Annotated in this window: 52 protein-coding genes (1 of these 52 cut by a window edge); 9 read left to right on the top strand and 43 right to left on the bottom strand. The window is 48.5% G+C overall.

Annotated features, from left to right (window positions below; genetic code table 11):
- Positions 1–235: 235 nt before the first annotated feature.
- From HPY28_RS24180 to groES, 3 genes are all read right to left on the bottom strand, one after another.
- The gene (locus HPY28_RS24180) at positions 236–1,018 is read right to left on the bottom strand and encodes an HAD family hydrolase (RefSeq protein ID WP_174226295.1); all 783 of its coding nucleotides are present in this window, start codon (positions 1,016–1,018) and stop codon (positions 236–238) included.
- Between the two features lie 228 nt (positions 1,019–1,246).
- Entirely contained in the window at positions 1,247–2,878 is a 1,632-nt protein-coding gene (gene groL / locus HPY28_RS24175; protein ID WP_017246591.1) for a chaperonin GroEL, read from the bottom strand.
- Positions 2,879–2,933: 55 nt separating this feature from the next.
- Positions 2,934–3,218, bottom strand: coding sequence for a co-chaperone GroES (groES, locus tag HPY28_RS24170; protein ID WP_007721023.1), 285 nt, complete (start codon positions 3,216–3,218; stop codon positions 2,934–2,936).
- 265 nt (positions 3,219–3,483) lie between these two features.
- On the opposite strand from groES, the gene HPY28_RS24165 reads away from it, so the two are divergent.
- Positions 3,484–4,803 (top strand): CAP-associated domain-containing protein, encoded by a 1,320-nt coding sequence (locus HPY28_RS24165; RefSeq protein ID WP_174231560.1) that lies wholly within the window; start codon positions 3,484–3,486, stop codon positions 4,801–4,803.
- A gap of 66 nt (positions 4,804–4,869) precedes the next feature.
- On the opposite strand, the gene HPY28_RS24160 is transcribed toward HPY28_RS24165, so the two are convergent.
- From HPY28_RS24160 to HPY28_RS24135, 6 genes are all read right to left on the bottom strand, one after another.
- Complete coding sequence (locus tag HPY28_RS24160; RefSeq protein ID WP_069852152.1) at positions 4,870–5,289, bottom strand: hypothetical protein; 420 nt, start codon at positions 5,287–5,289, stop codon at positions 4,870–4,872.
- Between the two features lie 103 nt (positions 5,290–5,392).
- Entirely contained in the window at positions 5,393–6,169 is a 777-nt protein-coding gene (gene tatC, locus HPY28_RS24155) for a twin-arginine translocase subunit TatC (RefSeq protein ID WP_017246594.1), read from the bottom strand.
- A gap of 21 nt (positions 6,170–6,190) precedes the next feature.
- A complete protein-coding gene (gene tatA / locus HPY28_RS24150) occupies positions 6,191–6,556 on the bottom strand; it encodes a twin-arginine translocase TatA/TatE family subunit (RefSeq protein WP_069852148.1) in 366 nt (121 codons plus the stop codon).
- Between the two features lie 61 nt (positions 6,557–6,617).
- Positions 6,618–7,619, bottom strand: coding sequence for a molybdopterin-binding protein (locus HPY28_RS24145; RefSeq protein WP_173624070.1), 1,002 nt, complete (start codon positions 7,617–7,619; stop codon positions 6,618–6,620).
- Positions 7,613–8,128 carry a MogA/MoaB family molybdenum cofactor biosynthesis protein gene (locus HPY28_RS24140; RefSeq protein ID WP_007721035.1) on the bottom strand — a complete coding sequence of 172 codons (516 nt, stop codon included), beginning with the start codon at positions 8,126–8,128 and terminating at the stop codon, positions 7,613–7,615. Before HPY28_RS24140 ends, HPY28_RS24145 begins: the two co-directional genes overlap by 7 nt.
- A 131-nt stretch (positions 8,129–8,259) precedes the next feature.
- Complete coding sequence (locus tag HPY28_RS24135) at positions 8,260–8,838, bottom strand: 5-formyltetrahydrofolate cyclo-ligase (RefSeq protein WP_017246597.1); 579 nt, start codon at positions 8,836–8,838, stop codon at positions 8,260–8,262.
- A 106-nt stretch (positions 8,839–8,944) separates the two neighbouring features.
- Between HPY28_RS24135 and HPY28_RS24130 the strand changes: the two genes are divergently transcribed.
- On the top strand, positions 8,945–10,879 hold the full coding sequence (locus tag HPY28_RS24130) for an ABC-F family ATP-binding cassette domain-containing protein (RefSeq protein ID WP_174231559.1): 1,935 nt from the start codon (positions 8,945–8,947) through the stop codon (positions 10,877–10,879).
- 8 nt (positions 10,880–10,887) lie between these two features.
- On the opposite strand, the gene HPY28_RS24125 is transcribed toward HPY28_RS24130, so the two are convergent.
- Positions 10,888–13,125: a hypothetical protein gene (locus HPY28_RS24125; RefSeq protein WP_174231558.1), complete on the bottom strand. Its 2,238-nt coding sequence runs from the start codon at positions 13,123–13,125 to the stop codon at positions 10,888–10,890.
- A 245-nt stretch (positions 13,126–13,370) separates the two neighbouring features.
- On the opposite strand from HPY28_RS24125, the gene HPY28_RS24120 reads away from it, so the two are divergent.
- Complete coding sequence (locus HPY28_RS24120) at positions 13,371–13,943, top strand: sigma-70 family RNA polymerase sigma factor (RefSeq protein ID WP_174231557.1); 573 nt, start codon at positions 13,371–13,373, stop codon at positions 13,941–13,943.
- A complete protein-coding gene (locus tag HPY28_RS24115) occupies positions 13,915–14,415 on the top strand; it encodes a DUF3600 domain-containing protein (protein ID WP_017246601.1) in 501 nt (166 codons plus the stop codon). The genes HPY28_RS24120 and HPY28_RS24115 overlap by 29 nt, the downstream gene beginning before the upstream one ends.
- 342 nt (positions 14,416–14,757) lie before the next feature.
- Here HPY28_RS24115 and tsaD read toward each other — a convergent pair whose 3' ends face one another.
- From tsaD to HPY28_RS24085, 6 genes are all read right to left on the bottom strand, one after another.
- Positions 14,758–15,840 carry a tRNA (adenosine(37)-N6)-threonylcarbamoyltransferase complex transferase subunit TsaD gene (gene tsaD, locus HPY28_RS24110; RefSeq protein WP_017246602.1) on the bottom strand — a complete coding sequence of 361 codons (1,083 nt, stop codon included), beginning with the start codon at positions 15,838–15,840 and terminating at the stop codon, positions 14,758–14,760.
- Positions 15,840–16,295 (bottom strand): ribosomal protein S18-alanine N-acetyltransferase, encoded by a 456-nt coding sequence (rimI, locus tag HPY28_RS24105; RefSeq protein WP_017246603.1) that lies wholly within the window; start codon positions 16,293–16,295, stop codon positions 15,840–15,842. The genes tsaD and rimI overlap by 1 nt, the downstream gene beginning before the upstream one ends.
- Before the next feature lie 4 nt (positions 16,296–16,299).
- Positions 16,300–17,022, bottom strand: coding sequence for a tRNA (adenosine(37)-N6)-threonylcarbamoyltransferase complex dimerization subunit type 1 TsaB (gene tsaB / locus HPY28_RS24100; protein WP_017246604.1), 723 nt, complete (start codon positions 17,020–17,022; stop codon positions 16,300–16,302).
- Positions 17,003–17,473: a tRNA (adenosine(37)-N6)-threonylcarbamoyltransferase complex ATPase subunit type 1 TsaE gene (gene tsaE / locus HPY28_RS24095; protein WP_026042899.1), complete on the bottom strand. Its 471-nt coding sequence runs from the start codon at positions 17,471–17,473 to the stop codon at positions 17,003–17,005. The genes tsaB and tsaE overlap by 20 nt, the downstream gene beginning before the upstream one ends.
- Before the next feature lie 5 nt (positions 17,474–17,478).
- Positions 17,479–18,495, bottom strand: coding sequence for a thiamine-phosphate kinase (thiL, locus tag HPY28_RS24090; RefSeq protein WP_017246606.1), 1,017 nt, complete (start codon positions 18,493–18,495; stop codon positions 17,479–17,481).
- A 98-nt stretch (positions 18,496–18,593) separates the two neighbouring features.
- Positions 18,594–19,055: a SprT family protein gene (locus HPY28_RS24085; protein WP_017246607.1), complete on the bottom strand. Its 462-nt coding sequence runs from the start codon at positions 19,053–19,055 to the stop codon at positions 18,594–18,596.
- A 111-nt stretch (positions 19,056–19,166) separates the two neighbouring features.
- Here HPY28_RS24085 and HPY28_RS24080 point away from each other — a divergent pair, with 111 nt between their 5' ends.
- On the top strand, positions 19,167–19,505 hold the full coding sequence (locus HPY28_RS24080) for a hypothetical protein (protein WP_017246608.1): 339 nt from the start codon (positions 19,167–19,169) through the stop codon (positions 19,503–19,505).
- A 76-nt stretch (positions 19,506–19,581) separates the two neighbouring features.
- Positions 19,582–19,704: a cortex morphogenetic protein CmpA gene (cmpA, locus tag HPY28_RS24075; RefSeq protein WP_012684250.1), complete on the top strand. Its 123-nt coding sequence runs from the start codon at positions 19,582–19,584 to the stop codon at positions 19,702–19,704.
- A gap of 67 nt (positions 19,705–19,771) precedes the next feature.
- Here cmpA and HPY28_RS24070 read toward each other — a convergent pair whose 3' ends face one another.
- From HPY28_RS24070 to HPY28_RS24005, 14 genes are all read right to left on the bottom strand, one after another.
- Positions 19,772–21,934 (bottom strand): Tex family protein, encoded by a 2,163-nt coding sequence (locus HPY28_RS24070; RefSeq protein ID WP_174231556.1) that lies wholly within the window; start codon positions 21,932–21,934, stop codon positions 19,772–19,774.
- A 97-nt stretch (positions 21,935–22,031) separates the two neighbouring features.
- Positions 22,032–22,820 carry an RNA polymerase sigma factor SigB gene (sigB, locus tag HPY28_RS24065; RefSeq protein WP_017246610.1) on the bottom strand — a complete coding sequence of 263 codons (789 nt, stop codon included), beginning with the start codon at positions 22,818–22,820 and terminating at the stop codon, positions 22,032–22,034.
- A complete protein-coding gene (gene rsbW, locus HPY28_RS24060) occupies positions 22,789–23,283 on the bottom strand; it encodes an anti-sigma B factor RsbW (protein ID WP_017246611.1) in 495 nt (164 codons plus the stop codon). The genes sigB and rsbW overlap by 32 nt, the downstream gene beginning before the upstream one ends.
- Complete coding sequence (locus HPY28_RS24055) at positions 23,283–23,609, bottom strand: anti-sigma factor antagonist (protein ID WP_017246612.1); 327 nt, start codon at positions 23,607–23,609, stop codon at positions 23,283–23,285. Before HPY28_RS24055 ends, rsbW begins: the two co-directional genes overlap by 1 nt.
- A 24-nt stretch (positions 23,610–23,633) precedes the next feature.
- A complete protein-coding gene (locus HPY28_RS24050; RefSeq protein ID WP_017246613.1) occupies positions 23,634–24,635 on the bottom strand; it encodes a PP2C family protein-serine/threonine phosphatase in 1,002 nt (333 codons plus the stop codon).
- Between the two features lie 5 nt (positions 24,636–24,640).
- Entirely contained in the window at positions 24,641–25,069 is a 429-nt protein-coding gene (locus HPY28_RS24045; RefSeq protein ID WP_174231555.1) for an anti-sigma regulatory factor, read from the bottom strand.
- Between the two features lie 208 nt (positions 25,070–25,277).
- Positions 25,278–25,628 (bottom strand): type II toxin-antitoxin system PemK/MazF family toxin, encoded by a 351-nt coding sequence (locus HPY28_RS24040; protein ID WP_005830205.1) that lies wholly within the window; start codon positions 25,626–25,628, stop codon positions 25,278–25,280.
- Between the two features lie 3 nt (positions 25,629–25,631).
- A complete protein-coding gene (locus HPY28_RS24035; protein WP_016740787.1) occupies positions 25,632–25,931 on the bottom strand; it encodes a CopG family ribbon-helix-helix protein in 300 nt (99 codons plus the stop codon).
- 230 nt (positions 25,932–26,161) lie between these two features.
- Positions 26,162–27,364 carry an alanine racemase gene (gene alr / locus HPY28_RS24030; RefSeq protein ID WP_174231554.1) on the bottom strand — a complete coding sequence of 401 codons (1,203 nt, stop codon included), beginning with the start codon at positions 27,362–27,364 and terminating at the stop codon, positions 26,162–26,164.
- Between the two features lie 2 nt (positions 27,365–27,366).
- Positions 27,367–27,807: a hypothetical protein gene (locus HPY28_RS24025; RefSeq protein WP_017247295.1), complete on the bottom strand. Its 441-nt coding sequence runs from the start codon at positions 27,805–27,807 to the stop codon at positions 27,367–27,369.
- Positions 27,808–27,991: 184 nt separating this feature from the next.
- A complete protein-coding gene (locus tag HPY28_RS24020; protein ID WP_174231553.1) occupies positions 27,992–29,398 on the bottom strand; it encodes a coiled-coil domain-containing protein in 1,407 nt (468 codons plus the stop codon).
- 626 nt (positions 29,399–30,024) lie between these two features.
- Entirely contained in the window at positions 30,025–31,062 is a 1,038-nt protein-coding gene (locus tag HPY28_RS24015) for an outer membrane lipoprotein-sorting protein (RefSeq protein ID WP_100169644.1), read from the bottom strand.
- 266 nt (positions 31,063–31,328) lie between these two features.
- A complete protein-coding gene (gene acpS, locus HPY28_RS24010) occupies positions 31,329–31,715 on the bottom strand; it encodes a holo-ACP synthase (protein WP_100169643.1) in 387 nt (128 codons plus the stop codon).
- 155 nt (positions 31,716–31,870) lie between these two features.
- A complete protein-coding gene (locus tag HPY28_RS24005) occupies positions 31,871–32,119 on the bottom strand; it encodes a gamma-type small acid-soluble spore protein (protein WP_017247291.1) in 249 nt (82 codons plus the stop codon).
- A gap of 170 nt (positions 32,120–32,289) precedes the next feature.
- On the opposite strand from HPY28_RS24005, the gene HPY28_RS24000 reads away from it, so the two are divergent.
- On the top strand, positions 32,290–32,541 hold the full coding sequence (locus HPY28_RS24000) for a glutaredoxin family protein (RefSeq protein WP_017247290.1): 252 nt from the start codon (positions 32,290–32,292) through the stop codon (positions 32,539–32,541).
- Positions 32,542–32,562: 21 nt separating this feature from the next.
- On the opposite strand, the gene HPY28_RS23995 is transcribed toward HPY28_RS24000, so the two are convergent.
- From HPY28_RS23995 to HPY28_RS23960, 8 genes are all read right to left on the bottom strand, one after another.
- Positions 32,563–32,898 carry an ArsR/SmtB family transcription factor gene (locus HPY28_RS23995; protein ID WP_048036218.1) on the bottom strand — a complete coding sequence of 112 codons (336 nt, stop codon included), beginning with the start codon at positions 32,896–32,898 and terminating at the stop codon, positions 32,563–32,565.
- A gap of 97 nt (positions 32,899–32,995) precedes the next feature.
- A complete protein-coding gene (locus tag HPY28_RS23990; RefSeq protein WP_174231552.1) occupies positions 32,996–34,615 on the bottom strand; it encodes a GMC family oxidoreductase in 1,620 nt (539 codons plus the stop codon).
- Complete coding sequence (locus tag HPY28_RS23985; RefSeq protein ID WP_017247287.1) at positions 34,602–35,204, bottom strand: gluconate 2-dehydrogenase subunit 3 family protein; 603 nt, start codon at positions 35,202–35,204, stop codon at positions 34,602–34,604. The genes HPY28_RS23990 and HPY28_RS23985 overlap by 14 nt, the downstream gene beginning before the upstream one ends.
- 28 nt (positions 35,205–35,232) lie before the next feature.
- Positions 35,233–35,622, bottom strand: coding sequence for a hypothetical protein (locus HPY28_RS23980; protein WP_106835605.1), 390 nt, complete (start codon positions 35,620–35,622; stop codon positions 35,233–35,235).
- A 135-nt stretch (positions 35,623–35,757) separates the two neighbouring features.
- Positions 35,758–37,050: an arsenic transporter gene (locus HPY28_RS23975; RefSeq protein ID WP_174231551.1), complete on the bottom strand. Its 1,293-nt coding sequence runs from the start codon at positions 37,048–37,050 to the stop codon at positions 35,758–35,760.
- A 106-nt stretch (positions 37,051–37,156) separates the two neighbouring features.
- On the bottom strand, positions 37,157–37,870 hold the full coding sequence (locus HPY28_RS23970) for an SDR family oxidoreductase (protein WP_174231550.1): 714 nt from the start codon (positions 37,868–37,870) through the stop codon (positions 37,157–37,159).
- Positions 37,871–37,905: 35 nt separating this feature from the next.
- Positions 37,906–38,457 (bottom strand): NAD(P)H-dependent oxidoreductase, encoded by a 552-nt coding sequence (locus tag HPY28_RS23965; protein WP_069852096.1) that lies wholly within the window; start codon positions 38,455–38,457, stop codon positions 37,906–37,908.
- Between the two features lie 3 nt (positions 38,458–38,460).
- Positions 38,461–39,084 (bottom strand): ester cyclase, encoded by a 624-nt coding sequence (locus HPY28_RS23960; RefSeq protein WP_174231549.1) that lies wholly within the window; start codon positions 39,082–39,084, stop codon positions 38,461–38,463.
- A 173-nt stretch (positions 39,085–39,257) separates the two neighbouring features.
- On the opposite strand from HPY28_RS23960, the gene HPY28_RS23955 reads away from it, so the two are divergent.
- Complete coding sequence (locus HPY28_RS23955) at positions 39,258–39,596, top strand: winged helix-turn-helix transcriptional regulator (protein WP_017247281.1); 339 nt, start codon at positions 39,258–39,260, stop codon at positions 39,594–39,596.
- Positions 39,597–39,660: 64 nt separating this feature from the next.
- Here the strand turns inward: HPY28_RS23955 and pstB (HPY28_RS23950) are convergent, their stop codons facing one another.
- Positions 39,661–40,413: a phosphate ABC transporter ATP-binding protein PstB gene (gene pstB / locus HPY28_RS23950; protein WP_017247280.1), complete on the bottom strand. Its 753-nt coding sequence runs from the start codon at positions 40,411–40,413 to the stop codon at positions 39,661–39,663.
- 234 nt (positions 40,414–40,647) lie between these two features.
- Between pstB (HPY28_RS23950) and HPY28_RS23945 the strand changes: the two genes are divergently transcribed.
- Positions 40,648–42,696, top strand: a complete 2,049-nt coding sequence (locus tag HPY28_RS23945; protein ID WP_017247279.1) for a methyl-accepting chemotaxis protein — start codon at positions 40,648–40,650, stop codon at positions 42,694–42,696.
- A gap of 54 nt (positions 42,697–42,750) precedes the next feature.
- Here the strand turns inward: HPY28_RS23945 and pstB (HPY28_RS23940) are convergent, their stop codons facing one another.
- The 4 genes from pstB (HPY28_RS23940) to HPY28_RS23925 all read right to left on the bottom strand — a co-directional run.
- The gene (gene pstB / locus HPY28_RS23940) at positions 42,751–43,524 is read right to left on the bottom strand and encodes a phosphate ABC transporter ATP-binding protein PstB (RefSeq protein ID WP_174226280.1); all 774 of its coding nucleotides are present in this window, start codon (positions 43,522–43,524) and stop codon (positions 42,751–42,753) included.
- Between the two features lie 19 nt (positions 43,525–43,543).
- Entirely contained in the window at positions 43,544–44,434 is an 891-nt protein-coding gene (pstA, locus tag HPY28_RS23935) for a phosphate ABC transporter permease PstA (RefSeq protein ID WP_017247277.1), read from the bottom strand.
- Complete coding sequence (pstC, locus tag HPY28_RS23930) at positions 44,435–45,382, bottom strand: phosphate ABC transporter permease subunit PstC (RefSeq protein WP_017247276.1); 948 nt, start codon at positions 45,380–45,382, stop codon at positions 44,435–44,437.
- A gap of 89 nt (positions 45,383–45,471) precedes the next feature.
- Positions 45,472–46,124: the 3' portion of a phosphate ABC transporter substrate-binding protein PstS family protein gene (locus tag HPY28_RS23925; RefSeq protein ID WP_017247275.1), read on the bottom strand. The gene runs 277 nt beyond the window's last position; the window shows 653 of its 930 coding nt (coding positions 278–930); its start codon lies off the right edge, out of view; its stop codon occupies positions 45,472–45,474.

Here is a 46,124-nt window from a genome sequence, read left to right as displayed (position 1 = left end):
GATAGACTCATTAACGCTTTCGCTGTTCAGTTTTCAAAGAGCATATCGTTCTTTTCTTTCATCGTTAGCGCTTGTGGCGCCGACCTTTTAAACTATATCAGGTCTTCTTTTGAAAATCAAGAGTTATTTTTAGAAGTTCGAAGTTTTTTTCATTCTCTCTAAAATTCCCTTCAAAAGCGACAAGAGTTATCATACCAAGCCGGCAGCAAAAACGCAAGCATTATTACCTAGAATTTTATCCCACCCCCTGTTCATCCAGAACAGACAGCAATTCTCCCATAGAACCAATCACAATTCGCGGCATGAAAAGCTCCGGAAGCTCTGACAATAATGGATTCTTGCACTCCCTCCTCCACTTCTCCAAACAGAACAAACGCATTCTGTGATCATTTGCACGCATCTGCGGTTGGAACATCAACAATTCCTCAGGCAATTTTCGCTCTATTAAAATAGAGGTTACATGACTGCGGTTAGCAAGTTGAATGTCATGATCCAAACGATCTCCTACATGAGCAATTACTTTTCCCTGCAGTTTTTGCAAAATAACTGGGTCTGGCTTGCCAGTACCAGCTCGTTCTGGCGTAATGATCTCATCAAAGTACTCCAGCAAGCCTAATGCCTCCATTACTGGTGCCTGAAACTTGTGGAATCCATTTGTGACCACTGCCAGCGAAAAGCCCCGCTTCTTTGTCTCCTCGAGCATCTGGAGAATCCCATCCTCGAGCAAATTAACCTTAGGCATTACAGAGTGTTTCCGAACCAGCGATTCAATATCAATCTTTTTTTCTATACTCAATGCATCACATCTACTAACAAGGATATCATCCCAATCATACGCTTCTACGTAGCGTTCTTGGGACATACGCCGCTCATGCTCGGTTACCATTTCTGAAACAATGTCGTGCTCTCTCCCCAATTGACCGGAGATTACACGCGCAATCTCCGGAAATACCCACGCTCCAAACGGGTTTTGCATCAAAGTTCCATCCAGATCAAAGCTAATCCAGCGTTTGCTCATTTTATCGCCCCCGACGTAAGTCCTTCGATAAATTGCTTGGAAGCAAATCATCGGCAATGAATAGTGTAAGCACGCTTAACGGAATGGTGCTAAAAGAAGTCATCCCACACTCCGATCAGATGAACTATCCTCACGATCGCCAGTTTCACATAAAGATCGCCAGTTTCACATAAAAAAGAGACAGACGATTTGTCTGCCTCTCTTTGAAGAAAACGGCGCGCCGCTTTCTTACATCATGCCCATACCGCCCATGCCACCCATATCTGGCATGCCCATAGGAGCTTTGTTTTCTTCTGGTTTGTCAGCAATTACTGCTTCTGTAGTCAGGAACATAGCCGCTACAGATGCAGCGTTGGACAGTGCGGAACGAGTAACTTTCGCCGCGTCAACGATACCAGCTTCGAGCATGTTTACATACTCTTCAGTAGCTGCGTTGAAACCAATGCCCACTGCTTCTTTTTTCAGACGCTCTACGATTACAGAACCTTCGAGTCCTGCGTTCGCAGCGATTTGACGAACTGGCTCTTCCAGGGAACGGAGTACGATTTGTACACCTACAGCCTCTTCGCCACCTACATTGATCGCTTCAACCGCTTTGATTGCGTTGATCAAAGTAGTACCACCACCAGGTACGATACCTTCTTCTACTGCTGCGCGAGTAGAGTTCAGAGCGTCCTCGATGCGGAGTTTTTTCTCTTTCAATTCGGTTTCAGTAGCTGCACCGACTTTGATTACTGCTACGCCGCCAGCCAATTTAGCCAGACGCTCTTGCAGTTTTTCACGATCGAAATCGGAAGTCGTATCTTCGATTTGTTGACGGATTTGGGTTACGCGGCCCTCGATGGAAGCCTTGTCGCCAGCACCTTCAACAACAGTTGTGTTTTCTTTTGTAACCACGATTTTACCAGCCCGACCCAATTGCTCCAGCTTAGTGGATTTCAGGTCCAGACCCAGCTCTTCCGTGATCACTTCGCCGCCAGTGAGAGCAGCGATGTCTTGCAGCATAGCTTTGCGGCGGTCGCCGAAGCCAGGAGCTTTAACCGCTACAGCTGTGAAGGTACCACGCAGTTTGTTCACTACGAGAGTAGCGAGCGCTTCGCCTTCAACATCTTCAGCGATGATCAAGAGAGGTTTGCCGCTTTGTACTACTTGCTCGAGTACAGGCAGAACTTCCTGGATGTTGGAGATTTTTTTGTCAGTGATCAGGATGTAAGGGTTGTTCAGAACCGCTTCCATCTTGTCAGTGTCAGTGATCATGTAAGGGGAAGCGTAGCCACGGTCAAATTGCATACCTTCTACTACTTCCAGTTCTGTTACGAATCCTTTGGATTCTTCAACAGTGATTACGCCATCTTTGCCCACTTTTTCCATTGCTTCAGCGATCAGGTTTCCTACTTCAGGATCATCAGCGGAAATAGCAGCTACTTGCGCGATTGAGGATTTGTTCTCAACCGGCTTCGCGATGGATTTGATTTCTTCTACAGCTGCACGAACTGCTTTTTCCATACCACGACGGATAACCATTGGGTTAGCGCCAGCAGTTACGTTTTTCAGACCTTCACGGATCATAGCTGCAGCAAGTACAGTTGCAGTTGTTGTACCGTCACCAGCGATGTCGTTGGTTTTGGTAGCAACTTCTTTAACCAGTTGCGCACCCATGTTTTCGTAAGCGTCTTCCAGCTCGATTTCTTTCGCAATGGTAACACCATCGTTCGTGATCAACGGAGAACCGAATTTTTTCTCAAGAACCACGTTACGGCCTTTTGGACCGAGGGTTACTTTAACCGCATTTGCCAAAGTTTCAACACCGCGGAGCATGGAGCGGCGAGCGTCTTCAGAGAATTTGACTTGTTTAGCCATCTAAACTCAACCTCCTGTTATGTGTTTATTCGTTCGACTTCCTATGTTAAGAGCCTTAACCGATGATCGCGAGGATATCGGATTCGCGCAGCACGAGGTATTCCTTGTTGTCTACCTTTACTTCAGTACCAGCGTATTTGGAGAAGATTACTTTATCGCCTTCTTTTACTTCCAAAGCGATGCGCTCACCGTTGTCAGCAACACGGCCAGAACCTACTGCGATTACGCGGCCTTCTTGCGGTTTTTCCTTTGCAGAATCAGGCAAAACGATACCGCTTGCAGTCGTTTCGTCTTTGGAGATAGCTTCGATTACCACACGGTCACCCAATGGCTTAAGCACTAAAAACACCCTCCTCAAAAAATGTAGGTAAACAATATTTCTGTTGTTAGCACTCGACTGTTATGAGTGCTAACACCCAATTCCTATAATAATGAATCACTATGTACTTTGCAAGTAGTTTCCCTCACTTTTTTCCATCTGCAACTGCTTGACCACTCTTCCTCCTATCAAATTGCACTCTCTAGCAAAAAGGTTCTAGTATTCGGACACGCTCATATAAATGAGACATAGAATCTGGCAAGCTCGCTAAGGAGGGAATTGTTCCATGCACAAATGGCTCTGGATTGGCTTAATTGCCCTGGGAGTCTTGGGAATCAGCCGTCTCTTCACTTCGGATACTACTTCCTTTATACGGGTCAACCTTAACCCCGCCTCCATCTATTGGGATGGCCGTGAAATTGTCGCAAGCGAAAAGCCCGGGTACTACACGGAGGAAGGCAAGGAAATACCAGCTTCCTTCGAATACGAAGGAACACTATATGTACCTCTGTCCATGATCAGTCGCCACTTGAATAAACCTATCGGTTGGGATGAAACTTCCCAAACTGCTTGGGTCGGTCATGCTCCTGTATTCACTATCGGACAGCCTGAAAAACAGACTACACCCGATGCGGTTCCTGCCTCTCTGCCGCTTCCACAAAAGGCTGCAACAACCAAACCACCTGCAGCACCCATTCGAGAGGAGAAGCCTAACACGATTTTTGACATAGCTCTCGGCATGTCTTCTGAGGAAGTACACAAGCGATTAGGTGAGCCCGCCCGCAAAGAGCCAAGCAGTCTCGGCTATCAATGGTGGGTGTACAATCGCGAGCCTGCCCGATACATGCAAGTCGGCATCGCAAATGACAAAGTCGTCGATGTGTACTCGCTCGCTCCGACAGCAAAGCTCGGAAACATCGGAGTCGGCACCAGCCAGCACTCACTCGAGCGTCAGTTGGCTGTACAAAACGTTGTTTCTTTCTCTTTTCAGGGGGCACAAATCCAAATTACCAATCAAAAGCAGCAACGCCCTCTCGTCATGAAAGACGGCACCCCCTACATCTATTACTTGGACAAGCAGAATGGCAACAAGGTCACCGCTGTACGTATGATGGATACGCAAATGCTATTGCGCGGTAGTTTTTACGAAACGAAATGGTCCTATCAAGGTCAGGCGCCCAATTTTGATCCCCCGCCGCTTCGTGTTGGTGAACGAGAACAGGTCAATGCTGCATCAGAGCGGCAAATCCTCGATCTGGTCAATATTTCCCGCTACCGATACAAGCTCCCGCCCCTTCAATGGAACGAAAAAGCTGCTGATGTGGCAAGAAAACACAGCATGGACATGGAGGGCAACAATTTCTTCGATCACATCTCTGCAACTACTGGGAGTAATCCATTTGACCGCATGAAAAGTGCCTCTCTCGCTTACAGCATGGCCGGTGAGAATATTGCAGCAGGCTATACGGATGCCATCGAAGCTCATGAAGGCTGGATGAACAGTCCAGGCCATCGCAAAAACGTACTCGAAAAAGGCTTTACCCAGTTAGGAGTGGGCGTATATACAGACTACTTCACTCAAACCTTCCTCACTCCCACGAAATAATCGAAAAGCCCGGTTCGTCGCTTTTTATGGACGACCGGGCTTATTTTTGCAAGAAGAAGCGCCACTTTACGGCAATTTCACTTGCTCCCTCAGATGGTCAACTTTTTCGGTAAACTCCACAACGACCGTCTCATATTCTTTCGTGTGCAGAATCAGCCACGGACGACGCTCCCCTTTTTTGGGCATGATGACAAACATATCTGCAATCATCGCATCGAGATTAGCGGATTTTAGTTTCATCGACTTTGGGGGAACTAACGGAATTTTCACGATCATGGCAGAATTCAACGATGGATTAAACTCTAAGACCCGCCCACTCACACTCTGCAAAATCTGCTGGGCTTCCTCCTGAAATCCAGCTGTATTTTCAAAGCTAGCCACAACACGCTGCTTGTCCGTATCAAACAGTTCGATAGGCTCTCCCAGCCCGGCGGCATGAGCAGTACTCCCTGAAAAGAGTAACGCCAAACATACGATCAGCCACACATTCAGCACCTCCCGAATCATAACGTCCGTAGTATTTCCCAATTTCTGCTGAAATACAAAAAAGTCCTCTGCCACTCGGGACAGAAGACTTTTCTCATGCTCGTTATTGAATGGGTTCGTTTGTTTCCAGACTGCCGTATTCTTGTTCCCACGCTTCTTGTTCTTTCAATTGCTTGCGATAAACAACACGGGATAGCCAAATGCTCAGCTCGTACAAAAGCAGCAAAGGAATGATCACAAGAATATCGCTGACAATCTCAGGAGGCGTCAAGGTAATCCCGACGACAGCCAGTGCAAAGTAAGCGTAGCGTCGTGCCTTTGCCAGCCTCATTGGATTGAGGATGCGCAGTCTCGTCAGGAACATGACGATAATCGGCAACTGGAACAGTATCCCGAACGGAATGACCATATTAAACATGAAGCCAAAGTATTGCGCGATTCCGTAGTTCGGGTCTGCACCCATCGATGCTGTAATACTGGTCATAAACTGCATGACCATCGGGAAAACGACGTAGTAGCCAAACAGGATACCAACGATAAACAGAAAACAAGCCGCCGGGATGAAATAAAGCGTCCCGCGCTTTTCCTGTACTTCCATCCCTGGCGAAACAAAACGCCAAACGTGATAAAGTGCTACAGGCAGTGTAATGACAGCGCCTACTATGAAGGCAACCTGCATGTAAACACGAAGTGCGTCTGACGGATGCAACGAGACAATGGGCACGCCATCCGCAATCGGTTCTTGCTTTAAATAATCCACGAGTGGACCGGCGAGGAAAAAACCGACGATCAATGCGACAATAAACACGGCCAGCACCCATATGATGCGCTTGCGCAGTTCCGTCAGGTGTTCTACCACTGTCATTTCCTGATCCTTCATGGTAACCACCAACCTTACCTGTTACGCGTTCTTCTGCTCTTTTTCCATTTGCAGGCGCTCTAGCTCCAGCTTTTCGCGGATTTCTTTTTCCAAGCGCTCGCGTTCCATTTTTTCACGAACTTCGCGTTCAATTCGCTCCCGCTCCGCTGCTTCCTTCTCAGCGACAACAGGCGTTGTTTTGGCAGACGCTTCTTTGGAGGCTAGCTCCTTGCGCTTTTTTTCCTCATCGTCGTCTTCATCGTCGCTTGTCAGACTACGTGTAGCATTTTTGAATTCTTTCAAAGTATGACCTACCGCACGCCCCAATTCTGGAAGCTTTTTCGGACCGAAAAGCACCAAGGCTAAAACTAAAATTAAGATTAATCCAGGAATCCCAATTGAGCTCATACGTGTTCACTCCTTTTTCTTGTGAAGTCGTTTGCTTTTCGTTATTTGCCAGTCTAACCAGCTAGCACTTTCGTAAACCACCATATCCGAGTCTTGTCATATCGGATGCCACAATTCGCTCCCCAACCAGAATACGCGGCAAAAATACATCAAAGGAAGTAAACGTTTCATGCATGACCGCTCCCGGCAATCCGAGAATCGGCACTTCACCTTTGTAAGCAACCATCAACATGGAACCCGGCAGCATCGGCGTACCGTAGCGCACTACTTCCGCTCCTACTCCTGCAATCGCTCCCGGCGTGCGGTCATCTGGATCGACAGACATGCCCCCCGTGACCAAGATCAGATCGACCCCTTCCTCGAGGAACGAATGAATCTGCTGTTCGATCGCTTCCTTGTCATCTGGCGCAAAACGCTGGTCTACTAAAGTAGAGCCGAGAGCTTCTACCTTGTTTCGAATGACAGGACCGAACTTGTCTGCAATTCTGCCAGAGAAAACTTCTCCCCCTGTTGTAACAAGTCCCACTCTTTTATCTTGAAACGTTTTTACTTGTACAATCGGTTCGTCATACTGTTTGGCCAGTTGCTCCAGCTCGATGATTCGAGACTCTTCCATAATTAACGGGATGATTCTCGTAGCCGCCAATGTATGTCCCGGATGCACGACCTGATCGCCGTAAATCGTGGAGAACGCTATTCCTTCGAGCTTGTTCAACGCATGGACAGCTTCCTCATTGATTTTAGCTAAACCTGTTCTCGCGGCCTTCATCGACACCTTGCCCTCATAAGGAGGCGTCAAGGTCAAGCCTTGTCCGGAAACAGCCTTCGCAATACGAATGCCCGCTTCTTCCTCATGGATGTAGCCTTCTGGCATCTCCAGCACGTAAATATGCTCTTTGCCAATGGACAACAACGGCTCAATATCCGCCTCGGTGACAACATGTCCTTTTTTGAACAAGCGTCCTTTGAATTCTCCAGGCAAAATTTGTGTCATATCGTGAGGAAGCATCATGCCGATCGCTTCACGCACTGGCACTTCCCGCATCTGAGGTTTTTCTACCAATGCAATCCTCCCCAATCTTCGTTTGCTTCTCCCGTTCCTTGCAAAATGTGCAAAGCATCGGACAGCATATCGCCAATCGCATTGAAACAGATTTCTACGCCTTTCGGATTACCAGGGAGATTGATAATCAACGAATTACCCCTGGTTCCCGCAACTGCACGGGTCAACATCGCCCGTCGGGATTGCTTCAAACCAGCACGGCGCATTTCTTCGGCCAAGCCTGGGACTGGTCTGTCAATAACCCACGCGGTCACTTCTGGCGTTACGTCACGCGGGCTAAGTCCTGTGCCCCCCGTAACAATCAACAAATCGCATTTTTCGCGGTCTACGAGCTCAATCATATGTTCTTGCAAATCTTCCATATCATCACTAACGGCACGGTATACAGCGACATCTACGTGAAGCCATTCCCTTGTCAGATGACGAACGATTGGCATACGATCGTCCACACGATCTCCTCTGGCAATCGAATCACTTGCAGAAATAACGCCTACCTTCCATTTGCTCACGATACATTCCTCCGGTTTCTCATTCGATAGTATTGTACACTTTTCTGTCAAAAACGTCTCGTCGTTTTTCCTTGGCGGATAGCACCATTCGCTACAGTAGAAGGCATGACAAAGCTACAGACACAAAACATTCAAAAATGCAGAAGACCTTTTTCGGTGACAACTGCATCTAGCAAAACATCATGAGACTCTAGGGGTACATGCTCTACAACCTGTATAGAGAAGCCGACTCCAACCAAGAACGGGAGCTTTTTCAGCGTTGCCAGAAAGCGGTCATAATAACCACCGCCATACCCCATTCGCCCGCCCTTGCTATCAAAAGCAACACCGGGAACAATGATCGCATCCAAGTGTGATACGTCCGCTTCCTCTGCCAGAGCAGGGTCTGGCTCCCAAATCCCGTATACTCCTTGCTTTAGCATGTGCGGTCCCGTATACCGATAGGGAATGAGACGTCTCTCGGCAACGTTTGTGAGAGGTAGCCAAATGTCTTGGCCCCGCTTTTTTGCCTCATCCAGAAAGGGCAAAATATCCAGTTCATCGCCAAAAGGATGGAAAGCCATGATTGCTTTGGGATCAGCCAGCCTTTCATGAGACAGCAAATGATCGCATACTTCTCTGGAAAGCTGCTCCCGTTCCTTTGCAGACATGGACTTGCGTCTCTCCAAAATATGGCTTCGCAGCTGTTTTTTATTCGTTTTTTGGTCCATGACAACCTCTTCCCTCTTTCGTCACGTGCATGGACATTCCCACGAGGCTTGTCCCATGCGCTCTCTCTAGGCTACACTGGCATTAGTATATAAAGAGGTGAATCCGATGATTTTGCTACAAGCTGAACATATAGAAAAAACGTATGGTATCGAAACCATTCTACAAGACATCTCCCTGCAAATTCAAACCGGGGAACGGGTTGGTCTGGTTGGCGTAAACGGTGCAGGAAAATCGACTCTGATGAAGATCCTCGCCGGCGAGCTAAGCTACGACAAAGGAATTATCCGCATTCCAAAGGATGTTACACTTGGCTATTTGGCACAAAACAGTGGCCTTGAATCGGAACGATCGATTTGGGATGAGTTGCTCTCCGTATTTTCCCATCTACAAAAAGAAGAGCTGGAGCTTCGTGAGCTCGAGGCCAAAATGGGCGATCCGACTATTCTCGCTGATGAGAAGCGTTACCAGCAACTGTTGGAAAATTACTCTCACCGCTCGGAAGCCTTTAAGGAAAAGGGCGGCTACAGCTACGAAGGTGCGATTCGTGGGGTTTTGCACGGCCTGCGCTTTGCGGACTTCGATTACACGACTCCGATCCGCACATTGAGCGGCGGACAAAAGACTCGTCTGGCACTAGCCAAGCTGCTGCTCCAATCTCCCACCATTCTCCTGCTCGATGAACCGACGAACTACCTGGACATCGAGACGCTGACCTGGCTGGAGACGTATTTGCAAAACTATCAGGGCGCCATTCTCGTCGTTTCCCATGACCGTTACTTCCTGGACAAGCTTGTGACCGTTGTCTATGAAATCGAACGGACACGCGCTACCCGCTATGTCGGTAACTACAGCCGCTTCCTCGATGAAAAGGCGGCTCGTCTCGAACAGGATTTGAAGCGATTCGAAAAGCAGCAAGAAGAGATCGCCAAGCTAGAGGATTTCATCGCGCGAAACATTGCAAGGGCTACGACAACTAAACGAGCGCAAAGCCGACGCAAGACCTTGGAAAAGATAGACCGCTTGGACAAGCCGATTATGAACAACAAATCCGTCCACTTCTCCTTTGATGTGGCAAAAATGAGCGGTACCATTGTGATGAAAGCAAACAACGTCGCAATTGGCTACCCGGATGCTGTCCTTTCTCAGGGCCTTACGTTTGAAATCGAGCGTGAAGAACGTGTGGCCTTGGTCGGTCCCAATGGTATCGGAAAATCGACACTGTTAAAAACGATTGTAGAACAGTTGCCTAAACTGCGGGGCGATATTCATTTCGGAAGCAATGTAACAATCGGGTACTACGACCAGGAGCATCGTAACCTGAACGAACGGAATACAGTGCTCGGCGAAATTTGGGATGAGTACCCGAACATGCTGGAAAAGGACGTCCGCACCTTGCTCGGCAACTTCTTGTTTAGCGGTGATGATGTACAAAAGAAGATCAGCGACCTGTCTGGAGGGGAGCGTGCACGCGTCTCTCTGGCAAAGCTCATGCTGAAGCAAGCAAACTTCCTGATCTTCGACGAGCCGACGAACCACTTGGATATTTTCAGCAAGGAAGTGCTTGAGAACGCCCTCTACGATTATCCGGGTACGATCCTGTTCGTCTCCCATGACCGTTACTTCTTAAACAAGATTGCCACCCGCGTCCTAGAGCTGACAGGTGATGGCGTGACCAGCTATTTGGGTAACTATGATTACTTCGTGGAGAAAAAGCAGGAACTGGAAGAGCTCGCAGCCGAACAAGCAGCGCAGCCCGCAAAAAAACAAGGCGGTACCGTAGCGGCACAGCCTGAGAAATCCTCTTATGAGCTAGATAAGGAAGCGAAACGTCGCGAGCGTCAACGTCAGCGCCGTTTGGAAGAGATTGAGGTCTCGATCCAAAAACGAGAGGCTGACATTCTCAAATGGGAAGAAGAGCTCTGTCTCCCGGAAATTTATAGTGATCATGTGCAGGCAAAAGAACGCAACGATCAAATCCATGCTGCCAAAGAAGAACTAGAGCAGTTGTATAACGAGTGGAGCACGCTATCAGAAGAGTAGTCCCGTCTTCACGTAGAACAGCGCTCCTGCGCAGACTCCTCCAAGGCGGCATAGAGAGCAGGAACCACCAGAAAGGTAATGCAGGTAGCTGCTGTGACGATGCCTGAGTCATTGAGGATCAGTCCAGCAAGTGCACCCACAATGACACCAGCAAAGCCTTTAGCCAAGTATGGCGTGTCCTTCGCCAGATGGTGCAAAAAGCGGTCGTTTCTCAAGGTGAGAACGCCTAGAGCAATCAGGGAGACGACAAATGCTTTGCTCCAAATGGAAACGCGAATCAAGCGGAGATTCATCGCCAGCTTGCGTTCAATCATCTGCCCTACCTCGGACCATTCCCCATGTACAATCTGCTGAGAAAGCCGTCCAACATGGGTCAAGGGCTGATCTGACATGAGACTGATCGCCATCAAACTGCATACACCCATAACCAGGCCGCCTGCCAACAGCAGGAGGCCTTTTTTGCCGATTCGCCAGCCCTCAAGACGTGACAATGCCACGGTAAATCCGATCAACCCCGCAAGAAAACCACCTGCGTCTGTTCCCAGGTTCGGTGCCACCATGTAATAAAGCACGACACTGTATATGGCTGTGGAAACAGCAGGCAACCATTTATTTTCCTGACTTAGCTCCTTTTGTCCCCCACGAATTCTCTCGTACAGCGAAGTCACAAGCATGATCGTGCTGCCGATCAAGACCCCTTCGTATTCATTTCCTAGCCCGTAAAACCTCGCTCCGATTACCGGATCATACCCGAGGTACGATTGCCGCATCAAATGAGCGCCAGTCCATCCGTCCACGAGCAGAATGGCTGTCGTCACTCCGCTAACCGTCATCACGATTCGCGGGAGAGCATGGGCTTCCTGCCAAAAGGCCGCAATCAGGGCAGTCATGATGAGCCCCCCCAAGACAACCGCGCCAGAAACCTGCCAGTCGAGCAGGCTCTCTGCCAAAAGCAATGCGGGAAACCATAATAAAGCCAGCAGCGCCAGACGTATTCCTCTACGAAGTCGCAAAAGTCCTGCCCCTTCTCTCTTCCTCCCAAACCACCAAAGCACGACCGCACACCCAACAATGACAATCTGCAGCATGACGTAGGTATAGAGCACTGCTGGGCGTGTCGCATACGTATGATGAATCTCACCTACCTGATTCTGAAAGGCAGTGAGTCCATTCCCTTTTTCGATACGTATGACATGACCAGCCAACCCTTTTGGTACGGGTACGTCCAGCCAAGACAGTATGGTTGGTACCATATCGAGTCCACTGACCAATCCCGACTGCCTCGTGGTAGCTGATGTCAAAACTCCACTCGCTTTCTCTCCCCAAATGAACACTGGAGTTAAGAGAGCCTTTTCTTTTGTCGCCAAATGATTGACAGCTGGTGATGCCAATACAATGCGTTGGTGTGGTTTACGTTCCACAAGGAGCTGGTCAAGGAAAAGGGACAAATCGTGCAAAACGCGCTGATACTGCCGGGTAAACTGACCTGGGTCCATATCCGCACTCAACTGGTATAACCGGGATAAATCTGAGAGTTGAGCAATGATCAAGCCCGCTTGACGCTCGCTGTGGATTTTCTCAAGCAGGTAAGTGTAGTTTGTCTTGATCCCGTACGGATAGCCACGAAGGAGCTCCATGCTTTTTGTAGAAATGTCCCCTGTCGGAACCCTTCCTTGCTGATCCATCGCAAACAAAACGGCATGTCTCTGTCGTGCATCCTCATAGTCACCGTTTCCATATAAAGCGACCTGAATGTTGTTTGCAGCAAGCACGGTCCCAAGGAGCCCGATTTGCGCAGAATACGGTTTCTCCCGATTATCTGCCAAGAGCCGGAAAATACCCGGAAAAATAATCGAGGAGCGCGCCACCTCCTGCGCCTGATCACTCCCCAGCTCTTGCGCCCGTTCACCGGCTGTTTCCCTGGTAGAGAGCGATTCATACGGATGATAGCCTGTCCCGCTCTTTTCAGAGTAAAGCGCTTGTCCGCCGCTCCCCATGAGCAGGTAGCCGTTTGCGGCTGTGCGCGATCCGGGTGTTCTTATGGACAGAGCCCCAACTCCTGCATCACCCAACCATTTATCCACAGTAGATAACTTTTTGAGCTGTTCCAGATCATGAAACGACATCCCCTCCACAAACAGCAAGATGACCTGTTGTTTTTCCTTTGCTATCAATGGTTTTCCTATATTTGTAGCTAGAAACAATATCAGGAATGACAAGCAAATCAGCGCGAGTTTCTTTCTCACGAGTCTCCCTCCTGTTGATAACTCGACTTTTTTATCCACATTTTCCACAGAACAATCCACAGAGTACATGCGGTTTTCCCGGTCATTTTCTCGTGTTATCACCAGTATTCACAGGAGTATATGTGAACAATCCAGAAAGTTATCCTATGATGTGGATAAATCATATACAGATGGACGAAAAACAACTGAACCTTTTTGCCTCTGTTAGCGAATATAGGGGTGTAATACGTTCTGGAGGGCCCCCCATGAATGATAAAGAGTTACTCCCTTGGCTGGAAAAGATGCTGACGGGAGACGAAGCAGCTTTTCGTGTCGTTTATCAAGCTACGCACACCGATGTTCATCGTACGATCGCTTTTCTTGTCTACGACATCGAAGACATTGTGAACGAGACCTATATTCGTATGTGGAGTTCTTTTCACACCTATGACCAGAATCGGCCATTTCGATTTTGGCTTCACGGGATCACTGTTCGTCAGGTGCAGGACTGGAAAAGAAAGGCTTGGCGAAAAATACAGCTCTTTGAACGAAACCGCCTCATGCACAATGAGCAATTTGATTGGACAGATTCCGAAGTAATCAAATCAGAGACACAGCTCGAATTGCTCGGAGTGGTTCGTACACTTTCGTACAAGTTACGCGTAGTGATCATTCTGCGCTATTTTCACGATTATGCGCTGGATGAAATCGCCGAGTTGCTGCCAATCCCGCTGGGTACCGTGAAATCCAGGCATCATCTGGCACTGAAGGCACTACGCAAGCATTGCGAATTAACGGGAGGAGACTCTTATGTCCATAGACAAACAACTACGCGATGAGCTTCTTCAACATGCTGAATCGTTGAAAATCCCACCCGAGATCGAGAGTCGTGTGTACCTCTCCTATCAAAATGACTTCTTGCAAAAGAAAGGGAGATTTTTGATGAAAAAACGATTGTTAAGTGGAATCGTAGCAGTGGCTATCCTAATTCCAACGGCAGCCTTAGCTACACCTTATTTGGCTGATCAAATCTTCGGGTCATCGCAAACTATCATCGAACGTGGTGGCACACAGGAGGATTATCAGGAAATCGAGAAATTGTTTCAGGAAGCGAAAAGCAAGCTGACGGAAGAAGAGTACGCGGAGTTTTCGGCAGTTATGAAACAACTCATGGATTTAAAAATAAAGATTACGGATCAGAACGGGGTTATGCATGAAGATCAATTGACTGCTGAGGAACGGAAGCAGTTTGTAGAGATACTCCCCCAAAAAGCCGCACCCTATTTCGAAAAGATACGTGGTGGCAAATAAAAAAGAGGGCTATCCGTCTTGGGTGGTCCCTCTTTTTCTTGTATTGATATGTTGAAAAAGCCTCGTAGGAAGAAGCGCATTTCCAGTCCAAGCGCCTCTGGAGCCCACCTCAGCGTAGGATTGAATGTCGGGGAATTTCAGCTTCACTTATGAACGACTTCATCGAAACTTCTACGTTTGAAGCGCTCCCGACATTCAATCCGGAGCGGACAGTCTAACCCCTTGCAGGGCGTAGGCCGAAGCGTAAACTGGAAATGCGCTTCTTCCCCCACTACAGCCGCTCGTTTAAACAAACAAAAAAAAGCATCTCTGATCCAACTTCAGAGATGCTTTTCATTCACTCTATTGTTCAGAAAGAGACAAGCTTGGGACCCCGTTCAAATCAAGCCCCTCAAACTGTCCTTTTTCATACTTGATAAAGCCTGCCGCCGCAATCATCGCCGCGTTATCCGTGCATAGCGTGAACGGTGGAATCACCAACGGAATTCCATCTGCCTCACACCTTGCTTGCAATCGCTCACGTAATCCGCGATTCGCCGCAACGCCGCCCGCCAGCAATACCTGCTTCGCTCCATGAGAACGAGCTGCCCGAATCGTCTTTTCTACGAGCACTTCTGTTACAGAATCTTGGAAGCTCGCAGCCAGATTCGCCGGTTCGATCGTCTCTCCTCGCTGAGCTGCATTGTGCAAGGTATTGAGCACAGCTGACTTCAATCCACTGAAGCTGAAATCGTAGGAGTCTGGCTCCAGCCATGAACGAGGGAGCGGTACATTTGCCTCCCCTTCATGTGCGAGGCGATCAATATGAGGTCCTCCTGGATACGGCATATTCAGTGCTCGTGCTACCTTGTCATACGCTTCCCCTGCAGCGTCATCTCGCGTTTCCCCTAAAATCTCGAACTGACCGTGCTCCTTCATCCAGACAAGCTCTGTATGCCCGCCCGATACGACGAGTGCGATCAGCGGAAACTCCATTTCTTGCACCAGACGATTCGCGTAAATATGACCCGCGATATGATGCACGCCAATAAGTGGGATGCCTCTGGCCATGGAAATAGCTTTTGCTGCTGCCACGCCAACTAACAGGGCTCCGACAAGCCCAGGCCCGTACGTCACCGCAATTGCCTGGATGTCATCCAACGTTTTCCCAGCCTCAGTCAGTGCCTCTTCGATGGTCAGCGTAATATTCTCTACATGTCTGCGAGAAGCCACCTCTGGCACGACTCCGCCAAACCTTTTATGGATATCAGCTTGGGAAGCAATGACGTTCGACAGCACCTCTCGGCCATCACGGATGACAGCAGCCGATGTCTCGTCGCAGCTTGTTTCAATTCCTAAAATATAAGTAGGAGCACCTGATTCCCTATGTGCTTCGTATTTTTGCTGTATGCGCTTCTCGTAGCGCGACGTATACGTCTTGTTCATTACAATGTCACCCACATAATGATTGCGTCCTCATTGTTATCCGAATAATATCCCTTGCGCCGCCCATGCTCTTTAAAGCCGAGCTTGATATACATGTTCCGCGCGACTGTGTTCGAAGGTCGAACTTCCAGCGTCATGCTATGGGCACCCTGCATCTTGGCAACACCCATCATTTTGATCATCAGCGCCAATCCAACCTTCTTTCCACGATACAGTGGATGGACGGCGATATTTGTAATATGTGCCTCATCGATCACGATCCACATGCCGCAGTAAGCGATAACCCTATTTTGGTGAGCGACGACTACATAGCGTGCATTTGGATTTCTCGTCAGCTCGTTAACAAATGCATCATGCGGCCATGGAGTTGTAAAAGCCAAGCGCTCCAGCTCTGCTACAGCCCCAACGTCCTGCATCGTCATATAACGATATTCCAAATCGATTGGTTGACTCATGCTTTTACTCCTTTACGGCCCCCGCCTGCTTTTGGGCAAGCCACTTCGCTTCTGCTTCTGCCAGTTGCAAATACTCTGGAACCAGTTCATGCGCATTTCCGCCGTCTTGAAGCTTGCGCAGTGCCACATAGCCGATATGGGCAGCCCGCGGATGATTGAACGCTGGGGAAGCGAATTGCGCCTGATTCCCGAGCTCTTGCACAATCGTCTCCCGATGCAGCCTTACATCTTCACCCAAGAACAAGATCGGTTCTCCTTGCGCCAGGTCTCGCAACAGTGGCAGCCATTCTCGCAACAGGATGATTTGTTCTGTGGACTGCGCTCGCACCGCCTCCATGCCATGGGAACGATAACAGCCGGTATACACTTGACCTCTACGCGCATCGAACAGCGGCACAATCAATCCAGAGAAGCCTGTGGCATTCATGGCGATTACCTCCAGACTGGATACACCGATGACTGGCACATTCAGTGACCAAGCCATGCTTTTCGCAGAGGCAACGCCGATTCTCACGCCCGTGTAGGAGCCCGGTCCGTTTGCCACCCCGAAGCCGCTGAGTTCCTCTGGTGCTGTTCCTGTTGCATCGAGCAGTTCACTGACGCAGTCCATCAGACGCACGGAATGATTTTTTTGCTGGTTCGTCGTCATTTCTGCCAAGACCCGCTCTTCCTCTACCACAGCTACACTTAGCACCAGATTCGATGTATCAATCGCTAGTACGCGCATCAAAATCAAACTCCTCACACAATTTCACATAACGATTCCCTTGAGGAACCAGCTCGATCATCCGCTGTTCCTCCCCATCTCTACGCAGGAAGACGGTCATCCGATCTGTCGGCAGGACATCCTCGATCAAAGACGCCCACTCTACGACACAGACACCTTCTCCAAAAAAGTAATCGTCCAGACCAAGAGAGTCTGGATCATCGCCTACCCGGTAGACATCCATATGATAAAGCGGCAAGCGCCCCTGATATTCTTTTATGATAGTAAAGGTCGGACTGTTCACTACTTGTCGGACTCCTAGTCCTTTAGCCAACCCCTGGGTAAAAGTTGTCTTGCCCGCCCCCAGATCTCCCTCCATCGCGAGGAAGTCACCTGGTTCAAGCAGACCTGCCAGTTGCTCGGCAAAGCGCTGCGTCTCCTGCGCTCCCGTGAGCCTCCATGTATAGCTCATCTCTTTCATCCACTCCTAAAATGGTTGAATCCCGCTTTGGGTAACGGGAGCTGTTGATCATCGCGCCGAAGCATCAATTCTGGCTCATGCGTTTTTCCTACCACCTCACCGATGACAGTAAACGGTACACCACTAGCGGCAAATTGCTTGCTTACGGCTTCGTAGTGACTTTTCGCAAGCGTTCCGACCAATTGATAATCTTCACCGCCATAAAAAGCCCATTCCAGCGGATCTTTTTCTACGTGCTGTGCATACTCCCGAACTTCGTCATGGATCGGTACTGTTGCAGCATCGACCAAAATCGATACGCCGCTCGCCTCGGCAATCTCCCAGAGCTCTGATGCAAGTCCATCACTGACATCATTCAGCGCACTGCATGCCCCAGATTCCAGGAGCAGTCTGCCCGCCTTTATTTGGGCAACGGGACGCTGATGGGCATCCATTAATGTCTCCCAAGGTAAAGAGACGCCTCTTTCAGCAGTCTCGCCTTGCAGGAGAAGATGTAGTCCTGCTGCAGAAGTTCCGACATGCCCTGTAACAAAAACAAGCTGCCCAGGCTTTGCCTGTGAACGACGAATGGCACGCCCTTTTTCTACCTCTCCCAGTACGGTGACACTCAGGTGTAGGGCATCAGGTGCAGAAACGGTATCGCCACCAATGACACGAACTCCATATGCCTGACAAGCCTCGTAAATACCTTCATAGATTTGCTGGCATTCGTCAGGCGTCCATTGCGGACTTACCGCGATACTGACAAGCGCATACCGGGCAACCCCGCCCATCGCTGCAACATCACTCACATTGCTGATAACAGCCTTATATCCGATATCACTAGGATTCATCGTTTTCTTCAAAAAATGAACCGTCTCCACCATCGCATCGCAACAAGCCACGACTTCCATTTCTGGCGCTGGGGAGAAGACAGCGGCATCATCCCCTATCCCGACGGTCAAACCGTTCCCTTCCTGCCCCGCAGAACGACTCGTCCATTGCCGGATCAGGGAAAATTCGTCGTGTGCCACTTCAAACGCTCCTTTTCCTTCGCGGAAAACATTTTTCGTCTGTTCATTATACCCCTGCTGTCAAAAGACGCGCAAGAAAGCCCAACCCCTCTGACTCTTTACGTCACAAGCTCGCGCAACAGCAGCTTTCCTTTGCAGCGTCCGCAACGATAGCGGCTTGGGTTCATCTTTCGTTTGCGTTTGTAGCTCATGCCACATGCCTTGCAAACCAGCTCGTAGCGATAAGGCAGGGTCGTCCGACCGTTTCCTACCTGTTGGCAGTATCGGCTTCCCCCCACTTGACGCAGAAGCAGTTGAAAATCCCGATCAACGTGACGATACCCACGCTTTTCTATGTGCAAATGATAATGGCAAAGTTCATGCTTGATGATCGCAATCAATTCCTCCACACCATGCTCCTGCAAATGCTTCGGATTCAGTTCAATATCATGCGAGCGCAGCAAGTACCTTCCGCCAGTCGTGCGCAATCTGCTGTTAAAGCGGGCCTGATGGCGAAAGGGCTTGGCAAAAAATTCGCTGGATATCTGCTCTACCAGCATTTGCAGTTCCGAATCGGTCATCTCATCTCCTCCGCTTCCTTCCTTTCACCATAGCAGTTCCAGTTGAAAAGTGCCAGACAGATAGGCTACACTGAGTGCAAATAAACGGTAGACAGAATGGTGGAGGAGCTCATGCGCTATTTGTTGTTGCAGTCCAGTGACGGACTACAGTTTGTCTCGTTGCCCGAATCGCATATGTACCAATTAATCGCTCTATTGAAACGACTTTACAAGGAAATTGACAAATTGACGATCACAGAGCGCCCGGAATTGCCTACTGTTCTGGCAGACTGTGCGGATGTGGAACGGTTAGAGAGCGGGCTTTCGATCGTGGATGGTTTGGAGTACGTCAGTGGTCTGGAGCGCCGCTTTGCTGCCCTACAAGAGACCGAGTATCCACTCATCTCTTTATTGACAGAGATCCGTGCCCTGCAAGCCCAATTGGAGTATTTGCACGAAGAAGAAGAGTAAATGAAAATTCTAGGCACCTCCTGCTCGTCTCGGCGCATACATTGCCTATAGACGAATATCTCCAGGGGGTACTTTCATGCCACAATGGATGCGCAGGCAGTTGCAACGTGCCTTTAATGGGAAGGACGTTCGCCAAATTCGTGTGCTCAACAGTTGCTGGTTCTTATATTTAGAAAAAAATGGCGGCCGCCCTGACTGACAGGAGGCCGCCTTTTAGTTCATGTTCAAAAAGTCGTCTTTTCAGCACCGAGAAAGTGGCGAGAACTTTATCCTTCCGTTGGTGCGATCATGGTCATCCCTACACGCTGACGTTTCTCGTCAATTTCTACTACCCATACATCTACGATATCGCCAACCGTCACCACTTCAAGCGGATGTTTCACAAAGCCCTTCTTCAAACGGGAAATGTGCACGAGTCCGTCGTTTTTCAGACCGATATCCACAAACGCTCCGAAGTCGACCACGTTGCGCACAGTACCTTGCAGCTTCATGCCCACACTTAGATCAGACAGCTGGAGGACATCACTTCGCAAGAGTGGTTTTGGCAGCTCGTCACGCGGGTCGCGACCAGGACGCAAGAGGCTGTCCACAATGTCTTGCAGCGTTGGCTCGCCAATCCCAAGCTTCACAGCGGTCTCTTTTACATCCAAAGACTGTACGCGTTCCTTGCAGTTCTCACTGCCGATCTCTTGAGCGCTAATGCCCAGCATCGACAATAGCTGGTGGGTCGCATCGTACGATTCCGGGTGGATCGGTGTTTTGTCCAGCGGATTCGCTCCCTCCATCACACGGAGAAACCCGATGCACTGCTCGTACGTTTTAACACCCAAGCGCGGAACAGCCTTCAACTGGGAGCGCTCCGTGAACTTCCCGATCTCGTCCCGTTTTTTCACGATATTCCCCGCTACTTGACGGCTGATCCCTGATACATACTGCAATAGAGAAGGAGAAGCGGTATTCACATCTACTCCGACATGGTTTACCGCAGACTCAACCACAAACTGTAGGCTGTCTGCCAGCCGCGATTGGGAAACATCGTGCTGGTACTGACCAACCCCGACGGACTTCGGATCGATTTTGACCAACTCAGCAAGCGGGTCCTGCAGACGACGCGCGATCGAAGCCGCACTTCGCTCTGCTACATCCAAGTCCGGGAATTCTTCCTTGGCCAGGGGGGAAGCAGAATACACGGATGCACCTGCCTCGTTCACGATGATGTACATTACCTCTCGCTTCAGCTCTTTCAGCAGCGTGGCAATGAACTGTTCTGTCTCGCGCGAAGCAGTACCGTTCCCAATCGCCACAACCGTAACCCCATAGGTTTCGATCAACTGTTTCACTTTCAGTGTAGCTTCTGCCACTTTATTCGCCGGAGGGGTCGGATAAACGACGGCAACCTCCAGCAGTTTGCCAGTTTCGTCTACAACGGCGAGCTTACAGCCTGTCCGAAACGCCGGATCGACCCCAAGGACGACTTTGCCTTTTACAGGCGGTTGAAGCAGCAAATTGCGCAGGTTTTCTGCAAAGATGTGAATAGCACGTTCCTCGGCTGCCTCTGTCAGCTCCGCGCGCACCTCTCGTTCAATAGAAGGAGCAATCAGACGTTTATACGCGTCCTCGACTGTCAATGTCAGCAGATCGCGGGCAACTGTATCACGAGGAAGGGTGCGTTTTTGCATCCAAGCCAAAATCTCTGCGACAGGCGCTTCAATGGAAACCTTCAAAATGCCTTCGTTTTCTCCCCGATTGATGGCCAGCACCCGATGTGGAACGACCTTTTTCAGAGGCTCACTATATGCGTAATACATTTGGTATACATTTTTCTCGTCTGCTTCTTCGGCTTTCTGCTCAGTCAAAAGCAATCCTTTTTGCACGGAGCGTTGACGAACCCACTGGCGAATTTCTGGGTCATCAGACAGAAGTTCCGCCACGATGTCCATTGCTCCTTGCAGAGCTTGCTCAGTCGTCTCTACGCCTTTTTCCGGGTTGATATATGGTTTTGCTTCTTCTTCCGGATTCCCAGTTTTCGGTAAACTTATGAGGTAGTTGGCAAGTGGCTCTAGTCCCTTCTCCTTGGCCATGGTTGCACGCGTGCGGCGTTTTTGGCGGTAAGGGCGGTACAGGTCTTCTACCTCTTGCAGCTTTGTCGCACGCTCAATAGCTGCGCGCAGCTCGTCCGTCAGCTTGCCTTGCTCATCGATGAGCCGAACGACTTCTTCCTTCCGCACTGACAGGTTGCGTAAATAGCGAACGCGTTCCTCAATCGCTCGAATTTGCGTTTCATCTAGCTGCCCCGTCATTTCTTTGCGGTAGCGGGCAATAAAAGGAACCGTGTTTCCTTCATCCAGAAGAGCAACCGTGCGCTCCACCTGGTGAGGTTTGACACCCGTATCTTGGGCGATTGTCTGGATCATCAACGTAAGCTCCATACCTGTCCTCCTGCGCTCATTCTTCGTCGTTTATTGTATCACATTTGTTAACAAGGACTGGAAAAAGGGAAGAAAAAAGAGGAGCCACTAGGCCCCTCTACGTCACGATTTCCAGCTGTTCCACTTTCAATGCTTCTCTCAGCTTGCCCAACGCCCTGCGCTGAAGGCGGGAAATATGCATCTGCGACATCCCCATGATGTCCCCAGCTTGCTTCTGACTCAAATTTTGATAAAAAGTTAATTGAATGATTTCTTTTTCACGGTGATCCAAAATTTGCAGGGCCCGCTCCAGCATCAGATTCTGCTCGACTGCTCCGTACCCTTCTTCCGTCGTCCCCACTAGGTCGAGTAAAGAAATCGTGTTGCCGTCCAGATCCGCTTCGAGCTCGCTGTCCATAGAGAGAGAATGGTAGCTGCGGCCCATCTCCAAGGTTTCCAGAATCGCTTCCTCTGTAACGCCGAGGCTGTTGGCAATGTCCGCAATTTGGGGAGAGCGCTGCAGCTTGATCGTGAGCTCGTCGACCACCCGTTTGATCTTGGGGCTCAGTTCCTTTACTCTGCGCGGAACATAGACACTCCATGTCTTGTCCCGAATATAGCGCTTTATCTCTCCCACAATGGTCGGGATCGCAAAGCTCTCAAATGTCCGCTCAAAACTAGGGTCGAACCGACGAAAGGAAGCAAGCAGGCCGATTAATCCGACTTGCACGAGGTCTTCATACATGACTTGTCCGCGAACAAACTTCTTCGCTAACGATTCCACAAGAGGAGTATAGGCCCTCACCAGTTGTTCCTGTATCGCAGGATCTTTTGTTTCACCATACAGGTGGATGAGCTCCTTTAACTCCTCTGGACTATATTTCTGCTTCCGAGATTGTCCAGTCATTGCCAGCCACCCCATCCTGCCGAACATACTTGGTCATGGAGACTACCACCCCTGATTCAGAGCGAGTCTCCACCTCATCCATAAGCGTGTGAATGAGATAGAGCCCGAGGCCGCCCTCATCCAAATCCTCTAGGCTTTTCCCTGCATAAATCGGCGTCAGTTGCTCAGCAATGAGCTCATTTGAAAATCCTACCCCCTGATCGCTTACCTCGATCACAAACCGATCTTCATAAACGTGGCATTGGATATGAATAGAGCCTGGATTCTCTGTTTCCTTGTATGCATGTCTTACTACATTCGTGCATGCTTCTCCGACGGCAAGCTTGATATCCTCAATCTCTTCATAAGAAAAGCCCATACGGTTGGCTATACCGGATACAGTCAGACGCGCTACTCCCAAATACTCCGCCTTGCTTGGCAAAGTCAATTGAATCACGTCTGCCTGAGGTCTATTTGGACCCATTACTCGCTCTCTCCTTTGCGGATGGCAATATGATCGTATAAGCCAGTGATGCGAAATAGCCTTTCCACACGCGGAGACAATTTGTGCACCTCAAATGTACAATTTCGTTGGATGCACTCTTTCATAATCCCGATGAAAATTCCGATTCCGGTACTGTCCATGTATTCTACGGCTTCCAAATCAACCGTAATGTGATTGATATCCGGCTTGGAGACGAGTGACATGAGTGTTTCCTTTACTTTCGGCGCTGTAAAAGCATCAATATCTCCACCAAGGACCACTCGGTGCTCAGTTTCAAGGCTCGTTGTCTTAATTAGCAGGTCCATCTGCGTCTACCCCCCGTACGTTGCTTAGGTTCTTCGAAGTACAATCATGGTGTAATCATCCAGCAGGTCAAATCGGGAGAGCAGAAGCAGTCTATTGTACAGGCCGTTTGCCATCTTTTGGGCAGATTCTCCCACCTCTTTTTGCAAATGGTGTACAAGCTCTTCCCTTTGCAAATAGTATCGGTTATTTTTGCATTCTGTTACACCATCCGTCAGAAGAATCAGAACATCATTTATCTCTAAATGAATCTCCTGAACCTCGTATGCACTGTTTGGGTGTAACCCGAGTACATTCCCTCGACCTTCGAGATCGTAGAACTTCCCTTCGGCCGACCTGTACAAAAATCCTGGCTCGTGTCCTGCCGTCGCGTAGCGGAAACAGTGTTTCTTCGAGTCGTAGCTGCCAAACAGCATCGTCACAAACATGCTCGGATCAATATTTCTTTCCACGATCCGGTTTAAATGGTGCAGCATTTCATCGGGACCCAGCTCCATTTGTCCAAGGCTGTCTATCGCATATTTCACCATCGACATACACATTGCAGCAGGCATTCCTTTTCCGGTAATGTCTGCTATGGCGAGGCCAAAACGCCCTTCACTTTGCTCAATGAAGTCGTAATAGTCGCCCGAGATTTGTTTCGCAGCAATACTCACTACGCCAATCTCCAGTTCTGGATAGACTGGAACCTCACTTGGCAAAAGTGATTGCTGCATCGCTTTCGCCACCGCTATTTCTGATTCCATCTGCTGATGCCTATTGCGCCAGCTGTTTACGGATCGATGCTCGTTCCCATATTCAATCATGATCTCTGTCAAAATGGAGAAGGAGGAGCGCACAAACTCTGGCACTTCCCCGAGCTGCTCAAGTGCTCGCGCATGCAAATCAATTATTTCTTCTGGCGAAATATCTTGAGAAAGCATCCATTTGCCCAACTGCTGGGCTCCGTAAAGCTGGTCCTCCCCTTGAGCACTCAGGTAATCCCGAAGAATTTTTACATACTCTTCCTGGAAGCTCCGGGTTACCATTTATCTCATTCCTCCTTTGCTTGATCGCTCCACTTCACAACAACGACACGAGTCCCTTCTCCCAGGGTACTGTGGATCTCAAATTCGTCCATCATGCGCCTGACACCCGGTAATCCAGCCCCGAGGGCACCCGAAGTCGAATAGCCATCATCTAACGCCTGGCGAATATCAGGAATCCCTGGCCCGCTGTCATTCGCTTTTATTTGCAAGCCGATCACTCCTTCGCGCTCAATCGGCGAAATAGTGATCGTCCCCGTACCCGCATACAAATAAATATTGCGAGCCAACTCAGAGATTGACGTGGCGATGCGGGACTGCGTGATCGTGCCAAAGCCAAACAACTTCGACATATTTCGCCCGACTTGCCGCGCCGTCACGATGTCTGATTCTTGTTCTATATTGATTGTCTCAGGAGAATAGTCTGCCACAACCAAAAAAACCCCTTCCGCCTCGCTTGGTAGGTAGAAATGAGTTTTTTCTCTACCTCGAAAAATAAATCATATTGTGTCACATTTTGTCTTATATTCTCTTTTCGAACAGTTCGCTGTTCACCTATAAAATCCCTGCAAATCTGACAGCAAAAAACCACTTGCTTCACTCAAGTGGCTTTTCCTATCCAATAGTCTGATCTTTTTTCACACGTTAAAAATCGATGAGTCCTAAACTGATTTGCAAGGATTCATTAACCCGATCCATCATCTCGTCATCGAGATGCGTTATTTTATCAGTTAGACGTTGTTTGTCAATGGTTCGTATTTGTTCCAACAGAATGACGGAGTCACGATCAAATCCATAAGTTTTTGCGTCAATTTCCACATGCGTAGGCAGCTTCGCCTTTTGAATCTGCGCTGTAATGGCTGCGACGATGACCGTCGGACTAAATCGATTTCCAATGTCGTTTTGAATGACTAAAACAGGCCGTACGCCTCCTTGCTCAGAGCCAACGACCGGGGACAGGTCCGCGAAAAATACATCGCCACGTTTGACAATCACCAGTCACACCCCGCTAACTAAGCGGACAAGAGTATGGTCAGCCTCTTGTTCAGCGCCAAAAGCCTCCGATGCCATATTCAGATTGATCTTCGCCATCTCCATGTACCCTTTTTGCATGGTCTCACGGATTGTGCGCTTTTTTCGCTCTTTCAAATACAAATGCATCGCTTGACGAATAAACTCGCTGCGATTGGATTTTTCCTTTTGAATAACGCCATCCACTTCCTGAAGCAAGTGTTGTGGCAAGCTGATCATGATGCGTTTCGTGTTTGACTTCGACAAGACAAATCCACCTCCAACCATGACCGTAACTTCCATCCGCTATGCTGGTTCTAGAAAGAACAGCCAATATGAACAATACCATTATGTCGAATCCATTGCAAAAATATACCTACTGTGCGCTTTTTCGGTGAGAAAACGTGAGTGTAAACAATCCAAAGGTGCAGGTGAAGACTTCGTTTACCCAAAAAAGCCAGCTTTTTCGCTTAACTAGTATTCGTGTTCCACGGGAAAATTCCTGCTGATTTCCCTTGCTAGTTATTTACATTTTCACGGGACGAGTGCTTCATCGTCAATGGGTGAAATACGTCCGTTACTTTCTGGTCGCGCAAATAGAGGCGCGGAATTCGGTAATTCAGCATACAAGGAACCTCGTAATTAATTGTTCCCAGCAAATCGGCAATTTCATCCAAGGAGATTTCCTCGTCCCCCTGCTTGCCATACAAGACGACCTCATCATTGACCGCTGCTTCTGTCGAATTCAGGCTGACCATGATTTGGTCCATACAAACTCTGCCTGCAATCGGGTAGCGCGATCCATTGTACAACACCTCACCACGATTGGACAAAAGGCGAGAATAGCCATCTGCGTATCCGATCGGCAGCGTTGCAATCCATTCGTCAGGCTTTGCTGCATACGTAGCACCATAGCTGACCGTGAATGGCTCATCTGCCTTCTTTACGTGGGCAATTCTGGTCTTGAGCGCCAGGGCAGGGGCAAGAATGACATCCGCACGTTCTTTCATGTACAAAGAAGGATACAATCCGTATAAACCTATGCCTAAACGAATCGTATCATACCCCCAATCGGGAAATGCGATTGCCGCCGCCGTATTGCAGCAATGGACGGACGGCAATGTTTTATTTGCTTCACGCAGCGCTTGCAAAAAGGATTGAAACAAGTCGTGTTGTCGTCGCACATGGGTTGTATCTGGTTCATCCGCGCAGGCAAAATGCGTAAAAATACCTGTCCACTTCAGCTTAGAGCATTCTTCAAGGGCATCTACAACCGCAAGTAAATCTTCCTTTGTCCGAACGCCCAAACGTCCCATGCCCGTATCGGTCTTTACATGAATCCCGATAGGCTTGTGATCATTTTTCTGAAGAATGTCGTTCGCTTCCGTGATCCATTCGACGCTGTAAGCGGTTAACTCCACTTCCAGCTCGCTTGCAGTGACAATGGATTCGACAGGTGTGTATCCCAACACTAAAATCGGCGCTGTGATCCCTGCCCTCCGCAAAATAAGCGCTTCATCGAGCAATGCGACTGCAAGTGAATCTGCACCGCTCTCCAACGCTTCTTTGCCAACATGGACAGCGCCATGACCATACCCGTCTGCTTTCACAACAGCCATAATACCCGTTTTTTCTGGCAAATGGCGTTTGAATGTCTCGAGGTTCGCCCGGATGGCATCCAAATCAACCTCTACCCAAGTGTCACGACAAAACGATTTCATTCCTATCTCCTCTTGTTCCCTTTTTTATAGTAAAACAAGCGTTCATTTAAATGACTGAGAAATTGCCTGGAAACCATCAGTGATTCCTTTTTGCCGCCTACACGATAAAAATGACGGCCTTCATAAATTTGCTCGACTTCAGACAGCGGGTAGCTCTTTTCCTGTCCTGACATGGATATAATCAGGTGGGTCTTGGTCAGCTTGTACACCGGACGAAATACCGATTTGTACAGAAACGGAGACAATCCAACAACAGCAATGGCAATGGCGAAAACAAGCACCTTGAATCTCGTGTCATTGGTCGGGAAAAATTGAGCGAGAATCATCATCCCCAGCACAAACATGACAGTCTCGTTAATGCGCATTTTCCAGCTTTTTCGCAGGAGCATGTCTTTGTAGGTCGATGCTTCCTCGTACAAAACTTCGTTAGACGGTTTCTTCATGTAAAGCATGCCACCTCATTCAATAAGTTACTCTGAATGTATCGTGTTTTCCCGCTGTGTGTCAATTCGCGGATTGCCCTTTCACCTCATTCGCACGTTGGTTTTTATGTACAAATCGACCCTCTTCGACCAATCCCGAGAAAATAGAAAAGCAGATGGGATTAGCTCCCACCTGCTGACTTTTCTACATTGTTTTCTCCTGGTCTTTTCCCTCTTTTTCATGTCTTGGGAAAACGACTTTTTCAAAGCTGCCATCCACCATCTTTTGCACCATCGCTGTCAATTCCTCGCTGCGTTTGTCTGCCTGCTCCTGTGTGAGCTTGCCTGCCTTTACTTCTTCTTTTAGCTTGGCTTCGCGCTGACCTACCAAGAGCTCGATGACGTCATCCACTTCTACGCCCTGCTCCTTAGCGATGGTTGCCAACGATTTCCCTGCTTTTTGATCTTCCTTCAGTTTGTCTGCATCCAGCTTGAGGAGGGACAGCAGTTCTTCATTATTTTTCTCGAAGCCCATTCCTTTACCCGGTCCACGTCCTTGATGCGTGTTTTGTATCATTTCTTTTGCCCGCTCACTGGCATTCTCATTCATTTTGTCGGCTTGTTCCTGCGTTAGCTTCCCGGCAGTTACCGCCTCTTTCAGATTGGCCTTTTGTTGTTTGACCAAAAGCGCTACCAGATCATCCACGGATACACCTTGCGCTTCTGCGATGGTAGCCAGCGATTTCCCTGCTTTTTGCTCTTCCTTCAGTTTGTCTGCATCCAACTTGAGGAGGGACAGCAGTTCTTCATTATTTTTCTCGAGGCCCATTCCTTTACCTGGTCCACGTCCTTGATGCGTATTTTGCACCATTTCTTTTACTCGCTGGCTCGCATTTTCATTCATCTTGTCAGCTTGCTCCTGCGTGAGCTTGCCTGCCGCTACCGCCTCTTTCAGCTTGGTTTCCTGTTGTTTTACCAACAAATCCACCAGATCATCCACAGATACGCCTTGAGCCTCTGCGATAGCAGCCAGCGATTTGTCCGCTTTCAGTTGTTCTTGGAATTTAGCGGCATCCAGTTTCAAAAGGGACAGCAGTTCTTCGTTTTTCTCGAAGCCACCGATGAAGCCACCTTTGCCTGAGCCACCTTTGCCGAAGCCTTTATCCGGTTTCGTGTTTTCTACCTGTTCTTTTACGCGATCGCTCAGTTTTTCAGTCTGCTTATCTGCCTGCTCCTGCTTCAGCTTGCCTGCTGCTACCGCTTCCTTCAGTTTGGCCTCTTGCTGTTCAACCAGAAGTGCTACGACATCGGCAGTGTCGACTCCTTGGGCTTGTGCAATCGCTGCGAGTGTTTTCCCTGCCGCAAGCTCTTCTTTCAGCTTGTCAGCATCCAGCTTCAACAGTGAGAGCAGCTCTGTATTTTCTTTGAAGCTTTCTTTGAAGCCCACCCCACCGTGGTGGCCCATCTTGCCTGTTTTGAATTTTACTTCTGCCGGTTTATTCAATGAAGCTGGTTTTGCTGAATCGGCTGCCATTGCTCCGCCTATGCTACCCAGACTCAGAACCACTGCCATTGTTCCCATCAACATTCCCATTTTCGCTTTGCTAAACATATACACTCAACCCTTTCGTCTTTTCTCGTGAAGTGTGCTGCCTCTTTGGTACAAGACCAAGTGTACATGGGTATTTTTAGATTCCCGTTTGAGAAAAAAGGAAAACTTGAGGGAAAATCGTAAAAAACTATGATTCAACATAGTGGAGGAAAAGAAAAAGCACAGTTCTCTTCGACTCTGACACGCCAGCGTGGGGGATTGACTGTCCGTCTCCACTGCAAAAAGAGGACCGTCGAGCCAAAGCCACCCTACGGGCGGACGTTTCTCAAGGAAGAAGTGTTCGACAAGCGGGTCCCCTTTTTGGAGTTCCGACTGGGTAGGCGTTGTCAAGGTCTGCGAGCCCTGTGCTTTTTCTTTTCGCCAGCTTTTTGGATTCATCGCTCTCTTTAAAACTTAGGAAGATCATCCTTTGAGTATCAACAGGGGAGATTTTCTCAAATAGTAGAACAAAGTCACTTGGGAAGAAGTGCATTTCCAGTCCAAGCGCCTCTGGAGCGGACAGTCTAACCCCTTGCAGGGCGTAGGCCGAAGCGTAGACTGGAAATGCGCTTCTTCCCCTCCGCTACAGCCACTTTCCAAAGAAAAAACAAAAGAGGACGGCATTCACCGTCCCCTCTCCCACACTTTTATTTTGCGCTGAGACCATATGTCGACTGTGCGACATTCACCATTTCTTCCTCAGGAAGATCCCCCGCGATTGTATACTCGATGCCGTCGAGCTCCCACGTCAGCAGTCGCTGATTTTCACCTGTCTGCGCAAGCACACCCACCGTAAAGCCGAGGTTCACAGGCATACCTTGCTCATACGACACAGATGCTGCTGTCGGGCGTCCTTCGATTACCTTGTAATTGTAGGCCCCTTTGTAGGTCAAGATGACTTTTCTCTCCCCATCACGGGTAACTGGCTCAATATCTCCTTGCTTAACCCCTTCTGGCATATACGTAGGGACGATGACACCGAATTGGCTGTTCGGCTGTTTCATGACCTGTCCATTTGTTTTCGCCATTGTTGGGATCGTTGTCAACGAGCTCGTTGTCATGTTGCGCTCTTTGTCAAAGGCATCTTTGTCAAACATAGGGTTGAACGAAAAATCAGTGAAATCAATCCGTACGAGCGGATTCATGCTAGCATCCATAATTTCGGCGTGCGTCGGTTTGAAATCTTCTGTCAGCCAAATTTTTTGCTTGGTCAAAGAACGATTACCGCTGTAGTTCGCTTTCACTTCGAATACATACTGTTTTTCTTCCATCTTCATTTGGCGCTCAGTGTCATCGATAATGCTCTTGGCCAGTGTTTCGTATAGATACAACGGTCCGTTGTTCTCAGGCCAGCCACTTTGGAAGCGGAAGCTCTTGTTCAGATGCGGGGTCAGTACAAAGACTCCTTCATTGTTTCGCAAGATGATTTGTGTAATGCCACGCTGCTTCGAGGTGAGAGCTACCCGATAGTTGGTTGGCTTTTCATACCAGACCTGAACATCGTACTCCATGGGGGTAGAGCCTGTCTGCATGGTCAAAACAGCCTGAGACTTGTACCCAGACATTTTTCCCAGCGTACCGTTCAGGTCGCTCACCACATCTTCTGGTGTTTTCTGACCGAAACAACCGCCAAGGAACAGGGTGAAAACCAACAATAACACCAGTGGTAAAGCTACCCGTTTCATTCAATGAACTCCTCCTTGTCAATATTTTCGACAAAGAAGGGCATCCCTGTCTATTTCCTGGGAAATCTGTCAGTCTCTCGCCCATGCAGCGCACATCGTGTCAATGGTTGCAAATGGATACGAAGTTGGCGATATATCGCTTGGATCGGCTACAGACTTAGCCTTCCTGTGTAAGAGCAGGTAGTCCCTCCTGATCTACGCGATATAAATGTATGTCCATCCTCGTCCCAATATGCAGACAAGTTTATCGAGGTTGTTCAAAACATCTATCGTTGTTCTACAATGACTTGCGCAATCGCATGCGTTTGGCTATGCGAAATGCTCACATGAATATGGACGAGAGCGGGGTCCAGATCGAGTTTGCTGTACACCTCGTGCTTTATGGTCATGATCGGCTTGCCCGAATCATTCGGGAGGATTTCCATATCCAAAAAGCTGAGTACGGCTCCAATGCCTGTGCCAAGAGCTTTTGCTCCCGCTTCCTTGGCAGCAAATCTGCCTGCAACCATTTCCGCCTGTCTCGTCTCTGTCTTTCCATGCAAGAGCTGTTGTTCATCTGTGGTCAAAAAGCGTTTGATTGCACTCTCTTGTCTTTTTATCAAAGTAGCGATGCGCTCTATTTCCACTATGTCTACGCCTGTTCCAATGATCATGAGCAATTGCCTCCTAGTGGGCGGATTTACGAATCACAGTATCATCCACTTCCACGCTTTTGCAAGTGCGGGGATAGAAACTACATTCCACGCATAGACTTTCCGTAAAAATAAGAAAACCCCCGCAAATTGCGAGGGCCTTTTTCCGCTGGCTCCTACTCAGTAGCTTGGCCAGAAGATTGTTGTGCAGCCGATTGTTGGTTTTGACGGCGAACCTCCGCAACATTTGTCTCACTTGCGAACTCAGTCGCAGCGCCTTGGGAAGCAGCGCGTTGTGCGGATTGTTGGTTCTGACCACGAACCTCTGCTGCGTTTGTTTCACTTGCGAATTCAGTCGCAGTGTTTGCTGCTTGGCTAGCTTGGTTCGCTTTGCCCATACCCGCTTGTTTGTTTTGTTTAGGCATCGTTACTTTCACCTCCTCGACGTCACTGAATATAATTTGTACAGCCCCCTATGTGCGTATCCATCCTTATTTTCCCAAATTGTGCTGTTGTTGACTTGCTTTGTCGCGAACGATCATTCATATTGGAAAGAGCAAGGCTTCTACTCTGCTTTTGAAAGGAGCAATTCTGTATGGCTCACAAGGTTATTATCTATACCCAAGTCACTTGCGGTCCTTGTCAGGAAGAAAAAATGTGGCTGACTTCAAACAACATTGCTTTCGAAGACAGAGACATCCGAAAAAACGAGGCTTATTTCCAGGAAGCTATTCAATTAGGCGCCAGCATGACACCTGTAACCTACATTGAAAAGGAAAACGGCGAGCAAATGGTCATCCATGGATTTGACAAGGAAGAACTAAAAAAAGCGTTGGATCTCAATTGATCCAACGCTTTTTACGACTGATCAGCCAAATGAAGGTTCACTTGCAACTGATTTTTGTTTGACGATTGGCGACATATCCGGCAAGTTAGACAAAATTTGCTTAACTTCAGGACCGCATTCTGTATTAACGGAGTAATATACCCACGGTCCCTTCCGACGCTCTTTGACCAAACCATGAGTTTTGAGCTTAGCCAAGTGCTGAGAAACAGAAGGCTGGGAAGTTTGCAAAATTTCCACGAGATCACGGACACATAAGGACTGTACTTGCAGGAGAGCCATGATCGTCAAGCGCGTCTTGTCACCAAGTAGCTTATAAGTCTCTGACAAAAACAGAACCTGCATCAAATCCATTTCCATAAGGATACCCACCTTTGCCTTACATATCTGTTTATCAGTATACTATATGGCTTATATGATGGGGAAGATAGGAACGCAAAAGTTATGTGAACCCTGCTTATACCTCTTGCTTTTTCATCGCCTCAATGATCTTGTCTGCAGTGCGCGCAGCCAGCGCCATGACTGTATTTGTCGGGTTGCTGCCACTCGAGGTAACGAACGTAGAAGCACCCGTTATGAAAAGATTGGGTATGTCATGTGACTGCCCATATTCATTCACAACAGAGGTTTCCCTGTCATTCCCCATCCGGCATCCCCCCATAAGATGAGCGGTATCCGATACCACATGCTCTGGCTGCCCACCCATCGCCTCTATAATCCTGTTCATTTGCCCAATAGCATGCTTGTACAGTTGTTTGTCGTTCTCCTGATAACTAAACGTTACCGTAGGGATCGGCATTCCGTATTCATCTTTTTCCCCAGAGAGCGTCACTCTGTTATCGGGATGAGGCAACACTTCCCCGACCAAGGTGATCCGCGCATACATATTGTAATCCAGCATGGTTTCTCGAAGCTGTTTTCCCCATAAATACGAGCCGTCTTCCCTCTCGGCAGCAATAGCAGCCGCCATCCCGACTGGACGTGCCCCGTGTGCACTCAATGTATATCCGCGGGCAAAGCCTCGTTCCCGTTCCGTCTCATAAAAATGCTGGGTCAAGGCAAGGACAGGTGTCCCTTTATACAATCGCACTTCCTCCGGGAGTCGTCCGTATACATCATGACTGGAGTGAGGCATAATAGCTTTTCCTACCCATCCACTCGAATTCGCCAACCCTTGCGGAAACTGAGCATTCGCCGAACTGAGTAGCAATCTGGGAGTCTCCACCACAAACCCGGCCAAAATGACCACACGAGCCATTTGCCTGTGCGTCAAACCATTATGGTTGAACAACACGCCACTGACCCGGTCTCCAGCCATCAAAATTTCCGTCACCATGCAGTCGGACAGCACCTCTGCCCCCTCCGCTATCGCTTTGGGGATATGATGAATCAGCCCGCTGTATTTGGCATTCGGCATGCACCCTTGATTGCAAAAGCCACGATTAATACAGGGAGGACGTCCATCAAAGGGGGCCGATAAAATCGCCAGAGGGGCGACCACACTCTCGATCCCCAGCTTCTCGCACCCTTCCCGGAACAGTTGGGCATTGGCACTGATTGGCTCCCGAACGGGGTACGGATACGGGCCTTGAAAGGAACCCCACGGAAAATGATTGGGACCTGAGACCGCAATCTCCCGTTCAATCTTGTCGTAATATGGAGCAAGGTCCTGATACGTAATCGGCCAGTCTTCCCCTACGCCGTCTATGGTCTTCGTCTTAAAATCACTCTCGTGGAAACGCAGGAACACCCCCGTAAAATGCACGGTGCCTCCCCCAATTCCCCGTCCTGAGTTGTTATGTCCCAAACGCAGTGGATCATTGCCTGCTACCAGCCTTGTTTCCTGCCAGGCCAATCTCCGCATCGACAGCTCATCACTGGCAAAATCATGTTGAGGGTCCCAAAACGGCCCTGCTTCCAGTACGACTACACGCAACCCGGCCTTTGCCAGCTCATAAGCCAGTACGCCTCCTGCCGCTCCAGCACCTACGATGCATACATCTGCGTCATCGGCGTATTTTCTTTGATCCACAGGAGTGGGGCGATGAGTAATCGTACGATGGTCATGACTCGTCATTTGCTTTTGCCTCCCATGGGTCCGTCAATCCTTTTTCCACCCGTACATAGCCGCGCGGATAAGCGGGGCCGCCGTAGCCGATGTCCGACCAAACCAACGGATGTGAATAGTACGCACTGACTGTGTCATGCAGCAACCGCTTGAAAAAATCTGCGGGAGCCATGTCTGTCCACGCCTCCTGGTTTTGGATACCCCCATTCGCGACGTGCTGAAGAACGGCTTCCTGCTGGTCTAGCTTCAACGCAACAAAATCAGTTCCATAAGCGGCATGACTCTCCGCATCAATCCCTTTCAAGCCCGAGCGATAGAGCTCTTTTTGGGGTGGAACTCCGACCTTTCGTTGCGACTCGCCAATATTACTAGCCGTCGTATTATCCAGATGCTCGACCACAAAGGTCAGCACCTCCAAACGGTGATCATGGACCAATACGCCTACAACTGTTTGTAAGAGCAAGGATTCAGGCTTCGTAAAAAATTGATTGGCAATCGCGGGCATTCGTCTGGCCCCTACTACTTTCCTTGTGTGAGCATCCCACTCTGTATGCTGGTCCCAAACATCATAGGATGGGTAACGTCCAGGCTTCTCCATGTCCTCTCACCCCCTTCGAAAACGATTTTTACCAAAACAGCGCAAGAAGCCCTAATGCTGACATTGCGGTGATCAGTAATGGAAGAATCACAGGAGGACCGACGAGAAAATTTTGACCTTGCGAATAACCTCCCACACGCTGCCCAACCCCGACCGTATGCAAATAGGCCCCGTACAAACCACCAGCCATGCCGACCACCATCATCAAAGCAAACACCCAACGCAGCCAACCCGCATTCACAAACGATAAAACAATAGCAGTAACCGCAAATACAGGGAGCTCAAGCACGGGAATCCACATTGCCCAATGTCGGAAGTTTTGTCTGGAGTGAAAAAGCGTGACCTGAACCGCAATCAGGGCAAACGCCAATCCAGCAAAAAGTATCAGTACGCGTTCGATCGGCCAGCCATGCCACATGGAAACATCCTCCTTTTTACGTACGTTGCGCCTATTTTTTCCGTCTGTGCCAGGTCCTATTCTGCCTATTTCACTGCGAGCAGCGTGATGAATAGAAAAAACCTGCTGACTATTAACCAGCAGGCTTTTCATTCCCTATGAAAAATAAACCAATGTCAGATACAATCCAAGCAAGGTTACCGTCAATGTCGGTACGGTCAAAATAACCCCCGTCCGAAAGTACTGTCCCCACGTAATTGTCACGTCTTTACGTCCCAAAACATGCAACCAGAGTAAGGTCGCCAGTGATCCAATCGGAGTCATTTTCGGCCCCAAATCGCTCCCGATCACATTCGCGTAGATCATGGCTTCCCGCAACAATCCGTCTGCCTGTGTCCCGGCAATCGCGAGTGCGTTGAACATCACTGTCGGAAGGTTGTTCATGACAGAGGAAAGAACAGCAGCGAGAAAGCCCGTCCCCAAGGTCGTTGCCAATAAACCATGCGCCATGAACCAATCCAAGGTGTCCTTGACTAAGTCAGTCAATCTCGCGTTGTGCAGCCCCCACACCACGACATACATGCCAATCGAAAAAATAACGACTACCCACGGCGCTTCTTTCATAATCCGCCGCATGGCGATCGCTTCACTTTTTCTTGCAGCCAGGCAAAAAATGATGGCTGCCCCCGCAATAATGATAGAAACGGGCGTATGGATGGACTCGCTTATAAAAAAACCAATCAACAAGACTGCAAGAATCGGCCACGCCAAGCGAAACATTCTGTGGTCGCGAATGGCTTCCTCCGGATTTTTCAGATGGGAAAGATCAATCTGCGCCGGGATGCTTTTGCGAAAATATAGGTACAAAACCAGCAGACTCCCAACAATCGAAAACAAAGTCGGAATGATCATTTTGGCCGCATACGCAGCAAAGCCAATATCAAAATAGTCAGCTGAAACAATATTCACCAGATTGCTAATCACAAAGGGCAAAGAACTCGTATCAGCAATGAATCCGCTCGCCATGACAAATGCCAAAACCGTTTTCCCATCCAGCTTTAGTGCCCGCACCTGTGCCAACACAATCGGTGTCAGGATCAAGGCTGCCCCATCATTCGTAAACAAGGCAGATACGAGTGAACCAAGCAGGATGACATAAACGAACATAAGCCGCCCATTTCCTTTGGCAAAACGAGCCATATGGAGCGCAGCCCATTCAAAAAAACCGATTTCGTCCAATACAAGTGAAATGATGATAATTCCGATTAAGGCGAGCGTTGCATTCCAGACAATCGAGGTGACCTCAGCGACATCCGCTATTGTGACTACCCCGATCACCAAAGCCAACAGTGCTCCTCCGACAGCCGGATAGCCAATCGACAGCCCCCGCGGTTGCCAGATGACCAATGTCAACGTGATCAGAAAAAGAAAAAATGAAATCCAAACCACTGCATGTATCTCCTTTCCAAAAACCAAAAAGAACGGACCTCGAAAAGTCCGCTCTCCTACCATACTACAAATTAAAATGATCCGAAACGTCCGGTAATGGAATCCTTTAAAGTAAAATGTGGCCACCTTCTACATGAAGAACAGTGCCGGTTACAAAACTATTTTGGAGCAGGTATAGTACGCTTTGTGCGACGTCTTGCGCTTGTCCAACTCGTTTCACAGGGAGCTTGTCTGCCAATGTTGCATAGAAATTATTGCGCACGTCTTCCGGCATTTTACTGCGTGATGGCGTATCAATAATGCCAGGTGAAACGATATTTACTCGGATTGGTGCCAGTTCCAAGGCGAGGGTTTGCCCCAGATTCGAAACCGCCGCATTGACTGCACCAAGCGCAGATGAACCAATCATCGCTTTGTAGGCGACAACTCCGGAGAATAAGGTGATGGAACCGTTTGTTGAAATCTTCGGCGCTCCGTACTTCGCCGCGTAGTATTGGCCCCAGAATTTGTTATCGAACAACTTACGCGCTTGGGCTGAATCCGTTTGAAGGAATGAACCGCCAGATGTTTCAGCCGCACTGACGACCAGATGATCACACGTGCCTACTTTTTCAAAAAAGGCCTGAACTTGCTGCTCATCGGTGGTATCCAGTGTATACGCCGAGGCTTTGGAACCCAGACTCTCTTTTGCCTTCTGCAATTTATCCTCTGAGCGGCTGGCAATGATCACTTCAGCTCCTAGTGCTATTGCCTGTTTGGCTGTCTCCAAACCAATTCCAGAGCTTCCGCCGATGATGACTATCTTTTGATTGTGCAACATGATAGGATCTCTCCCCTTTCCTTTGAGATTTTCATTTAGAAACTCAATACTTGTTTGAGATGCGCCTCGAGTTCGGATACAAATCGATCGATCTGCGGGTTTTTGATGACGTCATAGCAAGCAAAGCTCTTTACAGGTTGCATGCCCAAAAATTCCTTTACGCGGTGCAAATGGCTGATTGCATCTTCCAAGCTTTCCCCTTTAAAAAATTGGGTTGGATCGTTAAATGCTTTTTCTGGAGCATTCCAAGTCGTCGAGAACATATATTTTTTGTCGGTTAATAAACCGCCTCTTCCGTATTGATTCGCACCCTTGAAAAACAATCCGTACGCAAATACTTCATCCATATATGTTTTCAGTAACCCAGGGACACTGAACCAGTAGATGGGGGTTTGATAAATGACCATGTCTGCCCAAAGAAATTTCTCGTGCTCTTCTTCGATTTTGTATCCATTTTCAATAATAGTAGTTCGCACATGGTTCTCTTTCTCGAGCAGACTCACCATATGATCCATCAACGTTTGGTTCAGTTTCCCCTCTGATGAGCCATATTTTTGGTGACCATTGATGATTAGGATTTTTTTCATTTTTTACATCTCCTTTACGACGCCAATTTGTTGCATAAAGGTTAAATTGTCTTCCAGATGCCAGTCTTCCACAAGCTTCCCATCCTTGATCCGCAAAACATCGATCGCCATAAATTGAATGGGTTTCCCGGTCAAAGGTTTTCCCATAAACTCGCCTTTGCTCGTACCCGTAAAGGAAAGACGAGCTGTCACCTTGTCCCCCACTACCAATAAATCCTCAATTGTGCATTCCAAGTCGGGAACTGCTTTACGGAAGTTGCGAGAAGCGAATAACAGGCCATCGGGACCTTGAGGTCTTCCTTTCGGCAACGTGTTATCCATGAAACTTGGAGAAACGGTTTGTGCAATGAGATCCTCGTTCCCCGTGTTCCAGAATCCGTAGAAACGTTGAGCGGCCTGTACCATTTCGGTAGCTTCTGTTGCGTTCAATGAGGAATCAATCGTCATTGAAACGGGTTGAGGAAGATCCTTCAATAGTTGAACGTCTGTCTTGACGGACAACTCAGCAGTTTGATTCTCATAAGCTGATGTTTTCGAATCATTCGCGCATGCTGTTGCGAACAGCATCGTCCCGAAGATGACAGCAATACCAGCTATCGAACTCATTTTTTTGGTGCGTGGAATCATGTTGTTCGGATCAACTCCTTATTTAGAGTGGAAGTATCGGTTCACATTGATATTGTAAATACGCTAACTTCATTTATGGAAGTAGTGATATTTAATTCATATAGTTTCCGAAAAGATAGTATTGCGCTATACTAGGCCAAAGAATCACAAAAAATATTTTGGAGGATATTCCGATGAATGTTCTTGAGCCAATCGAACTGAACAAAGGAACCCCGGGCCAACCTTGCCCCATTGCCAAAACACTTGACGTTATAGGGACCAAATGGACCTTTTTAATTATTCGGGACCTGCTTATCGAAGGAACGCTGCGTTTCAGCGACCTGCTGAAATCCATGGATGGGATTAGTCCGAAAACACTTTCACTCAGACTGAAGGAATTGGAGGAGCACGGCATATTGGAAAGGAAGGTGTTTCCGGAAGTCCCTCCGCGTGTGGAATATACGTTAACGGAGAAAGGGAAACGATTAGAAGGTATTTTCATTGAGTTAAAGAGATTTGGGCTACAGTTATAAACATTTTAAAATTAAAAAGAGCGGACCTCGAAAAGTCCGCTCTCCTACCATCAAGCCTATTGAATTATCCGAAACGTCCGGTAATGTAATCCTCTGTTCTTTTGTCACGAGGATTTTGGAAGATCGTCGGGGTACTGTCAAACTCGACTAGCTCTCCATTCAAGAAAAACGCAGTCTTATCGGAAATACGTGCTGCCTGCTGCATGTTGTGCGTCACGATTACAATCGTATAACGGCTCTTCAGTTCTTCCAACAGCTCTTCGATTTTCGCAGTAGAAATCGGGTCAAGGGCAGAGGTTGGCTCATCCATCAAAATGATCTGTGGCTGAACAGCGAGTGCCCGTGCGATACAGAGGCGTTGCTGCTGCCCACCCGAAAGCCCTGTTGCTGGCTTTTTCAGTACATCCTTCACTTCATCCCAAAGGGCTGCTGCCTTGAGGCTTGTCTCTACCAACTCGTCCAGCTTGTTACGATCGTTCATGCCATGGAGTCTCGGCCCGTACGTGATGTTGTCATAGATGCTCTTCGGAAAAGGATTCGGATGCTGAAACACCATGCCGATATTTTTGCGAAGTCGCTCAACCTCTACGCGAGAGCTATAAATATCCTCATCGAACACTTTTACCGTTCCCGTAATTTTGGTGTTCGGTACTGAATCGTTCATTCGATTCAACGTCCGTAAAAATGTAGACTTACCGCAGCCGGACGGACCAATTAATGCTGTAATGGAATCAGGCTCTACATCCAGATTTATATGATAGAGGGCTTGCTTATTACCGTAGAAGAGATTCAACTCTCTCACCGAAATAACGCTCATACGGTCTTCGCTCCTTCGTGATTGTTACGTCCTTTTACTTCCCCACTATAGCGCACCAATGTTAGGGTTCCGTGTGATGTTTATTAAGTTTCGATAAAGTTTTTGTTTTGGGACTTTTTACATAGGTCATTTTACATTAAGTTATGGTAAATCTTGCTGGTAAAGCATATACGCCCCCCTAAGTACCCCCTACAATGAAGCTGAACGTTTTGACGAATAAGGGGAGAACAATGAATGCCAGACATAAGAAAACTATGGGGTCACTCGTCGTTTCATTACCGTTCAATTTTCACCAGGCTGTTCGCAGGCATTATGGGGATGGTAGTCTGCATGATGGCAATCGCCGCTTTCTTCATCAGCTATCAATCCGAAGCCACGCTTAATGAAAAAACAAAGCAGCAATTACACGAGGCATCAGGTGCAGCTCTACAGAAAGTACATAGCAGGGTCTATGACATCGTAACCGCCTTGCAATCATTTGCTTCCACTTATAAAAACAGCACGGTTACCAACAGTCAGATCTTTGGCATTTTTACAGATATGTCTGCCAGCAATCCTACGATTTCCGAGTTACAGATCGTCACCACAGACGGAAGGTATTTAACCTTTCCAGGATCACCCCTCGACAGTTCCTACGATCCGCGAAAAATGGACTGGTATGAGGGCGCATTGAATCTACCACAGCAGGGGATTTTTGTCTCAGATGTCTTCCAGTTTTCCGAGACGGAGTTTCCCAAGATCGCCGTCTCACTCCCTTTGCGCAATGAAGACGAGGAGCCCGTAGGCGTCGTCGTGGCATTTGTCTCTGTCCCGAAGCTGAGCGAATCCATCGGGCAGATTAAACTAGGGGAAACTGGATATGCCATGATTGTTGATCAACAAGGCAAGCTGGTCGCTCATCCCGATCAGTCCTACGCGTTGCAGCGCCCTCTTCTTTCAGAGCTTGCGATCGTGCAAAACGTCATCGCTGGTCAATCTGGCTACGAACCGAGTAGGATTAATGGAGTGGACTCTTTTGCCGCCTATCAATTTGACCCCTCCCTAAAATGGGGAGTGATCGTCGCACAGTCGGTATCCGAGGTAAAGCAAGAGGTCCGCCGCCTTCAGCTAACCATTTTGGCCGTCTCACTCGTCGGACTCGCTGCACTTGCACTCATGCTGTATGTGTACGTACGTCGAATCATCAAGCCGATTAAGGAAGCACAACAAAAAATGTCCGCCTTTAGCGAGGGCGATCTCCTGCAAACCATGCACGTACAAAGCAATGATGAAATTCGCCAGTTGGCCGACAGCTTCAATCGAATGAGTGAACAAATCCGGACGATCATCGGTAAAATCCAGTATGTCATCTCAGACGTCAAACAAGTAGCCGATCATGTGGGAAAAGGCTCTCGCCATTCTCACGCCATGCAGTCAGAAGTCGTATCCGTAACAGAGCGACTTGCCCAAGAAATGGACAACCAGCAGGAGCAGATCGATGATATCCACGCCACGATGGCCGGCATCACACAAGAAATGTCTCGAATCACAGACTCCATGGAAAAAGCAATCGTACAGAGCCAGGAATCACGTCAGCAAAATGCGAAAGCAGCAACCTCCATTGATTTGCTAAAAGAAAATATGCACAGTATCTCAGAGGATATGAAAGCTTCTATGCATGCCATGTCCTCCATGAGAGAAAGCATGAGCGACATCAACGAAATGCTCGGTCTGATTTCCGCCATCTCCAAGCGAACCAAGCTTTTGTCCTTCAATGCTCGAATCGAAGCTTCCAGGGCTGGACAAGCCGGAATCGGCTTCAGCGTCGTAGCAGACGAGATTCGCTTGCTGTCCGACCAGACCGAAGAAGCATCGGCCCGCATTCAAAAGGTAATTGAATCAGGGGAAGAACGAATGGAGCATGTAGCCGCCTGCTTGCAAACGACCGATCACGCTACTGTAAATGGCATTCAAACCTTGCACCAGGCCGCTTCTATCTTTCACAACACGATCCAGCTCAGTGAAGCGTTGACTGCGCAATTTGAATCGATCAGAACGCTCACAGGTACAATCTCGACACAGAGCCAAGCCATTTCACAGCGGGTAGACAATCTGTCTGCGTCTGCACAGCAAGTCGTATCAGGCACACAGCAAGCCGTAGCCGCCAATCAAGAAAGTCTATCCTTATCGGAGCAATTTCTCGATGACTCCCTGCGTTTGTCAGATATCGTTGAGGATCTGGAGCAAGCGATCAAATTTTTCAGAGCGGAAGACAGTCCCTCTCTCCACCGACATTCATCATGATAAGAAAAAGCCCTCCTGCAAGCACATGTGCTCGGGAGGGCTATTATTTTTCTATCAACCAAAACGTCCGCTAATATACGCTTCGGTTTTTTCGTTCTCAGGTGATGTGAAGATTTTCCCCGTCTCCTCCATCTCGATCAGCTCACCCATCAGGAAGAAGGCGGTTTTCTCCGAAATTCGCGCTGCCTGATGGAGGTTATGGGTAACGATCACGATCGTATACTCATCTTTTAGCTGCATGACCAGCTCTTCGATTTTCATGGTAGAGATCGGATCGAGAGCGGAAGCCGGTTCGTCCAACAGCAAAATGGTTGGTTGCATCGCGATTGCACGCGCGATACAAAGCCTTTGCTGCTGTCCACCAGAAAGGGAGAGCGCTGAATCGCGAAGACGATCCTTTACCTCATCCCAAAGCGCTGCTTTTCGCAAGCTCGACTCAACCAATTCATCCAAATCACGTCTATTTGTCATCCCGTGGAAACGAGGTGCAAATGCGATGTTTTCATAGATCGATTTGAAAAATGGATTCGCTCGTTGGAACACCATTCCTACCACTTGGCGCAGACTCTCGATGTTTACTTGCGAGCTGTTAATGTCGATACCATCTACAATAATGGAGCCCTCTACACGACAAGAAGGAACCAGATCATTCATCCGGTTCAAGCTCCGTAGAAGCGTCGATTTCCCACATCCGGACGGACCGATAAAGGCCGTCACGGAGTTGCGTTCAATATCCATTGATATATTTTTTACGGCTTGCTTCTCTCCGTAGTATACATTCACGTTATTCGTCTGAATGATCGTTTCTTGCATGGTCAGTACGGACATGGCTGCCACCTACCTCTTCTTAGTTTGATCCTGACGTCATCTTTTTGTAAACCCAATTCCCGAACCAACGAGCGGAAAGGTTAAAGAGCAAGACGGCAATAATCAGAACAGCAGCCGCGCCATCTGCGACATCACGCGCATCCGGTGTCAGCCCCTCGCTGTTTACCTTCCAAATATGCACGGCCAATGTCTCGGCAGGACGGAACGGGTTCAACGGTGAGGTCGTACTATTCAATGAGAAGTCGGTGAAATCCAGATTCGGTGAAGACATCCCTGCCGTAAACAGCAAGGCAGCCGCTTCCCCAAATACACGGCCTGATGCCAGAATGGCACCCGTAATGATCCCTGGGAGCGCTGCTGGAAGGATGACAGACACGATGGTACGCCATTTGGTAATACCAAGCGCGAGACTCGCTTCCTTTTGACTGCGAGGTACGTTGCGCAGTGCATCCTCTGTTACGCGAACCAAGAGTGGCAGGTTAAATACTGTCAGCGCAAGTGCTCCACCAAACAGGGTATAGCCCCAGCCTGTCATATTTACGAACACGAGTAATCCAAACAAACCAACTACGATAGACGGAAGGGAAGACAATACTTCTATACTCATGCGGATAAACTGTGTAATCTTGTTATCCGGCGCATATTCGGCCATATAAATGCCTGCTCCGATTCCGAGCGGCAACGCGATCAGCATGGTCAGGACCAGCAAGTACAACGAGTTGAAAAGCTGTGGTCCAATCCCGCCACCCGCATTGACGATATCCGGCGGAGAGGTCAAAAAGTCGAGATTCAGCTTATGCCAACCTTGAGAGAGAATGAAGCCCAATAGTCCCACCAAGGTACCAATAATCAGTACGGCAATCAGTGTCAAAACAACAGTAGCAGCGCGGTCCATCAGTCTCGCTTTCATCTATTTCGCCAACCTCTTTCTGCCCAACAGGCGCAAAATCACGATAAAGATGAAAGACATCGCCAAGAGCAGCAAAGCCATTGACCAGAGAGCATTGTTATACGGAGTTCCTTGAATCGTATTCCCCATGTTCAATGTAATACCGCTAGTGAGCGTACTGATCGGTTCGAACAAACCGCCTGGCAGCTTCGTTGTGTTACCGATAACCATTTGCACAGCCAAAGCTTCTCCAAAAGCGCGAGACATCCCCAAAACAATGGCCGTTAAACAGCCAGGAAGCGCGGAATGCAACACGACATTCCAAATGGTTTGCCAGCGAGTAGCACCCAGCGCGAGTGAAGCGTTGCGCAAATCTTGCGGAACAGCCTCAATTGCATCTGCTGCCACACTCGTAATGGTAGGCAAAATCATCAGGGCAAGAACAAGTCCCCCTGCCAATAAGCTGAAGCCAAGAACATCAAATTGTTCGCGAATAAATGGAACAAGCAATGTTAGTCCAACATAACCGTAAACGACTGATGGAATACCAACCAACAGCTCGATAACCGGCTTCAATACTTTTTTCCCGAAGCCAGGAAAGATCTCTGTCATAAAAATAGCGGCGCCGATTCCAAGTGGCGCGGCAATCAAAGCAGCCAGTGCCGTTACGAAAAACGAACCGAGGATAAAGGGCAACACACCATACGCGGATGGTTCACCTTCTGGGTCCCATTTGTCATGCGTTAAAAATTCTTTGAAGCTTACCCCATCGACGAAGAACGTCGACAGCCCTTTTGAAGCAATAAAATAGGTGATCGATAAAACAACAATAACGAGCAAACCCGCACAAATCATCGCGATGGTTTTGCCGGTAATATTCTCTGTCTTTTGACGCTTGTTCGTTGTCAGCATTTTTTGCGCAATCATCGATTTACGCTCTGTATTTACCCCTTCAGTACGATGGCTCATGTTCTCCCTCCTGGAAAGAAAACGACTGTACGCAAGCAAAATGAGGGGAAGGCCCCCCTACCCCTCTATTTTGCTGTTGACGATAACGCTTATTTTTGTGTTACTTTGCCTTCTGCATCACGTTCCACTTTCATATCTGTGATTGGCAGGAAGCCCAATTCTGTTACAGTTTTCTTTTGTACTTCGTCAGTCAGGATGAAGTCCAGGAACGCTTTTGCATCGCCAGCTGCTTCACCTTTGGTGTACATATGCTCGTACGCCCATACTGGATATTTGTTCGATGTAATGTTTTCTGCGTTTGCTTCCACACCATCCAATTTCAGAGCTTTTACAGAGTCGTTGAAGTAGGACAGTGCCAAGTAACCAATTGCACCTGGTGTTTCAGCAATGATTTTACGAACAGTACCGGAGGAATCCTCTGTGATACCTTCTGCTTCTTCTTTACCATCCAACGCGAATTTGCTGAATGTCGCGCGCGTTCCGGAAGATTTCGGACGATTAACCAGCGTGATCTTCATGTCTTCACCGCCAACGTCTTTCCAGTTGGTGATTTTACCAGTGAAGATGTCGATCAATTGTTGCTTAGTCAAGTTGTCTACTTTTACTTGCGGGCTTACTGCTGCTGCCATACCGACAACCGCTACTTTATGGTCTACCAGTTCGTTTGCTGGAATGCCTTTTTTCTCTTCTGCGAAAATATCGGAGTTACCGATCGTTGCTGCACCGCTTGCTACTTGGCTCA

It is taken from the genome of Brevibacillus sp. HB1.2, from assembly GCF_013332495.1.
GTDB classification, from domain to species: domain Bacteria; phylum Bacillota; class Bacilli; order Brevibacillales; family Brevibacillaceae; genus Brevibacillus; species Brevibacillus porteri.
The sequence above is the reverse complement of the archived record's forward strand: the minus strand, read 5'-3'. Positions and strand labels throughout refer to the sequence as shown.

Bases quoted from the DNA above. Each gene is read 5' to 3' on its own strand.
- HPY28_RS24180 (WP_174226295.1), bottom strand. From the start codon at position 1,018: ATGAGCAAACGCTGGATTAGCTTTGATCTGGATGGAACTTTGATGCAA.
- groL (WP_017246591.1), bottom strand. From the start codon at position 2,878: ATGGCTAAACAAGTCAAATTCTCTGAAGACGCTCGCCGCTCCATGCTC.
- HPY28_RS24165 (WP_174231560.1), top strand. From the start codon at position 3,484: ATGCACAAATGGCTCTGGATTGGCTTAATTGCCCTGGGAGTCTTGGGA.
- tatC (WP_017246594.1), bottom strand. From the start codon at position 6,169: ATGAAGGATCAGGAAATGACAGTGGTAGAACACCTGACGGAACTGCGC.
- tatA (WP_069852148.1), bottom strand. From the start codon at position 6,556: ATGAGCTCAATTGGGATTCCTGGATTAATCTTAATTTTAGTTTTAGCC.
- HPY28_RS24135 (WP_017246597.1), bottom strand. From the start codon at position 8,838: ATGGACCAAAAAACGAATAAAAAACAGCTGCGAAGCCATATTTTGGAG.
- HPY28_RS24130 (WP_174231559.1), top strand. From the start codon at position 8,945: ATGATTTTGCTACAAGCTGAACATATAGAAAAAACGTATGGTATCGAA.
- HPY28_RS24120 (WP_174231557.1), top strand. From the start codon at position 13,371: ATGAATGATAAAGAGTTACTCCCTTGGCTGGAAAAGATGCTGACGGGA.
- HPY28_RS24115 (WP_017246601.1), top strand. From the start codon at position 13,915: ATGTCCATAGACAAACAACTACGCGATGAGCTTCTTCAACATGCTGAA.
- tsaD (WP_017246602.1), bottom strand. From the start codon at position 15,840: ATGAACAAGACGTATACGTCGCGCTACGAGAAGCGCATACAGCAAAAA.
- rimI (WP_017246603.1), bottom strand. From the start codon at position 16,295: ATGAGTCAACCAATCGATTTGGAATATCGTTATATGACGATGCAGGAC.
- tsaB (WP_017246604.1), bottom strand. From the start codon at position 17,022: ATGCGCGTACTAGCGATTGATACATCGAATCTGGTGCTAAGTGTAGCT.
- tsaE (WP_026042899.1), bottom strand. From the start codon at position 17,473: ATGAGCTATACATGGAGGCTCACGGGAGCGCAGGAGACGCAGCGCTTT.
- HPY28_RS24085 (WP_017246607.1), bottom strand. From the start codon at position 19,055: ATGACCGATTCGGAACTGCAAATGCTGGTAGAGCAGATATCCAGCGAA.
- HPY28_RS24080 (WP_017246608.1), top strand. From the start codon at position 19,167: ATGCGCTATTTGTTGTTGCAGTCCAGTGACGGACTACAGTTTGTCTCG.
- cmpA (WP_012684250.1), top strand. From the start codon at position 19,582: ATGCCACAATGGATGCGCAGGCAGTTGCAACGTGCCTTTAATGGGAAG.
- HPY28_RS24070 (WP_174231556.1), bottom strand. From the start codon at position 21,934: ATGGAGCTTACGTTGATGATCCAGACAATCGCCCAAGATACGGGTGTC.
- sigB (WP_017246610.1), bottom strand. From the start codon at position 22,820: ATGACTGGACAATCTCGGAAGCAGAAATATAGTCCAGAGGAGTTAAAG.
- rsbW (WP_017246611.1), bottom strand. From the start codon at position 23,283: ATGGGTCCAAATAGACCTCAGGCAGACGTGATTCAATTGACTTTGCCA.
- HPY28_RS24055 (WP_017246612.1), bottom strand. From the start codon at position 23,609: ATGGACCTGCTAATTAAGACAACGAGCCTTGAAACTGAGCACCGAGTG.
- HPY28_RS24050 (WP_017246613.1), bottom strand. From the start codon at position 24,635: ATGGTAACCCGGAGCTTCCAGGAAGAGTATGTAAAAATTCTTCGGGAT.
- HPY28_RS24035 (WP_016740787.1), bottom strand. From the start codon at position 25,931: ATGGTTGGAGGTGGATTTGTCTTGTCGAAGTCAAACACGAAACGCATC.
- alr (WP_174231554.1), bottom strand. From the start codon at position 27,364: ATGAAATCGTTTTGTCGTGACACTTGGGTAGAGGTTGATTTGGATGCC.
- HPY28_RS24025 (WP_017247295.1), bottom strand. From the start codon at position 27,807: ATGAAGAAACCGTCTAACGAAGTTTTGTACGAGGAAGCATCGACCTAC.
- HPY28_RS24020 (WP_174231553.1), bottom strand. From the start codon at position 29,398: ATGTTTAGCAAAGCGAAAATGGGAATGTTGATGGGAACAATGGCAGTG.
- HPY28_RS24015 (WP_100169644.1), bottom strand. From the start codon at position 31,062: ATGAAACGGGTAGCTTTACCACTGGTGTTATTGTTGGTTTTCACCCTG.
- acpS (WP_100169643.1), bottom strand. From the start codon at position 31,715: ATGATCATTGGAACAGGCGTAGACATAGTGGAAATAGAGCGCATCGCT.
- HPY28_RS24005 (WP_017247291.1), bottom strand. From the start codon at position 32,119: ATGCCTAAACAAAACAAACAAGCGGGTATGGGCAAAGCGAACCAAGCT.
- HPY28_RS24000 (WP_017247290.1), top strand. From the start codon at position 32,290: ATGGCTCACAAGGTTATTATCTATACCCAAGTCACTTGCGGTCCTTGT.
- HPY28_RS23995 (WP_048036218.1), bottom strand. From the start codon at position 32,898: ATGGAAATGGATTTGATGCAGGTTCTGTTTTTGTCAGAGACTTATAAG.
- HPY28_RS23990 (WP_174231552.1), bottom strand. From the start codon at position 34,615: ATGACGAGTCATGACCATCGTACGATTACTCATCGCCCCACTCCTGTG.
- HPY28_RS23985 (WP_017247287.1), bottom strand. From the start codon at position 35,204: ATGGAGAAGCCTGGACGTTACCCATCCTATGATGTTTGGGACCAGCAT.
- HPY28_RS23980 (WP_106835605.1), bottom strand. From the start codon at position 35,622: ATGTGGCATGGCTGGCCGATCGAACGCGTACTGATACTTTTTGCTGGA.
- HPY28_RS23970 (WP_174231550.1), bottom strand. From the start codon at position 37,870: ATGTTGCACAATCAAAAGATAGTCATCATCGGCGGAAGCTCTGGAATT.
- HPY28_RS23965 (WP_069852096.1), bottom strand. From the start codon at position 38,457: ATGAAAAAAATCCTAATCATCAATGGTCACCAAAAATATGGCTCATCA.
- HPY28_RS23960 (WP_174231549.1), bottom strand. From the start codon at position 39,084: ATGATTCCACGCACCAAAAAAATGAGTTCGATAGCTGGTATTGCTGTC.
- HPY28_RS23955 (WP_017247281.1), top strand. From the start codon at position 39,258: ATGAATGTTCTTGAGCCAATCGAACTGAACAAAGGAACCCCGGGCCAA.
- pstB (WP_017247280.1), bottom strand. From the start codon at position 40,413: ATGAGCGTTATTTCGGTGAGAGAGTTGAATCTCTTCTACGGTAATAAG.
- HPY28_RS23945 (WP_017247279.1), top strand. From the start codon at position 40,648: ATGCCAGACATAAGAAAACTATGGGGTCACTCGTCGTTTCATTACCGT.
- pstB (WP_174226280.1), bottom strand. From the start codon at position 43,524: ATGTCCGTACTGACCATGCAAGAAACGATCATTCAGACGAATAACGTG.
- pstA (WP_017247277.1), bottom strand. From the start codon at position 44,434: ATGAAAGCGAGACTGATGGACCGCGCTGCTACTGTTGTTTTGACACTG.
- pstC (WP_017247276.1), bottom strand. From the start codon at position 45,382: ATGAGCCATCGTACTGAAGGGGTAAATACAGAGCGTAAATCGATGATT.